Origin of the sequence: Streptomyces sp. NPDC005878 (assembly GCF_040629815.1) — a bacterium.
GTDB lineage: Bacteria > Actinomycetota > Actinomycetes > Streptomycetales > Streptomycetaceae > Streptomyces.
Genome location: NZ_JBEXWK010000045.1, coordinates 1 through 48,787 on the forward strand (window position 1 = coordinate 1; position 48,787 = coordinate 48,787).

Here is a 48,787-nt window from a genome sequence, read left to right on the forward strand (position 1 = left end):
GCTTCCTTCGTTCCCGTTTCCGGGCCCTCCGGGCGCTTCCTTCGTTTCCGACTCTATCAGACTCTTTCGCGTCCGATTTCCCTGTCGGCGGGATTTGCTTTCCAGGTTCTCGCTTTCGCGTTTCCCTTTCCGGCGACTCCGACTTTATCAGAAGATCCGAGTCGGAATTTCCCTTCCGTTCGGCTTCCCTGACCCCGCGTCATGGACGCGGGAGGTACATGAAGGTACCGGGTTCCCGTCTGGAGGAGATGTAAACGTACTGGAGCGGAGCGCCCCGATGCAAATCGGGGGGCCCCGCTCCGGGCGTACGCCGTCAGTACCCGACGGGTCGTCAGACCTCGACGACCACAGGGAGGATCATCGGGCGGCGGCGGTAGGTGTCCGAGACCCACTTGCCGACCGAGCGGCGGATCAGCTGCTGGAGCTGGTGGGGCTCGACGACGCCGTCCTGGGCGGACTTGTTCAGCGCCTCCTCGATCTTCGAGACCACGGGGCTGAACGCCGAGTCCTCGATGCCGGAGCCGCGCGCCTGGATCGTCGGACCGCTCACGATCTTGCCGCTCGACGCGTCGAAGACGACGAAGACGGAGATGATGCCCTCGTCCCCGAGGATGCGACGGTCCTTGAGCGAGGACTCGGTGACATCGCCGACCGAGAGGCCGTCCACGTACACGTAACCGGCCTGGACCTTGCCGACGATCTTCGCGGCGCCGTCGACCAGGTCGACGACCACGCCGTCCTCGGCGATGACGATGTGGTTCTTCGGGACGCCGGTGAGCGCTCCGAGTTCCGCGTTCGCCCGCAGGTGGCGCCATTCGCCGTGGACCGGCATCAGGTTCTTCGGCTTGCAGATGTTGTAGAAGTACAGCAGCTCGCCGGCCGAGGCGTGACCCGAGACGTGCACCTTGGCGTTGCCCTTGTGGACGACGTTCGCGCCCCAGCGGGTCAGGCCGTTGATGACGCGGTAGACCGCGTTCTCGTTGCCCGGGATCAGGGACGACGCGAGGATCACCGTGTCGCCCGGGACGATCCGGATCTGGTGGTCGCGGTTGGCCATGCGGGACAGCGCGGCCATGGGCTCGCCCTGCGAACCGGTGCAGACCAGCACGACCTCGTCGTCCGGCAGGTCGTCGAGCGTCTTGACGTCCACGACCAGGCCCGCGGGGACCCGCAGATAGCCGAGGTCGCGCGCGATGCCCATGTTGCGGACCATCGAGCGGCCGACGAAGGCGACCCGGCGGCCGTACTCGTGGGCGGCGTCGAGGATCTGCTGGATGCGGTGCACGTGGCTGGCGAAGCTGGCCACGATGATCCGCTTGTCGGCGTTCGCGAACACGTTGCGCAGGACGTTGGAGATGTCCCGCTCGGGCGGTACGAAGCCGGGGACCTCGGCGTTGGTGGAGTCGGAGAGGAGGAGGTCGATGCCCTCCTCGCTCAGCCGCGCGAACGCGTGCAGGTCCGTGAGGCGCCCGTCGAGCGGGAGCTGGTCCATCTTGAAGTCGCCGGTGGCGACGGCCAGGCCCGCGGGGGTGCGGATGGCCACCGCGAGGGCGTCCGGGATGGAGTGGTTGACGGCGATGAACTCGCAGTCGAAGGGGCCCAGGCGCTCGCGGTCGCCCTCGACGACCTCCAGCGTGTAGGGGCGGATGCGGTGCTCCTGGAGCTTCGCCTCGATGAGCGCGAGGGTCAGCTTGGAGCCGATCAGCGGGATGTCCGGCTTCTCGCGCAGGAGGTACGGGACGCCGCCGATGTGGTCCTCGTGGCCGTGCGTGAGCACGATGCCCTCGACGTCGTCGAGGCGGTCCCTGATGCTGCTGAAGTCCGGCAGGATCAGGTCGACGCCGGGCTGCTCCTCCTCGGGGAAGAGGACGCCGCAGTCGACGATGAGCAGGCGGCCGCCGTACTCGAAGACCGTCATGTTCCGGCCGATCTCACCCAGACCACCGAGCGGCGTGACGCGCAGGCCGTTCTTGGGGAGCTTCGGCGGGGTACCGAGTTCAGGATGCGGATGACTCAAAAGACTCTCCTCACCACGCACGCCACGTACCGGTAGGGCACGTGGCGCGCATGACATTCGTGCACTTGCTGTTGTCTGTTTCGTTCTTCGTATTCAGTTGTGAAGTCTGTGGTGACAGCTTTACCCCGTAGGAGCTAAAGCTGTACCCCGCCGGCCGCGAGATCGACCTTGAGCTGGGCGGTTTCCTCCGCCGTCAGGTCGATCATCGGCAGGCGCAGCGGGCCGCCGGGCAGTCCCTGGAGGGCCAGGGCGGCCTTGGTGGTGATGACTCCCTGGGTACGGAACATGCCCGTGTACACCGGGAGCAGCCGCTGGTGGATCTCCGTGGCCTTCTGGACATTGCCCGAGAGGTAGGCGTCGAGGAGCGCGCGCAGCTCGGGGGTGACCACATGGCCGACGACCGAGACGAAACCGACCGCGCCGACCGAGAGCAGCGGCAGGTTGAGCATGTCGTCGCCGGAGTACCAGGCGAGGCCGGAGCGGGCGATGGCCCAGCTGGCACGGCCGAGGTCGCCCTTGGCGTCCTTGTTGGCGACGATACGCGGGTGCTCGGCGAGGCGCACGAGGGTTTCGGTGTCGATCGGGACACCGCTGCGGCCGGGGATGTCGTAGAGCATCACCGGGAGCTCGGTGGCATCGGCGATGGCCGAGAAGTGCCGGTACAGGCCCTCCTGGGGGGGCTTGTTGTAGTACGGCGTCACGGCGAGCAGGCCGTGTGCGCCGGCGCGCTCGGCCGTACGTGCCAGCTCCAGGGTGTGACGCGTGTCATTGGTGCCGATCCCGGCGACGACGTGGGCCCGGTCTCCGACCGCTTCCCGTACGGCCCGTACGAGCTGGTCTTTCTCCGCGTCGCTGGTGGTCGGGGACTCGCCGGTGGTGCCGTTGACGATCAGTCCGTCGTTGCCTGCGTCGACCAGGTGGACGGCGAGCCGCTGGGCGCCGTCGAGGTCGAGTGCGCCGTCCGCCGTGAAGGGCGTGACCATGGCGGTGAGGACCCGCCCGAAGGGGGTCTGCGGAGTGGAGATCGGAGCCATGGGTAACACGCTACTCGCTGCTCAGCGCCGGGTGTCCCCTCGGGGGACGTGGCAGAGGGAGCCCGGCACTGCCTGCTCGGGGGTTCAAGCAGTGCCGGGTCCGTTTGATCAGCCTAGATGAACTTCACGAAACGCCGCAATACGGACACTTTGCGCGAGGTATTCGCACATCCGTGCCCGTACGGGCGGATTCGCGCCACTTACGGGGCGACGCGGCCGTTGGCGTTGAAGGCGGCGTAGGTGAGCGGCATGAGCTTCGCCCAGTGCTCCTCCATCTTCTCGCCGACCATCTCGATCTCCCGCTGCGGGAACGACGGCACCTTCGCCTGCTCGTGCTGGGTGCGCAGACCCAGGAAGTGCATCAGGGAGCGGGCGTTGCACGTCGCGTACATCGACGAGAACAGGCCGACCGGGAGCACCGCGCGGGCGACCTCGCGGGCGACGCCGGCCGCCAGCATCTCCTGGTACGCCTCGTACGCCTGGCGGTAGGAGTCCTCCATCGCGCGGGCGGTCAGCTCCTGCTGGGCCTCGGTGCCCTCGACGAACTCGTACTTCCCGGGGCGGCCCTGCTGGACGAGCCTGCGGTCGGCCCCCGGCACGTAGAACACCGGCTGGAGCTCCCGGTAGCGGCCCGACTCCTCGTTGTACGACCAGCCCACCCGGTGCCGCATGAACTCGCGGAAGACGAAGATCGGGGCGCTGATGAAGAACGTCATCGAGTTGTGCTCGAAGGGGCTGCCGTGCCGGTCCCGCATCAGGTAGTTGATCAGGCCGCGGGAGCGCTCGGGGTCCTTCTGGAGCTCCTCCAGGGACTGCTCTCCGGCGGTCGAGACGCGGGCCGCCCAGAGGACGTCGGAGTCGCCCGCGGTGTGCTTCACCAGCTCGACGGTGACGTCACTGCGGAAGCTGGGCTTGAGGTCTGCGGCGGGGGTGTCGGTCACCGGCGGGTCCTTCCAGTTGGTACGGCGGCGACCACTCTACGGCCCGGCACCGACAACGCCCGCCCTGACGATCCGTCACAGAATTGTTCGGCCAATTCGGGGAATTCGGGCACCAATCCTCAACTCCATGCGTCTGTACCAGTAGACGCACCGCAGTTCGAGCGCCCCACCAGAGACAGCCCCGCAGACACCCACAGACAAGGAGAAGCCCCTCATGTTTCGCCGGCGTGAGCCCGTCCCCTTCGCGTTCGTCGCCGATGCCGACCGCTTCCGCAGCAACGTCACCCCGCCGCCCCGCGAGCGCGCCGGTGCCGGCCGCATAGTGGGCCGTACGCTGATCGGGCTGACCGTGGCCGCCGGGCTCGCGGGCTCGCTCCTGTTCGGCATGCCCGCGCTCCAGCCGAGCCAGTCGCCGACCCACACCCAGCAGCCGCAGGCGGCGGACGGCCGCTGACCCGGGCCCCTCCCCCATCGCCCGAATGGCGTGGGAGGCACCCCCATGGCCCCCCGGAAGTGGTCGTCCGACGGCCTCCTGGGTAGCCTCACCGGGCACAGCAATCGAGCGTGCTTGTGAGTGAGGATCAGTCGTGCCCCTGCCCTTCCTGACGGCCGACCGCGCATTCGACGCGACCGAGGACGACATCGCGCTGCCCTTCGACGACCACGACCGCTGGCGGCGTCCCTACCGGCCGGGCCCCTACCGGGTCGCCGCGGCCGCCGTGCTGCTGCTCCTGGCCTCGTTCGTGCTGCTCGGCTCCGTGATCATCGCGTTCACGGGCGGTCCGGTCGAGGCGCTCGTGGTGCTGGTCGTCGCGCTCCTGGTGATCGCGTCGGCGCTGCGGATGCTGCGGATGGGCGTCTGGGTCAGCCGGGCCGGGCTGCGGCGCGTCCGCTTCCTGAGCACCGCCACGGTGCCGTGGCCGCAGATCGAGAACGTACGGACGGTGCAGCAGCCCGTGCGGTGGCTCGGGCTGCCCAGGACCGTGCAGGGCCAGGCGCTGCTCGTCACCAGGAGCACCGGCGCCCCGCTCGGCGCGCTGCTCACCGACCACGACGCGGACTTCCTCTCGCGCGTCGAGGCGTTCGACCGGGCCGCCGACACGGTCGAGGCCTGGGCCGCGGAGTACGGGCGCGTCTGACCGCGGGCCGGAGCCCGCGGCGGAGGGGCCCGCTCCGGGCTAGTCCGCCTCCCGCAGCGATATCGCCCGCTGCATGGCCTTGCGGGCGCGCGGGGTGTCGCGGGCGTCCTGGTAGGCCACGGCGAGGCGGAACCAGCAGCGCCAGTCGTTCGGCGCGTCCTCCGTCTCGGCCTTGCGGCGGGCGAAGACCTCGTCCGCCGAGTCGCGGTCGATCCGGCCGGCCGGGGTGCGGACCAGCTCGTCCACCGGCAGACCGCCCTCGGCCTCCAGTTCGGCGGCGAGGGCGTTGGCCCGGGTCACGAAGCGGGTGTTGGCCCAGAGGAACCAGATGCCGATCAGCGGCAGCACCAGGACGGCGAGCCCCATGGTGACGGTGATCAGCTTGCCGTCCTGGATGAGCATCACGCCCCGGCTGCCGACCAGGACGAAGTAGAAGACCAGGACGGCGGCCGTGACGAAGTAAGTGATCTTTGCGCGCATGACCGCAGTCCAGCTCAGTTCAGGTCGAGGAAGTGTTCCAGGCCGAAGGTCAGGCCGGGAGTGGTCACCACGCGGCGCGCGCCGAGCAGGATGCCCGGCATGAAGCTGCTGTGGTGGAGCGAGTCATGACGGATCGTCAGTGTCTCGCCCTCGGCGCCCAGGAGGACCTCCTGGTGCGCCAGCAGACCGCGCAGCCGGACCGCGTGGACGGGGACGCCGTCGACGTCCGCGCCGCGCGCCCCCTCCAGCGCGGTCGCCGTGGCGTCCGGCGCGGGACCGACGCCCGCCTCCGCGCGGGCCGCCGCGATGAGCTGCGCGGTGCGCGTGGCGGTGCCGGAGGGCGCGTCCACCTTGTTGGGGTGGTGCAGCTCCACGACCTCCACCGATTCGAAGTAGGGGGCCGCGAGCTGCGCGAACTTCATGGTCAGGACGGCGCCGATGGAGAAGTTCGGCGCGATGAGCACACCGGTGGACGGCGAGCCGTCCAGCCAGGTGGTGAGCTGCGCGAGGCGGTCCTCGGTCCAGCCGGTGGTGCCGACGACCGCGTGGATGCCGTGGCGCACGCAGAAGTCAAGGTTGCCCATCACCGAGGCGGGCGTGGTCAGCTCGACCACGACCTCGGCGCCCGCCTCCGCGAGCGCCTCCAGCTTGTCGCCCCGGCCCAGGGCCGCCACCAGCTCCATGTCCTCGGCCGCTTCCACGGCCCGTACCGCTTCGGAACCGATGCGGCCCTTGGCGCCGAGAACCGCCACGCGCAGCTTGCTCATCTTGCTTCCTCACGTCCTTGCGTACAGGTACGTACGGGTTGCGTACGGATCAGGAGACCGCTTCGTGGAGGCGGTCGGCCTGCTTGTCCTTCAGCGGGCCGATGACGGACAGCGAGGGACGCCGGCCCAGCACATCACGGGCCACCTCGCTGACGTCGTCCGGGGTGACCGCGGCTATCTTGGCCAGCATGTCGTCGACCGACATGTGGGTGCCCCAGCACAGCTCGCTCTTGCCGATGCGGTTCATCAGCGCGCCGGTGTCCTCCAGGCCGAGGACGGTCGAGCCGGAGAGCTGGCCGATCGCGCGGCCGATCTCCTCGTCCGACAGCCCCTCGGAGGCGACCCGGTCCAGTTCGTCCCGGCAGATCTTCAGGACGTCGTGGACCTGGCTGGGCCGGCAGCCCGCGTACACGCCGAACAGACCGCAGTCGGCGAAGCCCGAGGTGTACGAGTACACGCTGTAGGCGAGGCCGCGCTTCTCCCGTACCTCCTGGAAGAGGCGGGACGACATGCCGCCGCCCAGGGCCGTGTTCAGCACGCTGAGCGCCCAGCGGCGCTCGTCGGTGCGGGCCAGGCCCGGCATGCCGAGGACGACGTGCGCCTGCTCGGTACGGCGGTTGAGGAGTTCCACCCGGCCGGCCGTCTTCAGGGTGCGGACGCCGTCGCGCGGGGCGACCGGGACCGCGTCCGTCCGCGTCAGCGCGCCGGCCTTCTCGAAGGCCCTGCGCACCTGGCGTACGACGGTGGCGTGGTCGACGTTGCCCGCGGCGGCCACGACCAGGTGGCGCGGGTCGTAGTGCTTCTTGTAGAAGCGGGCGACCTGCGACCGGGTCAGCGCGTTGATCGTGTCGACGGTGCCGAGGACCGGGCGGCCCAGCGGGGTGTCGCCGAGCATGGTGTGCGCGAACAGGTCGTGCACGCAGTCGCCCGGGTCGTCCTCCGTCATCGCGATCTCTTCGAGGATGACACCGCGCTCGGCGTCCACGTCCTCTTCGAGGATGAGGGAGCCGCTCAGCATGTCGCAGACGACGTCGATCGCCAGCGGCAGGTCGGTGTCGAGCACGCGCGCGTAGTAGCAGGTGTACTCCTTCGCCGTGAAGGCGTTCATCTCGCCGCCGACCGCGTCGATCGCGGCGGAGATGTCGAGGGCGCTGCGCTTGCGCGTGCCCTTGAACAGGAGGTGCTCCAGGTAGTGCGTGGCGCCGTTGAGCGTGGGCGTCTCGTCACGGGAGCCGACCTGGACCCAGATGCCGAAGGTCGCCGACCGTACGGAGGGCAGGGTCTCGGTGACGACGCGCAGGCCGCCGGGGAGGGTCGTGCGGCGGACGGTGCCGATGCCGCCCGCGCCCTGGAGAAGCGTTTGGGTACGGGCGACGGCCCGCGCCTCCGAGGAGGTGCGGGCCGTCGCCTTGGAGCTACGGGACGTCACTTGTCGGTGTCGTCCTTCGTCTCGTCGCCCTCTTCACCCTCGACGACCGGGATCAGGGAGAGCTTGCCACGGGAGTCGATCTCGGCGATCTCGACCTGCACCTTGGAGCCGACCGCGAGCACGTCCTCGACGTTCTCCACGCGCTTGCCACCGGCGAGCTTGCGGATCTGCGAGATGTGCAGCAGACCGTCCTTGCCGGGCATCAGGGAGACGAAGGCACCGAAGGTGGTGGTCTTGACGACCGTACCCAGGTAGCGCTCGCCGACCTCCGGCATGGTCGGGTTGGCGATCGCGTTGATCGTGGCGCGGGCGGCCTCGGCCTGCGAGCCGACCTGGGCACCGATGTAGATGGTGCCGTCGTCCTCGATCGTGATCTCGGCGCCGGTGTCCTCCTGGATCTGGTTGATCATCTTGCCCTTGGGGCCGATGACCTCACCGATCTTGTCCACCGGGATCTTGACGGTGATGATCCGCGGGGCGTTCGGGGACATCTCGTCCGGCGTGTCGATCGCTTCCATCATCACGTCGAGGATGTGGAGGCGGGCGTCGCGGGCCTGCTTGAGGGCCGCGGCCAGGACGGAGGCCGGGATGCCGTCCAGCTTGGTGTCGAGCTGGAGGGCGGTGACGAACTCCTTCGTACCGGCGACCTTGAAGTCCATGTCGCCGAACGCGTCCTCCGCACCGAGGATGTCGGTGAGGGCGACGTAGTGCGTCTTGCCGTCGATCTCCTGGGAGATCAGGCCCATGGCGATACCGGCGACGGGGGCCTTGAGCGGCACACCGGCGTTCAGCAGCGACATGGTGGAGGCGCAGACCGAGCCCATCGACGTCGAGCCGTTGGAGCCGAGGGCCTCGGACACCTGGCGGATCGCGTAGGGGAACTCCTCGCGCGTCGGCAGCACCGGCACGATCGCGCGCTCGGCGAGCGCGCCGTGGCCGATCTCGCGGCGCTTGGGCGAGCCCACGCGGCCGGTCTCACCGACGGAGTACGGCGGGAAGTTGTAGTTGTGCATGTAGCGCTTGCGGGTCACCGGGGAGAGGGTGTCCAGCTGCTGCTCCATACGGAGCATGTTGAGAGTGGTGACGCCCAGGATCTGGGTCTCGCCACGCTCGAACAGCGCCGAGCCGTGCACGCGCGGGATGGCCTCGACCTCGGCGGCCAGGGTACGGATGTCCGTGATCCCGCGGCCGTCGATGCGGACCTTGTCCTTGATGACGCGCTCGCGGACCAGCTTCTTGGTCAGCGCGCGGTACGCGGCGGAGATCTCCTTCTCGCGGCCCTCGAAGGCCGGCAGGAGCTTCTCGGCCGCCAGCTCCTTGACGCGGTCCAGCTCGGCCTCGCGGTCCAGCTTGCCCGCGATGGTCAGCGCCTGGGCGAGCTCGCCCTTGACCGCGGCGGAGAGCGCCTCCAGGACGTCGTCCTGGTAGTCGAGGAAGACCGGGAACTCGCCGGTCGGCTTGGCGGCCTTGGCGGCGAGCTCGGCCTGGGCCTTGCAGAGCACCTTGATGAAGGGCTTCGCGGCGTCCAGACCGGCGGCGACGACCTCCTCGGTCGGCGCCTCGGCGCCGCCCTTGACGAGCTGGATCGTCTTCTCGGTGGCCTCGGCCTCGACCATCATGATCGCGACGTCGCCGTCCTCGAGGGCGCGACCGGCGACGACCATGTCGAAGACGGCGTCCTCGAGCTCGGTGTGCGTCGGGAAGGCCACCCACTGGCCGCGGATCAGCGCGACGCGGACGCCGCCGATCGGGCCGGAGAAGGGCAGGCCGGCCAGCTGCGTGGAGCAGGAGGCGGCGTTGATGGCGACCACGTCGTAGAGGTGGTCGGGGTTGAGCGCCATGATCGTGGCGACGACCTGGATCTCGTTGCGCAGGCCCTTCTTGAAGGACGGGCGCAGCGGGCGGTCGATCAGCCGGCAGGTGAGGATGGCGTCCTCGGAGGGGCGGCCCTCACGGCGGAAGAAGGAGCCGGGGATCTTGCCGGCCGCGTACATCCGCTCCTCGACGTCCACCGTCAGGGGGAAGAAGTCGAGCTGGTCCTTGGGCTTCTTGGACGCGGTCGTGGCCGAGAGGACCATCGTGTCGTCGTCCAGGTACGCGACGGCGGAGCCGGCGGCCTGCTTGGCCAGGCGGCCCGTCTCGAAGCGGATGGTGCGGGTGCCGAAGGAACCGTTGTCGATGACGGCCTCGGCGTAGTGGGTCTCGTTCTCCACCAGTGGTTTCTCCATACTCATCGTCTTTCGTCCCCGGGCCCGTGTGGCGGGGGGACGGTCAGCGGAGAAGCGCTCCTGTGCTGCGGGCCGGTCTTCGATCGAAGCATCCGGGGGCGTTCTCTCCCCGGAGGCCACTACCGAGGACCGGCGGCGGGAGGAGGCTTCTCCCTCATTATTCCGTGGTGCGTTGTACGACCAGACTACTGAGCGTCCGGTACGTCGCGCACGTACAGCAAAGGGAGCGGCCCCCTCATAGGTGGGAACCGCTCCCTTCACGGCGACTTACTTGGCGCCGCCGGCCGCACCGCGGCGGATGCCCAGGCGGTCGACCAGCGCACGGAAGCGCTGGATGTCCTTCTTGGCCAGGTACTGCAGCAGGCGGCGGCGCTGGCCGACCAGGATCAGCAGACCACGACGGGAGTGGTGGTCGTGCTTGTGGGTCTTGAGGTGCTCGGTCAGGTCCGAGATGCGGCGGGAGAGCATGGCGACCTGGACCTCGGGGGAGCCGGTGTCGCCCTCCTTCTGGCCGAACTCGGACATGATCTGCTTCTTCGTAGCGGCGTCGAGCGACACGCGGTACTCCTCGTAGTCTTGATGTGCCACCGAGTGCCCCTGGTCTTGGTCTCAGGGGAGCTTCCGTTACTCGGGAGGCGGGGATCCGCTGGGCGCAGCCTCCAGAAGAGATCCGGAGACGCGTACACAAACGGCCGTCACACAGCGTACCAGTACGCCGGGACTCGTCCGATCGGGGGTCCTCCGCCCCCCGGGCGTGTCCCCGGGGAGCCGGTGGGGGCCGGTCAGCCGCTGGTGAGCGAGCGGGCCCGGTCGAAGACATCCAGGACGGCCAGGCAGAGCGGGACCAGCGAGAGCAGCACGGCGCCCTCGGCGAGGTCGAGGGTACGGCCCCAGAACGGCGAGAGGCCCTTCTTCGGGATGACCAGGCCGATCGCGGTGATCAGGGCGGCGCCGGCGGCGACGGCCGCGGAGAGCCAGATCGTACGGATGTCGAGGGAGCCGCGGTCGCCGTAGCGGACGAAGTCGTACAGCAGGTCGCCGGGCGGGTTCAGGGACAGGCCGAGGACCAGCAGGGCGATGGCGGCGATCCCGGCCACCAGGACGCAGGCGACCTGCGAGGTGTAGCGGAACAGACGCGCGCGCAGCAGCATGGCGAGCCCGGCCGCGAGGGCGAGGAGCTGGCCGTAGACGCTGTGCGAGAAGCCGAGGACGGCGGCGGAGCCGACCACGGTGGCGGCGCAGCCGCCGACCAGGCCGAGCAGCATCTCGTGGCCGCGCCGGGCCTGGGCGGCGATGCGCTCGGCGTCGACGGGGCGGGCGTCGGGGGCGGTGCTGGGCTCGGCGCCGAAGTCGTCGGCGGCGGCGCTGCGCGGCGAGGCGTACCCGATGGGGAGCCGGGCGAAGCGGGCGGACAGGCCCGGCAGGAAGGCGACCAGGCCGATGGCGACCGGGGCGCAGACCGCGGCCGTCCGGGTGGCACTGGACTCGGTGAGGATGGCCACGAAGGTGGCGAGGGTGCCGGTGGCGGCGAGGAAGGTGGCCGCCACGAACGGGGCGTCGCCGCTCGGGGTGAGCACCACCAGGGACACCGAGGCGACCAGGACGGTGACGCAGCCGAGCAGGAACTGGAGCTTGCCGGGTCCGTCGCCGCTGTCCGGGCCGATGATGCCGGAGCCCGCGATCAGCAGCAGCGGCAGCGCGCCCAGGCCCAGGGCCACGGCGCTGGCGCGGTCGGAGTAGACCCGGGCCCGCACGCCCGCGAAGGCGGTGAGCAGCAGGCCGGCGGAGCCCGCGATGATGCCGGGCAGGCCGTGCATGTCGTGGTCGACGGGATCGGCGTACCAGAGGACGAAGCCCATCAGGACGAGCAGCAGGACGCCGCCGGCCAGGCCCGCCCAGCGCAGCAGGTCGTCGCTCCACAGGTGGCGGTCGCGGGTGACGGCGGAGGCGACGGCGTCCGAGACGTCGTCGAAGACGGCGGGCGGCAGCGACTCGGCGAAGGGACGCAGGCTGAGCAGCTCCCCGTCGAGGACCTGCTGGGCGGCGAGGGTGCGGGCGCCGTCGAGGACGGTGCCGTCGCGGCGCACCAGGTGGTAGCCGGTGGGCGCCCCCGCGGGCTGGGTCTGCCCGGTGAGCCGGAGGATCTCCGGATAGACGTCGGCGACGGCGATGTCCTCCGGGAGGGCCACATCGATGCGACTGTCGGGCGCCACCACCGTGACCCGGCAGAAGCCTGTCGCTGCGGTCGTACTCACGTCCTCGGACCCCCTGATTCGCGGTTGCGCACACTGCGCGCGCCACCCTACCGGGCTCCGGTGTCACAGGCTGCAAGTAGGATCACCGTCGCGCGGAGGGAGCCCCTGAAACGAGCGGTCACGGGGGCGCCGGAACGCAAGTGACCGTCCGTATTGAGGGATTGATGCTCCGGTGAGCCAGATCGTCGTCAAACGCCCGCCGCGGTCCTTGCCGCCCGAAGTGTCCTCGGACGAGCTGCGGCTCGAGGCACCGCCGGAGTTGCCGCGCGGACAGCAGGAGTCGATGCTGATGCAGCTCCTGCCGATGCTCGGCATGGGCTCGTCGGTGGTGTTCTTCTTCATGCCCAACTCGGCGCCGTTCATGAAGATCATGGGCGCGCTGATGCTGGTGTCCACCCTGGCCATGGTCATCGCGCAGCTGGTGAAGTTCCGCAAGGGTGCGCAGGGGCAAATGGCCGACGTCCGGCGCGACTACCTCAAGTACCTCGCCCAGACGCGGCGGGCGGTCCGCAAGACCGCGCGGCGCCAGCGCGACGCGCAGCTGTATCTGCACCCGGCGCCCGAGCAGTTGTGGTCGGTGGTCGCGGAGGGCTCGCGGGTGTGGGAGCGCCGGGTGGGCGACGACGACTTCGGACAGGCCCGGATCGGTCTGGGCGCCCAGCAGCTCGCCACCCCGCTGATAGCGCCGGAGACGGCGCCGGTGGACGAACTGGAGCCGCTGTGCGCGGGCGCGATGCAGCAGTTCCTCGCGGTGCACGGCTCGCTGGACGGGCTGCCGATGGCGGTCTCGATGCGCGCCTTCTACCACGTGACGGTCTCCGGCGACCCGGACGCCGCCCAGTCGGCGGCGCGCGCGCTGGTGGCGCAGCTGGTGACGCTGCACTCCCCCGACGACCTGATGGTCGCCGTGGTGGCCGCCCCGGGCGCGGTGGCGCGCTGGGACTGGACGAAGTGGCTGCCGCACACCCAGGTCCCCGGCCAGGTCGACGGGGCCGGCACCAAGCGCCTGTTCGGTGACGACCTGGGCGAGCTGGAGCTGCTGCTCCACAGCAGGCTGGACGGGCGGCCCCGGTTCAGCCGGGACAACCAGCCGGTCCTGGACCAGCCGCACCTGGTGGTGGTCCTCGACGGCGGGATGGTGCCGCCGGACTCGGCGTTCGCCGCCGCCGAGGGGCTCCAGGGCGTCACCATCATCGAGGTGGTGCCGGGCGAGCTCGACGAGCCGCGCGGCGGCCTCTCGGTCGTCGTGCGCCCGGGACGGCTGCGCCTGGAGTCGGGCTTCGGGATGGCGTACGAGGGCGTGCCCGACCAGATGTCGCTCCCGGCCGCCGAGGCGCTGGCCCGCCAGCTCGCGCCGCTCCAGATGGGCGGCGGGGACGACGACGAGCCGCTGCTGGCCAACCTGGACTTCACGGACCTGCTGAACCTGGGCGACGCCGGCTCCGTCGACGTGGCGCGCACCTGGCGCCCGCGCTCGACGGCCGAGCGGCTGCGGGTGCCGATCGGCGTGGGCGAGGACGGCCAGCCGGTGATGCTGGACCTCAAGGAGGCGGCGCAGGAGGGCATGGGCCCGCACGGCCTGTGCGTCGGCGCGACCGGTTCCGGCAAGTCGGAGCTGCTGCGCACCCTGGTGCTCGGCCTCGCGGTCACCCACACATCGGAGACGCTGAACTTCGTCCTCGCCGACTTCAAGGGCGGCGCGACCTTCACCGGCATGTCCCAGATGCCGCACGTGGCGGCGGTCATCACCAACCTCGCGGACGACCTCACCCTGGTCGACCGCATGGGCGACGCCATCCGCGGCGAGCTCCAGCGCCGCCAGGAGCTGCTGCGCTCGGCGGGCAACTACGCCAACATGCACGACTACGAGAAGGCGCGCGCCGCGGGCGCCCCGCTGGAGCCGCTGGCCTCGCTGGTCCTGGTGATCGACGAGTTCTCCGAACTCCTCACCGCCAAGCCCGACTTCATCGACATGTTCATCCAGATCGGCCGCATCGGCCGCTCGCTCGGCGTGCACCTGCTGCTCGCCTCGCAGCGCCTGGAGGAGGGCAAGCTGCGCGGCCTCGACACGTATCTCTCCTACCGCGTGGGTCTGCGGACCTTCTCGGCGGCCGAGTCGCGTACGGCGCTGGGCGTGCCCGACGCCTACCACCTGCCGTCGGTGCCCGGTTCGGGCTACCTCAAGTTCGGTACGGACGAGATGGTCCGCTTCAAGGCGGCGTACGTGTCGGGAACCTACCGCTCCGGCGGCCCGGACCTGACCGTGGGGCCGCTGCCGATCGAGCGGCGCCCCGCGGTGTTCACGGCCGCCCCGGTGCCGGTGGTCTACGCGGCGCCGGACCCGGCGGCCGTCAGGGGCCGCGGCGAGGACGACGCGCTGGCCGACACGGTCCTCGACGTGATCGTGCGGCGCCTGGAGGGGCAGGGCGTGCCGGCCCACCAGGTGTGGCTGCCGCCGCTGGACGACGCGCCCTCGCTGGACCAGCTGCTGCCGGGCATCGCGACGACGGCGGAGCGCGGGCTGAACGCGACGGAGTACACCCGCCCCGGCGGCCTCATCGTGCCCCTCGGCCTCATCGACAAGCCCTTCGAGCAGCGCCGCGAGGTGCTCTACCGCGACTTCTCCGGCGCGGCCGGCCACATGCTGATCGTCGGCGGCCCGCAGTCCGGCAAGTCGACGCTGCTGCGCACGATGATCTCCTCGTTCGCGCTCACCCACACCCCGAACGAAGTGCAGTTCTACGGGCTGGACTTCGGCGGTGGCGGCCTCTCGGCCGTCTCCGGCCTGCCGCACGTGGGCGGCGTCGCCTCGCGCCTGGACCCCGAGCGGGTGCGGCGCACGGTGGCGGAGGTCGCGGGCGTGCTGAACCGGCGCGAGGAGTTCTTCCGCGCCAACGGCATCGACTCCATCGGCACCTACCGGCGCCGCCGCGCGGCCGGCGACCTGCCGGGCGAGGCCTGGGGCGACGTGTTCCTGGTCATCGACGGCTGGGGCGCGTTCCGTGGCGACTACGAGATGCTCGACGGCGTCGTCCAGGACATCGCGAGCCGCGGTCTCGGCTACGGCATCCACGTCGTCCTCACCGCCTCCCGCTACATGGAGGTGCGCGCCGCGCTCAAGGACCAGATCCTGGGCCGCCTCGAACTGCGGCTCGGCGACTCCATGGACTCCGAGTTCGACCGCAAGGTCGCCGCCAACGTGCCGGTGGGCATGCCGGGCCGCGGCCAGGTCGCGGAGAAGCTGCACTTCATGTCGGCGCTGCCGCGCATGGACGGCTCCTGCGACCCCGAGACGCTCTCGGAGGCGACCGAGGCGTTCGTCCGGACGGCCAAGGAGGCCTGGCAGGGCCCGGCGGCCCCGACCGTCCGCCTGCTCCCCCGCCGGCTCCCGGCCGACCAGCTGCCGAAGGGCTTCGAATACCCGCAGCACGGCGTGGCGATCGGCATCGACGAGACCAATCTGGAGCCGGTGTTCGTCGACTTCGAGACCGACCCGTTCTTCCTGGTCTTCGGTGAGAGCGAGTCGGGCAAGACGGCGCTGCTCCGCCACCTCGCCCAGAAGATCTCCGAGCGGTACTCGCCGGACGAGGCGAAGATCGTCGTCGGTGACTACCGCCGCTCGCTCCTGGACGCGGTCCCGGACACCCATCTGCTGGAGTACGCGCCGCTCGCCAGCGCGCTGGAGATGCACATGAACGCGCTGGCGGACCTGATGGTGCGCCGCCAGCCGCCGCCGGACGTCACCCCGCAGCAGCTGCGCGACCGCTCCTGGTGGACGGGCCCGCAGGTCTTCATCATCGTCGACGACTACGAGCTGGTCTCGACGAACGCGGGCAACCCGCTGTCGGTGATGGTGGAGAACCTGCCGTTCTCGCGGGACGTGGGCGTGCGCTTCATCATCGCCCGCAGCTCGGCGGGCGCGTCCCGCTCGATGTACGAGTCCTTCATGCAGCGCATCAAGGAACTCGGCGCGCAGGGCGTGGTCCTGTCCGGCGACCCGAACGAGGGCGACGTCCTCGGCAACGTCCGCCCGCGCCCGATGCCGCAGGGCCGCGGCTACTTCGTCTCGCGCAAGCGCGGCACCCCGCTGGTGCAGCTGGGCTGGCTCCCGGAGCAGTGACGGACCGGGGGTGACAGAAGGGAGGAACGGGCGGTGCGAGCCGCCCGCTCCAACTACCCTGGGCGGCACTGAACTTCGAAGGGAACGTGCTACATGGGCAGCGAACGTGAGAAGGAAGAGCTGTACGCCCTCGACATCTCGGGCGCGGAGTGGGTGAGCGCGCCCGGCACCGAGAACGAGGCGGAGCGCGTGGAGATCGCCCATCTGCCCGGCGGGGCGGTGGCGATGCGGTCGTCCCTCGACCCGGACACCGTGCTGCGGTACACGGAGGCGGAGTGGACGGCGTTCGTCCTGGGCGCGCGCGACGGCGAGTTCGACCTGCGCTGAACTTGGGGCAGAGGCAGGGGGCCGGGGCACGGGGCCCCGGCGGAGCACAGACGAAAGGGGGTCACGCCCGATGGGCGTGACCCCCTTTACTGCGCCCGGCGGGCGAGATCAGCGGGCTCAGTAGGCCTCGGTGAACAGCCGCGACGCCTTGACGTCGGTCTGGTGGTAGCTGGCCTTGCCGTGCTCGATCGTCTTGGCGATCTTCTCCAGCGTCTGCTGGATGTCGTGCGCGTCGCGCCGGTAGTCCTTCTGGACCTTCAGGTACTGACCGTGCGCCTCGCCGTCCCAGGTGCTGGCGACGACGTTGACGGCCGATTCCATCCGGCCGAGGTCGTCCATGATGCGCTTGGAGATGGCGCGGATGCTGTTCGCGATCTCCTGGACGTTCTCATACCGAATCTTGAGGTCGGGACCCAAGTCACCCATGTCTGCTCCTCGTGAAGTCTGAAGTGTGGTGGGGCTGCGTGCGTACGCCGGGGCGCCCGCGGGCCGCCCGGCGGTACTGCCTAGAGACCGTTGATGCCCGAGGTGTTGGGCACGCCACCGCTGGTGGCACCGCCCTGGGCGTTGATCGCCCGGAACGCGGCGTCGACCTCTTCGTCGTTCTGCTGGTTGAGGTTCTTCGTACCGACCACGGCGTTGTAGAGGACGTCCAGCTTGCGGCGGATGTCGTCGTGACGCGTGTTCAGCGTGTCCTGGGCGATCTTGAACTGGTCGGCACCGGAACCGGTCCAGCCCGCACCGACCGTGGCGATCGCGTCGGCCAGCACGCGGATCTGCTGGCTCATGTCGTGGGCGGTTTCCTCAATGGCGTTCTTGGCCTTGGTGACGGCCTCGTAGCCAATGCTCTGACCACCGGGATTGGAGCTCATTCTCTTCCCTCTCGTGAGTGTCCGAGCGAGTGTTCACGCTCGCTTGTTGCGTACACGTACCGCCGCGACGGCGCCGCCGATGAGGACGACGACCGCGGCGATGATGGCGATGACGGTCCAGGGAGCGGAGTCCTTGTCCTCGGACGCCGAGTCCGCGGCCCTGCCGGCCTGCGGCTTCTCCTGGTCGCCACTGCCTGCCCCCTTGTCTGCTGTGTCTGCGGGAGAGGGGGAAGTCGTGGGTGTGCCGCCGCCCCGGGCGGCGAGCAGCGGGTTGACGTCGGCGGGGCCCGGGTTCCCGTTGCCCTTGAGCAGGACCTGGGCGGGGCGGACGGTGCCGTACCCGATGTATTGGCTCGGCACCTTGCCGTTGTGCCCGGCGGTCTCCATCATCACGCGCAGCACCTGGTTGCCGGTCCAGTCGGGGTGGGCGGACCAGATGAGGGCGGCTGTGGCGGAGGTGAGGGCTGTGGCGTAACTGGTTCCCCGCGCCTCGCAGTAGCCGTTGCCGTCGGAGCAGTGCGTCGGGATCTTGTCCCCCGGCGCGGCGAGCCCGACGTGGCTGCCGGTGCTGGAGAACTTGGACAGCTTGCCGTCGGTCCCGATCGAGCCGACTGCCACGACCCCAGGGGTCGCGGCGGGGTACTCGACCGGGTTGCCCTTGTCACCGCCGTTGCCGGAGCCGGCGAAGACCAGCTTGCCCTTGGAGAGGGCGTAGCTGACTGCGGAGGCGAGTTCCTGCTTCACCGTCGCGCCGGGAAAGTCGCCCGCACGCGAGACGTTGATGACGCGGGCATCGCTGTCGGCCGCGTACCGGATCCCCTTGGCCAGGGTTTCCATCCCCCCGAACTCATGGTCCTTCACGGCCACCCTGACCGAAAGGATCTTCGCGTCGGGCGCCAGCCCCTTGACGCCGCCGCTCGCACCGTTGCCGGAGATGGTCACGGCCATGTCCGTGCCGTGACCGTCCGCGTCCTCCCGGGAGCCACCCGTTCCGGTGAAGTCCCGGCCCTCCAGGACACGTCCGGTCAGTTCCGGCTCGGACCGGACACCGCTGTCGACCACGGCGACGGTGATGCCCTTGCCGGTGCTGACCTTCCAGATGGCTTCCGCGTCCATCGCGTCCAGGTACCACTGCTTTGACCGCATGTCGTCGGCCAGCGCCGTCGGCGCGGTGCCGACTGAGCAGGCCAGTGCGGCAGCCAGTGCGGCACCGAGAAGTGCCGGGCGGCTGCGCGCTGCGCGGGCTGAGCTGAACATGGGACTGCGGACTCCTTGAGCGGCGATGGTTTGCGTACGTCAGTCGACGACCGGCGGGACGACCTTGCGGTGGTCCATCGCCCAGGTCTCCTCGTCCTCGACCAGGTAGTCGGGGGCTTCGGAAGAAGTGGAACGACGCCGGTCCGTGCCTCGCTTGTTGCCGTTCACCAATCCCGTACCGCCGGGGGTGAATTCACCACGCCCGCCCAGAGACGCACGCGGAGCCCCGACAGTTCCACCCGGCTCGGAGGCCAGCCTGCGACCGCCCATGCCGGTGGCGCCACGCGGGGCGCCGCCGGGGCCGTGCCCCATGCCGCCGCCCATGGGCCCGCGGCCCATGCCGGTGCCGGCGCGCTCCTCGCCCACGACCGTGCCCATCGGGAGCCGGGGCGCCGAGCCACGGCCGGTGGTGGGCATGGGCCGCCCGCCGGTGATGCCCTCGGCGGTGATGCCGCGCGCGGTGCCGGGAAGACCACTCGGACGAGCGATGCCCGGACCGCGCGGGTTGCCCACCGCACGGCCGCCGCTGGGTCCCTCGCCGGGTACGCCGACGCGGGTCATGCCCGGAATCCGTTCCCGTCCGGCCTTGCCGAGCGGGCCTGGCAGGACCGGAGGCGGGGTGAGGACGGGAGGCTGCCCCTGCGCGGGCGCGGGACCGGTGGGCACGGTCGGCCGTGTCGTGGTCTCCGCAGGCGGAGTCATTGTCACGGAGTCGATGGCGGTATGGGCCGGCGACTCGTGAGGAGTAAAGGTGGAGGCGACCGTGGTGTGCGAGGGCGAAGTCCCCGTCGTCCCTGTCGTCCCGGTGGTGCCGTAACCGTGCGTACCGGCGGTCACCGAAGAGGTGTGACCGGTCGACGTTCCACCGGTCGCGCCACTTCCGGACTCGCCGGATCCGTAACGCGTCTTCCCCTCACTGACACCGGGGTTGTCGCCCGGCAACGGCGCGAACTTGGGCTCAGGCTGGGCCGAGATCCGGTCCCGGGACGCGTCGTAGTACGACGACAGCCGGTTCAGCTGGTTGATCGCCTCGTTCGTCTTCGGCCCCAGCGCCTTCAGCCGGGCCTTCTCCTTCTCGGGGTCGGCGTAGCACATGCCGTCCGCGGGCGGGAGGGCCGCCTTCGCCTCGGTCAGGGCCTGGCCCGCGCGGGCCATCTCCTGGCCGACGACACCGGCGTACTCGCTCAGTACCAGCGTCTGCGCCACCATCCCGCGGCCCCACTCGCGGAACGCGTCCCCACCGGCGCCGTGCCACTTGACCTGCTCCATGTACCAGCGCAGGTCCCGCGCGATGTCCGCGATGTCGGGCGCCGCGGCGGCCAGCGTCTCGGCCGCGCCGGTCAGTTCGGTCGGCTTCGCCGACGCGAGCATCGCGTGGAGGGCCTCCAGGGACATGCCCTCGAATTCGTCCGTAGCCATCGTCATGCCCCCTTTACTTCAGACCGCCGGAGTCGGCGTCGTTCCCGTGGCCACCCTGAGCGGGGGCCTGCTTGGTGCCCGGGCCCTGGTCGGGCCCCTTCGTACCGGCCGCCGGGGTCTCGTAGTACTTCTCGGTCTCCTTGCGGATGGCCTGGTAGCGGTGGGCCTCGTCCGCGTCGATCCCGCCGTAGCCCTTGTCGGCGATGTGCACCGCGATGCCCATGCCCTCGATCTGCTCACCGAAGATCTTGGTGAGCCGCTCCAGGTTCGTACGGACCTTGTCGTACGCCTTGTGCAGCTCGTCCGCGGCCGCGAAGCCCTTGCCGTACGCCTCCGGGTGCACCCGCTGGTCGGCGATCTTGGTGTGGCGCGCCGGGGACTTCTCCAGGCTGCGCAGCAACTCCTCCATGCGGCCCTTGAAGTCGGCGAGGCTCACCCCGTCGACTCCGAGGTCCGGCTTGCCGCCGCTGCCGCCACCGTTCGGCTCGGCCACTGTTCCTCCCCGTGAATTCCCCGCCGGCACCGCTCTGCCACCGGTACCGCTCAAGCTCAGTCGCTCCGCCGTGCGCACTCGTCACACTCGTGAAGCACGCGAAGCATGTGATCACTCTAGTCACTCCGGATTCGGAGCCGAATGAGTATCCGTACTCAAAGATGTCGCAGACTCGTCCCGAAAACCTCTGCGTTCTCTCAGAACCTCTCCGGCAACCCGCTCAGCCCCCGCGCGCCCCGCCGACGGACGTCCCGGATCACCGTCGCCGTACCCGCGACCACCGCCACGAGCAGCGCGGCGATGCCCAACGCGTAGGTGGCGTACCGCTCGTTGCGCTCCTGGGGCGTCTCGGAGAGCGCCAGCGCGGTCACGTTCGGGGGCTGGGCCCGGGGCGGGCCCGGGTCCGGGTGCGCGGCCTCCTCGGGGGGCGAGTCGTCGGTCACCGCACGGACCGGGTCGACGACGCCCCAGCCGACGAAGTTGTCGTGCCCGTTGACGGACCGCTCCGCCGTCTGCTCGATCCGCGCGATGATCTGCGCGGCGGTCCACTTGGTCTTCGCGTACGGGTACTTGGCACGCAGCAGCGCGGCGACCCCGGCGACGTACGGGGCCGAGAAGCTCGTCCCGTTGTCCGAGCACTGGCCGTTGCCCGGGACGGTCGAGACGATGTCGACGCCGGGCGCCGCGACCCCGACGAACGTGCCCGGCTGCGAGAACACCGCGCGCTCGTTGTTGCGGTCCGAGGAGGCGACCGCCAGCACGCCCGGGAAGGCCGCCGGGTAGGTCTCCTTCAGCTTGCCGTCCATGCCGTCGTTGCCCGCCGAGGCGACGACCACGATCTGCTTGTCCAGGGCTCGTCGGACGGCCTTCGCCAGGTCCGAGCCCGGGCCCTGCGGCTCGGTGGTGTCCTGCGAGATGTTGATCACGTCGGCGTGCTGGTCGATGGCGTGGTCGATCGCCTTCGCCATGGTGTCCGTCTTGCCGCTGTTCTTCTCGTCGTTCTGGCGGATCGGGATGATCGTGGCCTCGGGCGCCAGGCCGACGAAGCCGGTGCCCGCGCGGGGGCGCGCGGCGATGATGCCCGCGACCTTGGTGCCGTGGCCGACCTCGTCGACGGTGCCCCCGGTCTTGCCGCGCTTGTCGTTCTGCTCGCCGCCGCCCTCCTTCTCCGGCTTGAGGTAGTCGGCGCCGCTCTTGGCGTCGACCGCCGGCTTGAGCTGCGGGTTGGCGATGTCGACGCCGGTGTCGATGACCGCGACCCGTACGCCCTTGCCCTTGGTGTCCTGCCACAGCTCGTCGAAGAGCACCCGCTGGAGCGACCAAGGGCGGCCCTCGATCTGCTTCTTCATGGGGAAGGTGCACTCACCGCTGCCGTCGAGTCCGACAGCGGGCGGGGCGGCCGGGGCGGGCGCCGGGGACGCGTACGCCGAGGGCGCGAGCGTCAGCGCGGCGACGGCCGTGGCCACGCCCACCAGCACCGGTTTCCTGTATGGCTTCAGCATCGACACGACAGGTCCGTCCTTCCCTACGAGCCCTGGGGCTGGCGGGCGCTGTTGGTGTCCAGCCGCGGGCCCTTGGACAGGAACTCCGACCAGTTGATGGGCACCAGGGCCGGGGTGACCTTCTCGTATCCGAGGCGCTGCTGCGCCTGGCTCGGCTCGGGGCGGCCGTCGTCGGGCTTCTGCTGGTCGCCGGCGCCGATGTCCGAACGGGCGGCGTCGCTGTCGCCGTTGGCCTGCACCGCGTACCGCAGTCCGGTGTCGGTCACCAGGAAGAGCGAACCGTCGGGGCGGGTCTGGCGGCCCTGCACCTGGGTGTAGAGCAGGCCCGTGCCGGGGGTGACGTACGTGCTGGTGCCGCCCGCGGTGATGGCCGCCGGGTACTCGGTGCCCGCCCAGGTGGAGAGCGTGGTGTTGCCCTTGTCGTCGACCTTGCGCAGCACGCTGCACACGGTGTTGCGCGCGCCCGCTCCGGCGCTGCCCGCGTTGACCTGCTTGGCGCTCTTCTCGGGCCAGTTGTTGGCGGCGCCGAAGTACTCGGGCGTCGGCGTGATGTCGCCCGCGTTCACCTTGCTGACGTCGCCGCGCATGCCGAGCCGCGTCGTCTGCGGGGAGTTGAGCACCAGCCAGGCCGTGAAGTCGGAGACGGGCTGGACCTTGCCCTGGAGCACCACGTACTGCTGGCGGCCCGCGCCGGTCGGGGCGCTCAGCACCATCCCGACCTTGTCCTGCTGTGGCGTAAGGCCGCCGCCGGTGCCGGCCGGGGCCCCGACGGTGCCGGGGATCGTCGGGAAGTCGATCGGGGTGCCGTCGCGAAGGGTGGCCAGCCAGTCGTCCGTGACCTGCTGCGGCTTCTCGTCGGCGCCGAACAGGGTCCGCGCGAGCAGATCGCCGGGGGCGCCCTTGACCAGGTACTTGGTGCCCTTGGCGTCGACCACGTAACGGGCCTGGTTCTTCTGGCCCTGGACGTACATCACCTGGCCGCCGGTGAGCCTGCGCTTGTCGTCGGTCAGCTTGAAGTCGCGTTCGGCGAAGACGAACGCGGCCTTCTGGACGGAGTCCTTGCCGCCGCCGGGCTGCTCGCAGACCGCCCAGCGCTTGGCCTTGCCGGCCTCGCTCGCGGCGGGCAGCCGGTCCGGGGCGTACGGGATGCCGAGGATCGGGCCGCGCGCGAGCTTGCCGGAGTCGAGGATGTCGTCACTGACCTGGATGACGTCGAACTTCGCCGGATCGAGGAGCAGTCGGGCGGAGGCCAGGTTGAGCACCGGGTGGAGCAGGACCTTCTTGTCCTTGCCCTTGCCGGTGGAGAGCACGACGTACCGGGTGGTCGACTGCTTGCCGACGATCACCTTGGTGCCGGGGGTGTCCCAGCCCTGCGGCGCCTTCGGCTTGAACATCCCCCAGGCCCCGAAGCCGGCGAGGCAGAGCGCGGCCACGATGACACTCGGCACGATGGCCTTGAGCGGACGCGGGGCGCCCTCTTCCGTGCCCGTGGGGGACGGTTGCAGAAACGCCGCCACCGTGCGCTTCTTCGCAAAGGTGTACGCGTTGAGCTCGTCCCGCCGTGATGCCATGCGCCTCTGTCTCTCCCCGCGCGGCCCCCTGATCGGACCTGGTCCTGCGGTCCCCGGGCCTCGATTGTCAGACCGGCCCCCTACTATGCCTGTTGACCAAGGGTGCCTGTGGGGCGGGTAGGGTGAAGCCGCCGTCAAGACCCCTTGCCGAGCTGGGGGAATCCGGATGTTTTGGGTGCTTGCGCACGATTGGGGGGTGGTGGAGTGATGGCGTCCGCGACGCGTGTGCGGCCTGCCGCCGCCGGTCCGTCGGCCCCCGCCCCGGGAGCCTCCGGAGCCTGTGCACCCCGTCTGAAGGCCCGGCCCGGACACTTCGGGTCGTTCCGACTGCAACAACTCGTCCTGGTGGAGCTCGCCGCCGCGGTGCTGCTCGTCGCGTGGGTGATCGACACGCTGATGCTGGTGCCCGCCGGTGTGGTCGCCGCGCTGCTGGTGCTGCTCGCGGTGGTGCGCCGGCACCGCCGCTCCCTGCCCGAGTGGCTGGGCACGGTGCTCGCGCTGCGCGCGCGTACGCGCAGGGCGGCGGGCCTGCCGGTCCCGGCGGGCACCGAACCGGGCTTCGCCCCGGTGGTGGAGTGCGACCCGGCCCTGCGGACGTACACGTTCGGTGACCGTGACCGCCGTCCCGTCGGCATGGTGGGCGACGGCACCTTCCTCACCGCCGTGCTCCAGGTCGAGATGGACGCCACGGCGCTGCGCCCGGAGCGCGGCACCCGCCCGCTGCCGGTCGCGCTCGTACGGGACGCGCTGGACGTCGACGGGATCCGCCTGGAGTCCGCGCAGATCGTCCAGCACACCCAGCCCGCACCCGCCCCGCACCTGCCGCAGCAGTCGGTGGCCGCCCGCAACTACGCGCCGCTCCAGGCGCAGACCGGCTCGCCCGCGGTGCGCATCACCTGGATCGCGCTCAAGCTCGACCCCGAGCTGTGCGCGGAGGCGGTGGCGGCGCGCGGCGGCGGACTGACCGGCGCCCAGAAGTGCCTGGTGCGCGCGGCGGACCAGCTGGCGAGCCGGCTCACCGGCGCCGGGTTCCGCGCGACCGTCCTCACCGAGCAGGAGCTGACCGGCGCCATCGCCACCTCGACCTGCGCCAACCCGATGGCGATCACCCAGGCGGGCCGCCCGGGCACGCCGGGGCGGCGCACCCAGGAGACGGCCAGGACCTGGCGCTGCGACGACCGCCGCCACACGACGTACTGGGTGGGCCGCTGGCCCCAACTCGGCGGCGCCGGGGCCTCGATGCCGCAGCTGGTCGCCCTGCTGACCTCGCTTCCCGCGCTCGCCACCACGTTCAGCCTGACGCTGGCCGCGGGCGACCGCCAGGAGGTCACGCTCACCGGCCACGTCCGGATAACGGGCCGCAGCGACGAGGAACTGGTCGCCGCCCGCCGGGAGCTGGAGCGCACCGCGCGCGGAGTGAAGACCGGCCTGGTGCGCCTGGACCGCGAACAGCTGCCGGGCATGCTGGCCACACTGCCGCTCGGGGGTGCGCGCTGATGACCATGTCCTCTGTCTCTCCTTCCTCGGTCTCCCCTTCCGCCGCTTCCCCCGCGCCCGCCTCTCCCGAGGTCCGCAGGGGGCGCGCCCGGCTGGGCTTCGGGCTCCTGGGCCCGCGCCGCGACCGGCACGCGCTCGCCGCCGACCAGGTGGAGGCGCTGGCGCTGCCCGTCGGCGATGACGGCATGGTGATAGGGGTGGACGCGTCGGGCCGCCCGTCGGTCCTCGGCATCAACCGCCCGACGGCGTACGACGTGACGCTCATCGGCGGGCTCTGGACCGCGCAGGTGCTCGCGCTGCGGGCGGCTGCCACGGGCGCGCGCGTGACCGTGGAGACCGGCCGGGCCCCCGCCTGGACGGCACTGGCCCAGGCGGCCGGTGGCGGCCAGCAGTGCATCGCGCTGCACGACGTGGGCCGGGTGCCGCCGCAGGGCGCGTCCGCCGGATCGCCGGTCGTGGTCATCCGCGACTGCGGGATGCGGCCGCCGCGCGGGCGGGTGGTCTCGGGGCCGTGGCAGTCGGTGCTGACGCTGCTGCCGTATCTGAGCCCCGTGGCGCCCCGGCTGCTGGAGAAGTCGGATCTGGTCGGTGTGCAGCGGGTCTCGCCGGACGAGGCCGCGCAGATCGGGCGGATCATGCATCTCGCGCAGGCCGAGACGGAGGCGCTGTCCACGCTGGCGGACGGGGTCACCCTGTGGTGCGGCGCCCGCGATCGCCAGTTCGTGATGACCCAGGCCACGGACGCGGAGACCGGACTGCTCGGCTCCGCCCGGCGGATGGACTGAGCGGCCCGCGCCGCGCGCGTGCCGCCACAAGGGGACACGGGACCAGCGGGACCACAGGGACCCAGGGACCACAGGACCACAGAAGCACGGGGAATCAGAGCAGGTACGACCGGCCTGAGCGGGGCGTGTGAACGGTTCGTTCACCCTCCGGCCGCACAACGCCGCCCCGCTGTCACTTGACGGCAGCACCACGGGCACGTCGTGATGGAGGGGACAGTCGGTGAGGGGTGGCCGGGCCTGCCGGTGCGGTGTTGTCGGCGATTAGGCTGAGACGGCCTGCGAACGAAAGGAATCCGGTGAACAGCGATCAGGACCAGTTCCGCACCGGCGGGAACGCGCGCGACGAGAATCGGTCCGACGCCGATCCCGAGCCCACGGGTGAGTTCACCATCGACTACACCCCGCCCGCCTGGTACACGCAGAACGCGGCGCCCAGCGCGGACGCGGCGACGCCGCCTCCCCCGCCGCCCGCCGGGCCGCCCGTGGCGGTGCCCGGGCTGCCCTCCAGCGGTGGCTTCCAGCCCACCTGGACGACCACGCCGGCCGCGCCGGGACCCGCCCCGGCCGAGGCCGCGGCCTCGACTCAGGCTCCCGTTCCGCAGGCGGCGGCCGAGCCGCAGCCGTTCGGCGGTGGGGACATCGAGAGCGGCGCCACGATGCGGTTCTCGCCGGGCTCGCTGAAGCGGGAGCTCGCGGAGCGGCTGGCCAAGGCGGACGCCGCCAAGGCCGACGCGGCGGCCGCGGAGGCGGGCACGGACCCGGTCACGGGCCCGAGTCCGAGTGCCGGTACGGGTACGGACCCGGCTGCGGGTACGGCTACGGGCACGGATGAGGCGTCCGGCGCCCCCATGGCCGAGGCCCCTGCCGTGACGGACGCGGCTCCCGCGCCCGCGCAGGCCGCGCCGACCGTGGACGACAAGCCCGTCGACGCGCCCGCCGTCGAGGACGGGGCCGACGCCGAGGCCGCGGTGAACCCTGCCCAGGACGCCGGCTCCCCCGCGGACGCCGATGCCGGGGCCAATGCCAGTGCCAGTGCTGACCGTACGGGGGAGGCCGAGCCCGAGGCCGCGGCCTCCGGTCCGGTGAACCCCGAGAACACGGCCGCGGACACCGACGCGGCTTCGGGCGAACCGGAGCCCGCCCCTGCCACCGCCCCGGCCGCTGTCGCCTCCGCGTCCGCTTCCGGTGCCGGTGCCGGTGCCGGTGCCGGTGCCGGTGCCGGTGCCGGTGAACCGAGCGATGCGGCCTCGGCCGCGCCGGTCGCGCCCGCCGGTCAGAACGCCGGTGAGCCCGCCGACTCCGGTGACTACGTGACGGCCGCGCCGCTGGCGCCCCCGGCCGTTCCCGCTGAGCCGGCCGACGCCGTGCCCGCGGTGACGGACGCGGCTCCCCAGGACGCGGCTCCGCAGAATGCCGCGCCCCAGGACGCCGTTCCCCACGACGCACCGGCGGCCCCGGTCGTCCCGGCCGATCAGCCGTGGGCAGCGCAAGCCCAGCAGTCCGGTCAGCAGCCTGGCCAGGCGCCGGTTCAGCAGGCCGGGCTGCCGCCGTTGCCGCCCGCGTACCAGCCCGCCGCGCCCGCACCGGCGCCGCAGTGGCCCGTACCGGCGCATCAGCCGCAGCCGCAGGCCGGGCAGCCCGGGTGGCCGGTGCCGTCGGGCGACCAGCCGCAGGTCCCGGGCACGCCGAACGCCTCGGCGCCGCAGCAGGTACCGCCCACCGGCCAGCCGGGCTTCTCGGCGCCCCAGCCCCACACCCCGGCCCCGACCCCGGCCCCCCAGGGCGGTTACGGCTTCCCGCAGTCGGCCACGCCGAGCGCTCCGGCACCGGCTCCCGCCCCCAACGCCCCCGCCCCGCAGGGCGCTTACGGGTTCCCGCACCCGGGCACGCCGGGCGCCCCCAACACCCCTGCTCCGCAAGGCGGTTACGGCTTCCCGCAGCCCACCCCGGCCCCCATCCCGGCCCAGAACCCGCCCGTACCGCAGGCGCCCCAGGCGCCCCAGCCGCAGGCGCCCCACGCTCCCCAAGGCGGCTACGGCTTCCCCCAGCAGCACGGCCAGCAACAGGGCCAGCAGCAGGCGGCCCAGCCGCAACCGCCGGCGCAGGCCCAGCCGCAACCGCAGCCCCAGGCGCACGCCCAGGCGCAGCCGTTGCCGCAGCCGTTGCCGCAGGCGCAGCCGCCCGCCGGGCCCGTGGACCCGCGCAGTGGCACCGGGTGGCCCTCCCCCGTCGCCCACGACCAGCGCGAGCGGTCCGTGCCGGGCGCGCCGCTCGGGTACACCGCGGCCGTGGAGCTCTCCTCCGACCGGCTGCTGCGCAACAACAAGCAGAAGGCGAAGAGCAGCCGCAACGCGGGTGGTTCCTCCCGCTTCAAGTTCGGCGGCAAGAAGGAGGAGGCCGAGCGGCAGCAGAAGCTCAACCTCATCCGTACGCCGGTCCTGTCGTGCTACCGGATCGCGGTCATCTCCCTCAAGGGCGGTGTCGGCAAGACGACGACCACCACGGCGCTGGGCGCGACGCTGGCGACCGAGCGGCAGGACAAGATCCTGGCGATCGACGCCAACCCCGACGCGGGCACGTTGGGCCGCCGGGTGCGCCGCGAGACCGGGGCGACCATCCGCGACCTGGTCCAGGCGATCCCGTACCTCAACTCGTACATGGACATCCGCCGGTTCACCTCGCAGGCGCCGTCGGGTCTGGAGATCATCGCCAACGACGTCGACCCGGCCGTGTCCACGACGTTCAACGACGAGGACTACCGGCGGGCGATAGACGTCCTGGGCAAGCAGTACCCGATCATCCTCACCGACTCGGGTACGGGTCTGCTGTACTCGGCGATGCGCGGTGTCCTCGACCTCGCGGACCAGCTGATCATCATCTCCACCCCGTCGGTCGACGGCGCGTCGAGCGCGTCCACGACCCTGGACTGGCTCTCCGCGCACGGGTATGCCGACCTGGTCCAGCGCTCCCTCACGGTGATCTCCGGGGTCCGTGAGACCGGCAAGATGATCAAGGTGGACGACATCGTCCAGCACTTCCAGACGCGTTGCCGCGGGGTCGTGGTCGTCCCGTTCGACGAGCATCTGGCGGCGGGCGCCGAGGTCGACCTGGACATGATGCGGCCGAAGACGCGCGAGGCGTACTTCCACCTGTCGGCGCTGGTGGCCGAGGACTTCGTCCGGGCCCAGCAGCAGCAGGGGCTGTGGACGGGGGACGGGGTCAACCCGCCGCCGCACATGGCCCCGCCGATGCCGGGTCAGTACGCGCCGCAGGCGGGCCAAGCCGTCCCCGGCCAGCCGCACATCCCGGGGCAGCAGGTTCCGGGGCAGCCCTTCCCCGGGCAGGCGCAGTCGCAGCCGCAGCCGCAGCCGCAGCCGTACGCACCCCAGCAGCCGCAGCAGCCCCAGCCGTACGGGGGGCAGCAGCCGCCGCAGGGGTGGCAGCAGCAGCCGCCTCAGCAGCAGTAGGAGCGGCGAGAGGCGACACCGAAGGGCCCGTACCGTCTTGGCGACGGTACGGGCCCTTCGGGCTTGCCTTCTGATCCGCCGACGGCGGTCGCCGCGCGGAGCGGCGGACGCGTGCTAGGCCTGCGCCTCGTGCGCCTCGATCAGCTCGGTCGAGCGCTTCACATCGCGCCCGATCGCCTCCAGCAGCGCCTCGATCGACGCGAACTTCTCCTGGCCGCGCACATAGGCGAGGAAGTCGACGGCGACGTGCAGCCCGTACAGATCGAGGCCGACGCGGTCGATCGCGTACGCCTCGACCGTGCGCTCGGTGCCGTCGAACTGCGGGTTGGTGCCGACCGAGATCGCGGCGGGCATCCGCTCGCCGTTCGCGGTGAGCCAGCCCGCGTACACGCCGTCCGCGGGGATCGCGGTGTGCGGCAGCGTCTCCACGTTCGCCGTCGGGTAGCCCAGTTCGCGGCCGCGCTGCGCGCCGCGCACCACGACGCCCTCGACCCGGTGCGGGCGGCCCAGGATCTCGGCCGCGCCCGCCACGTCGCCCTCGGCGACCAGACGCCGGGTCAGGGTCGAGGAGAACGGCTGCCCACCGCCCGCCTCGCCGCTGACGAAGAGGTCGATGACGTCGACCTCGTAGTCGTACGTCTTGCCCTGCTCGGCCAGGAACTCCACGTCGCCGGCCGCCTTGTGGCCGAAGCGGAAGTTGGGTCCCTCGACGACCACGCGCGCGTGCAACTTGTCGACCAGCGCCTTCACCACGAACTCGGCCGGTGACAGCTTCGAGAACTCGCTGGTGAAGGGGAGGATGAGCAGCGCGTCCACACCCAGGTCCGCCATCAGCTCGGCGCGCCGGTGGTGCGGGGCGAGCAGCGGCGGGTGGCTGCCGGGCCGCACGACCTCGCTGGGGTGCGGGTCGAAGGTCACCACGACGGAGGGGATGCCCAGCTCACGGGCGCGCGCCACGGCCCGCCCGATGATCACCTGGTGACCGCGGTGCACCCCGTCGTAGGAGCCGATGGTGACGACGCTGCGTCCCCAGTCCTGGGGAATGTCCTCCAAGCCACGCCAGCGCTGCACTGTGACCGCTCCTCGCCCGAAACTCGCCCGAAATCCGAACCCGTGTACGTGAGAGGGGTCCTCTCACACAGGTCTAAGACTGCCATGCCCGGCGGGTTCGGCCCTCATCGGCATGGGCACCGCAAGTGCCTCGACCATGCGGCGGGCGCTCGGCCCGATCACGGCGGACCACTCGTGCGGCGCCTGGGCGAGCCAGCCCGCGACCTGAACGGCGAATTCCGGTACTTCCCTCGCCAGCTCCACCACCCGCCGGTCGAAACAGCAGGCGCCCTCGGGGGTCCGCACCAGGAGCAGCCCGGTGCGGTGGACCAGGTCGCGGGTGCGGGCCTCGGGCCGCGCTGTCGCCCCGAGGGCGGCGGCCCGCAGCAGGGCGTGCAGCACCGCGGGGTCCCGCGACTCGTACCGCTCGTATTCCAGCAGGACGTCCAGGAGTTCGGCCCGCAGGGGGCGCGAGGTGCGGCTGCCGGGCGCGGCGAGCACCGGCGCCAGCGCCCGGCGCACCTGCGGGGAACAGGCCCGCAGGACGGAGGTGACCAGCGGGAAGAGCACCGCGCGCGCCGCGGGACCGTACTCCAGGCGGCGCTCCACGAACGCGGCGGCGTGGACGGCTCCCTCGGGGTGGCGGTCCACGTACTGGCGGACGAGGGCGGCCGCGCGCCGGGCGAGCGCGGGCGTGTTGATCTCGGCGAGCGCCTCCAGCACCTCGGCGGCGGCGTCGCCCGGCTGGTCCAGACGGGTCTGGAAGGCGGCGAGGACCGGCTCGGGGTGGGTGGGGAGGGCGGCCAGGAGGGCTGAGGCGGGCAGCTTGGGGTCGCCGCCCGTGTACCGGGCGAGCGTCGTGTCGAGGTAGCGCGCGCGGGTGCACGGGTCGCGGACGAGCAGGCCGAGCGCGGCGCCGTGCAGCGGGGTGTCGGCGGGCCGGGCGAGCAGGGCGAGCGCGGCGTAGCGCAGCAGGTCGCGGTCGGCGCCGGTGGTGGCGTACGGCGCGACGCGCGGCCCGTACGCGGCGGCGGCCACCCGCCGTTCGGGCCGGTCGTCGTGGGCCCAGCGGTCCACGGCCCGGCAGAGCGCGGACGGCTCGTCCTCGGCGAGCGCGGCCAGGAGTTCGTCCGCGCGGGCGTGCGCGGTGGCCACCAGCGCCTCGGTCAGGTCGTCGACGGCCAGCGAGCGGCGCGCGTAGAGCAGGGCCTGCGCGGCCCCGGCGACGGTGGGGCGCATCTCGCTGCCCGGGGGCGCCGGGAGCGGCCGCTCGTCGGTGAACCACCGGCACAGCAGCGGCTGTACGCTCCGGGGCTCGGCCGCCAGGCGCCGGTCCACGGCGTCGAGGTAGCGCTCCCAGCCGGGCGCGTGGCCGGGCGCCCCGTCGGCGGGGACCAGGCGCCGCATCAGCTCCATCCGGCGGTCGTCGCCGATCCGCAGCCGCTGCCAGAACCACGGCCCGAACGTGCCGAGCCCGCCCAGCCGCCCGGGCCCGCCCTCGCGCACCGACCGCTCGCTGATCCGGTCCGCGAGCAGCCGCAGCACACAGAGGTACGAACGGGGCTCGGGCACCCGCAGCAGCGTCTGGGTGAGCAGGTGCACCGCCCACCAGCCGGCGTCCTCCGCCCGTTCCGGGGGAGCCGTCCCGGGCCCGGCGGCGAGCCGGTCGAGCGCGTCCACCAGCTTGGCCAGGTGCGGGGCGAGCCGGTCGGCCCCCTGCTCGCGGTCGAGGAGGAGCAGGGCCTGGAGGACGGGGCCGATGCGGTGGCGGGGGACGGGAAGGGTGCGGGGCTCGTCGCACGGCGGCTCGGCGCGCGCGCCGGGCGCGGGCGGCGGCGGCCCGGGGCGGAAGCGCCTGCCCCGTCTGCCGTCCTCGCGGCGCGGCGCGCGGCGCTGGTCGGGGACGACACCGGAGTGCGGCCGTCCGGCGGAGGCGTCCGGGGGCGGGACGGGGCCGTCGTCCGGCCCCGCTCCCCCGGCCATGCGCGATCCCGGCGGGGGCGGCACGTACTGCGCCGCGTCGTCACCCGGGCCGCTCGTACCGGGGCGGGACGGCAGCCGGGGCGGGGTGGAGGCGTCGTCCGGACCCGCCGCCCCGGCGCCGCGCGATCCCGGCGGGGGTGGCACGTACTCCGCCGCGTCGCCGCCCGGGCCGCTCGTGCCGGGGCGGGACGGCAGCCGGGGCGGGACGGAGGCGTCGCCCGCGGGCGCGTCCTCGCACCAGCGGTGGACCAGGGCGTGCAGGGCCGCGTCCAGGTCGAGGTGGGCGGCCTGGAGCCAGTCGGCGAGCTCCTCGTGCGCGAAGCGGTAGCCGGAGCCCGCCGGGACCAGCAGGCCCTCGGTGAGGACCGCCGAGGCCCAGCCGGTGCGCCAGGGGAAGATCTCCTCGAAGTTCTCGCGGTCCAGTTCGCCCTGGCCGGGGCCGAGGCAGCGCCGGGCCGCCTCGTGGACCCGGCCGGAGACCCGGGCGGCGAGGCGCCGCACGGCCGGGCCGCGCAGCGGGGGGCGTCGGGCGGCGGCCAGCCGTACCGCGACGCGCAGGCACATCAGGTCCAGATGGGCGGCGAAGACGTCCTCGCGGCCCGGGCGGCCCGGCACCTCGCCCGGCAGCGCCTCGCGCACCTCGGCGAGGAGCCGCAGGGTCAGCGGATGGCGCCCGGCGCCGTCGGCCAGGGCGCCGTCGGGGATGCCGTACCGCTCGCGCGCCCGGGCCGCCTCCTTGCGGGAGAGGTCGCCGATCCGCACGGCGTGCGGCAGCCGGGGCGCCTCGGCCGGGTACAGCGACTCGGGCGGGAAGAGCGCCCCGGCCTGTTCCCAGTGCTCGGGGCGGCAGGCGACCACCAGGCGCGCCCCGGCCTCGCGCAGCCAGGCCGCCGTCCCGGCCGTCCACTCGGGCAGCCGGTGCGCGAGGACGGGCGGCATCTCCTCGGGCCCGTCCAGCAGGACGAGCAGGGGCCGCCCGGCGTCGGAGGCGAGCCGGGCCACCCGCTCCGGGGTGGCGCACTCCATGTCACCGGGCGCCCCCGCGGCCGCCACGATCCGGCCCGCCTGCCGCAGCGCCCGCGCCACCGCGTCGGCCACCGAGCCGTCGCCCGCGCGCAGATCCGCGCCGCGCAGCCACACCGTGGGCGCGGGCTCGGCGCCCCGGGCGCGCCGGGCGGCGAGGGCGGCGAGTTCGGTGGTGCGGCCGGTGCCGGGGTCGCCGACGAGGCCGAGGACGCGGGCGGGTCCGGCCGCGAAGTCGGTGAAGTGCCGTACGGTGAGCCGCCGTTCGACCGGCTCGCGCCGCTCGCCGGGCCCGTCGGCGGAGCCCACGGAGGTCGCGGTGAGCTGGAGCGCGCCCGCCAGGTTGAGGTCCTCCCCGTACCCCGGGACGGTCGCCGCGTTGCGCCGAAGCAGCTCCTGGAGCGGGCCGCCGTCGGGGCGCAGCGGCACCGCGAACCCGGCCGCCTGGTGCGCCGCGTGCAGCGCGGTGCCGAGCACCCCGAGCACCGCACCGGTCGCCGCGTCCAGGACCGGACCGCCCGCGGCCTCACCGCCCAGCCGCAGCGCGTCGGCGCCCTCGGTGCCGATCGCCAGCTCCAGCGCGGAGCCGAGGAGGTGGAAGCGGTCGGTGGCGGTGTAGGTGACGGGTGACTCGCCGAGCACCCGCGCCTCGCGCCACCCGTGCGCGGCGATCCGTACGTACGTGCCCGGCGCGACCGATTCCCGGGCGGCGACCGGCAGCGGGCGCATGTCCAGGCCCTCGGTGCGCACCAGCGCGAGCCCGGCCTCCGGCAGCGGGGTCACGGCGTCGGCCTCGGCGAGGCAGGTCCGCTCGCCGGGGGCGTGCAGCACCACCCGGGTGAGCCCGTCCACCACCTCGTGGCTGGTCACCACGGTGCCGCGGTCGTCGGCGACGAAGCCGGTGCCCCGGGTACGTCCCGCCAGATCGCAGATCCGTACCAGTGTCTCCCGGCCCCCGTCACCGTCCCCGCGTCGCATGTCCGAAACGGTAGTTCTGGCATGATCCGCCCGAGAAGAACGCGAGGCGAAAGCGCCCCCCAGTGCTCCCCTCTTTCACTACGAGCGCCTGCCCCGGCGGGTGAAAACACCTGTGGCGGGCTCGTCAGGAGCCCGCCACAGGTTTGGGAGCACGGGACGGGTCCCGGCCGCGGCCGCCGAAGCGCTCCTAGCCGAACACCGCCAGGCTCTTGGCCTTGCCGCGCTGGCTCTCCACCAGCGCCAGGAGCCGCTCGCCCGGCCCGTACACGGCGACCGGCTTCCCGCTGACGTACGTCTCGGGCATGTCCAGGCGCACCCCGTTCAGGAGCAGCCCGGCGCGCCGCTCGTCCACGTCCCAGCGCGCGAACGCGGCGGCCGCCGCCTCGGCGACCGGCATCACGGTCAGCTCCTGTTGGAGCTGGTCGAGCGTGCGGGCCGCGTCCAGGCCGTAGGGGCCGACCCGGGTGCGGCGCAGCGCTGTCAGATGTCCGCCGACACCGAGCCCGGCGCCCAGGTCGCGGGCGAGGGCGCGGATGTACGTACCGGAGGAGCAGACCACCGAGACGACCAGGTCGACGACGGGGGTGCCGTCCTCGGCGACCGCCTCGCGCACGTCGTACACGGTGAAGGAGGAGACGGTGACCGGCCGGGCCGGGATCTCGAACTCCTCGCCGCCGCGCACGCGCGCGTAGGAGCGCTTGCCGTCGATCTTGATGGCCGAGACCTTCGACGGGACCTGCATGATGGCGCCGGTCAGCGCCGCGACCCCGGCGTCGATGCCCTCGCGGGTCACCTTCGAGGCGTCCGTGGACGAGGTGATCTCACCCTCGGCGTCGTCGGTGACCGTGTCCTGGCCGAGGCGGATCGTACCGAGGTACTCCTTCTCGGTCAGGGCGAGGTGCCCGAGCAGCTTGGTGGCCCGCTCGACGCCCAGGACGAGCACGCCCGTCGCCATCGGGTCCAGGGTGCCCGCGTGGCCGACGCGGCGGGTCCTGGCGATCCCGCGCATCTTGGCCACGACGTCGTGCGAGGTGAAGCCGGACGGCTTGTCGACGATGACAAGGCCGTCCGGCGTCTTCTCTACGTTGCTCATTCGGCGGCGGTACCCTCGTCGTCCTCGTCGTCCTCACCGGGCTTCTTGTACGGGTCGGCGTCGCCGGCGTACTTGGCGCCCGAGGAGACCTCGCGCACCGCGGCGTCCGAGGCCCGCGCCTTGTCGAGGAGGTCCTCGATCGTCTTGGCGTTTTCCGGCAGGGCGTCCGCCACGAAGGTCAGGGTCGGCGTGAACTTGGTGCCCGCGGCGGCCCCGACCGCGGAGCGCAGGATGCCCTTGGCGCTCTCCAGTCCGGCGGCCGCGCTGGCCCGGTCCTCGTCGTCGCCGTAGACCGTGTAGAAGACCGTGGCCTCCCGCAGGTCGCCGGTGACCCTGGTGTCCGTGATGGTCACGTGCGTACCGAGGCGCGGGTCCTTGATGCCGCGCTGCAGCTTCTGGGCGACCACCTCCCGGATGAGGTCCGCCAGCTTCTTCGCCCGCGCGTTGTCGGCCACTGGTCCTTCTCCTTCTTTGCCTTGCTCGAGCTCAGTGTTCAGTCTTCGTCACTGTGGAGCCTGCGTCGCACCGACAGCAGCTCCACCTCCGGCCGGGCGGCGACCAGACGCTCGCACCGGTCCAGTACGTCCGTGAGGTGCCCCGTGTCACCGGAGACCACCGCCAGGCCGATCTCGGCCCTGCGATGGAGGTCCTGGGCGCCCGTCTCCGCCGCGCTCACCGCGTACTTGCGCTGGAGCTCGGCCACGATCGGCCGGACGACGGAGCGTTTCTCCTTCAGCGACCGCACGTCGCCGAGGAGCAGATCGAAGGACAGCGTCCCCACATACATGTATGTCCGGATGTCCCGCCGGTCCGGGGTAGACGGCCCCGCCGATGACGTGGCGGGGACATCAGAACCGTACACGCAACGGCCGGGGCCGATCGACGGAAATAAGCTCCGCCGACCGGCCCCGACTCACCTGCGACGATCAGCCGCGCGGCTTCTCGCGCATCTCGTACGTCGCGATGACGTCGTCGATCTTGATGTCGTTGAAGTTTCCGAGGTTGATACCGCCCTCGAAGCCTTCGCGGATCTCGGTGACGTCGTCCTTGAAGCGGCGCAGACCCTCGATGTTGAGGTTCTCCGCGATGACCTTGCCGTCCCGGAGGAGGCGGGCCTTCGTGTTCCGCTTGACCTCGCCGGAGCGGATGAGGACACCCGCGATGTTGCCGAGCTTGGACGAGCGGAAGACCTCGCGGATCTCCGCGGTGCCGAGCTCGACCTCCTCGTACTCCGGCTTCAGCATGCCCTTCAGGGCCGCCTCGATCTCCTCGATGGCCTGGTAGATCACCGAGTAGTACCGGACGTCGACGCCCTCGCGCTCCGCCATCTGCGCGGCACGGCCGGCCGCACGGACGTTGTAGCCGATGACGATGGCGTCGGAGCCCATCGCCAGGTCGATGTCGGACTCGGTGACCGCACCCACACCGCGGTGCAGGACGCGGATGTCGACCTCTTCACCGACGTCGAGCTGGAGCAGCGAGGACTCGAGAGCCTCGACCGCACCGGACGCGTCGCCCTTGATGATGATGTTGAGGTCCTGGACCAGACCGGCCTTGAGCACCTTGTCGAGGTCCTCGAGGGACACCCGGCGGGTGCGCTTGGCGAAGGCCGCGTTGCGCTCGCGGGCGGCGCGCTTCTCGGCGATCTGACGGGCCGTACGGTCCTCGTCGACCACCAGGAAGTTGTCGCCGGCGCCCGGGACGTTGGTGAGACCGAGGACGAGGACCGGAGTCGAGGGACCCGCCTCTTCCACGTTCTCGCCCTTGTCGTCGAGCATGGCGCGGACTCGGCCGTAGGCGTCACCGGCGACCATCGTGTCGCCGACGCGGAGGGTACCGCGCTGGACGAGGACGGTGGCGACGGCGCCGCGACCGCGGTCGAGGTGGGCCTCGATCGCGATGCCCTGCGCGTCCTGCTCCGGGTTGGCCCGCAGGTCGAGCGAGGCGTCGGCGGTGAGGACGACGGCCTCCAGCAGGGAGTCGATGTGCAGACCCTGCTTGGCGGAGATGTCGACGAACATGGTGTCGCCGCCGTACTCCTCGGCCACCAGACCGAACTCGGTCAGCTGACCGCGGACCTTGACCGGGTCCGCACCCTCGACGTCGATCTTGTTGACCGCGACGACGATCGGGACGCCGGCGGCCTTGGCGTGGTTGAGCGCCTCGATCGTCTGCGGCATGACGCCGTCGTTGGCCGCGACCACGAGGATCGCGATGTCGGTCGACTTGGCACCACGGGCACGCATGGCGGTGAACGCCTCGTGACCCGGGGTGTCGATGAAGGTGATCTTGCGCTCTTCACCGTTGACCTCGGTACCGACCTGGTAGGCACCGATGTGCTGGGTGATGCCACCGGCCTCGCCCGCCACGACGTTCGTCTTGCGGATCGCGTCGAGCAGTCGGGTCTTTCCGTGGTCGACGTGACCCATGACGGTGACGACCGGCGGACGCGCCACGAGGTACTCCTCGCCGCCCTCGTCCTCGCCGAACTCGATGTCGAAGGACTCGAGCAGCTCGCGGTCCTCCTCCTCCGGGCTGACGATCTGAACCTGGTAGTTCATCTCGCCCGCGAGGAGCTGGAGGGTCTCGTCGGAGACGGACTGCGTGGCAGTGACCATCTCGCCGAGGTTCATCATGACCGCGACCAGCGACGCCGGGTTGGCGTTGATCTTCTCCGCGAAGTCGGTGAGGGACGCACCGCGCGACAGGCGAACGGTCTCGCCGTTGCCGCGAGGCAGCATCACGCCGCCCACGGACGGGGCCTGCATGGCCTCGTACTCCTGGCGCCTCTGACGCTTGGACTTGCGACCGCGACGGGCGGGCCCGCCGGGACGGCCGAAGGCACCCTGCGTGCCACCACGGCCACCGGGGCCGCCGGGACGACCGGCGAAGCCGGGACGACCGCCGCCGAAGCCACCGCCACCACCGGGAGCGCCACCGCCACCGCCGGGACGGCCGCCGAAGCCACCGCCACCACCGGGACGACCGCCGCCGCCGGGACCTGCCGGACGGCCGGCGAAGCCGCCGCCCGCGGGACGGCCGGCGCCGCCCGGACGGCCACCAGGGCCACCGGGACCACGGCCACCGGGGCCGCCGCCGGGACGCGGGCCCGCGGCCGGACGCTGCGGCATCATGCCGGGGTTCGGACGGTTACCGCCCGGGGCACCGCCCGGACGCGGGGCGCCGCCCTGCGGACGGGGCATGCCGCCCGGGGTGGGACGCCCGGAGGGAGCACCCTGGCCCTGCGGACGCGGAGCGCCACCGGGACCACCCTGCGGACGCGGGGCGCCACCGGGGGCACCTGCGCCGCCGGGACGGGGCGCGCCGCCGCCGGGACGGGGCGTCTGCGGACGCGCCATGCCGGTGGAGCCGCCGGAGGTGAAGGGGTTGTTGCCGGGACGCGGACCCGCGGGACGGGCACCGCCCGGACGCGGGGCGCCCTGGCCCTGCGGACGCGGGGCACCCGGACGGGCGCCCTGACGCTCGCCGCCCTGACGCTCGCCCTGACCGCCGGAGGCGGCGGGACGGGCGGCCGGACGCGGGCCGGGGGTGGCACCCGCGGGACGCGGGGCCTGCTGCTGCTGCGGCGCGGGGGCCTGAGCAGCCGCCGGAGCCGAGAACTCGGCCGCGGGGACCGGAGCCGCCGGGGCGGGCTTGGCCGGCGCGGGCTTGGGGCCCGGACGCGGGCCGGGGGCCGGCGCCGTGGACGGGGTGCTGCTCTTGGGGGCCTCGGCGGCGGCCGGCTTGGGGGCCGGGGCGCCGGGCTTGGGGGCAGCGGGACGTGCCGCCTGCGCCGGGGAGGGCGCGGCGGGCTTGGCGGGCGCGGCCTTGCGGGGCGCGCCGGGCTTCGCGGCGGACTTGCCGGCGTTGCCGCCGGGTCCCTGCAAAGCGTCGGTCAGCTTGCGTACAACGGGGGCCTCGATCGTCGAGGACGCCGAACGGACGAATTCACCGAGTTCTTGGAGCTTGGCCATGACGACCTTGCTCTCCACTCCGAACTCCTTGGCGAGTTCGTATACCCGGACCTTAGCCACTTCGCTCCTTTTAGGTCCGGGTTACCGCCGGACCGTCGCTACTTCATGGGCGTACTCATCGCGTACTCATCGAGTGCTCATCGCAATCTCGACCTACTTCCAACTCGCGAGGTACCTGACCGCACGGTGTTCCGTGCCGTACTTCTTCTTACGGTGCTGCCTGCTCGACGTGCTGACGCACAGCCTCGCTGTCCAGCTGCTCCTTGACCCTGAAGGCCCGGGAGAGCGCCCGGCGGCGGACCGCCAGGTCCAGACAGACCGAGGCGGGGTGAACGTACGCACCCCGGCCGGGCAGCGTACCGCGAGGATCGGGGACGCAAGCGCCCTCGACCTCCACGATGCGCAGCAAATCGGTCTTGGCCGCTCGCTCCCGGCACCCGACACAGGTGCGTTCGGGGCATGCGCGGGCAGGCGTCCGGCCAGACACGTTTAAGTCTACCTCCCCGTACCGACCTCACCCCTTTGGGGCAAAAATCGAACGGTCGTTGTCCTAAAAGATCACCATGACGGCAACAGCAGCGGGGCCCGGTCTGTTCCCGGACCCCGCGGCCGTCGTGTTCAGTCCTGCTCGGAGGGCTGCTCCGTGTCCGGCCTGATGTCGATGCGCCAGCCGGTGAGCCGCGCGGCGAGGCGGGCGTTCTGGCCCTCCTTGCCGATGGCCAGCGAGAGCTGGTAGTCCGGCACGGTCACCCGGGCGGAGCGGGCCGCCATGTCCACGACCTCGACACGGGAGACCCGGGCCGGGGAGAGCGCGTTCGCCACCATCTCGGCCGGGTCGTCCGACCAGTCGACGATGTCGATCTTCTCACCGTGCAGCTCGGCCATGACGTTGCGCACCCGGCTGCCCATCGGGCCGATGCAGGCGCCCTTGGGGTTGATGCCCGAGCGCGTCGAACGGACGGCGATCTTCGTGCGGTGACCGGCCTCACGGGCGATGGCGGTGATCTCCACCGAACCGTCCGCGATCTCCGGCACCTCCAGGGCGAAGAGCTTCTTCACCAGGTTGGGGTGGGTGCGCGACAGGGTCACCGAGGGACCGCGCACGCCCTTCGCCACCCGTACGACATACGTACGAAGGCGCAGTCCGTGGACGTAGTCCTCGCCCGGCACCTGCTCCTGCACGGGGAGCATGGCCTCCATCTTGCCGATGTCGACCAGGACGTTCTTGGGGTCCTTGCCCTGCTGGACGACACCGGTGATCACGTCGCCCTCGCGCCCGGCGAACTCACCGAAGGTGATGTCGTCCTCGGCGTCACGCAGACGCTGGAGGATGACCTGCTTGGCGGTGGTGGCGGCGATCCGGCCGAAACCGGTCGGGGTGTCGTCGAACTCCTTGGCCTCCTGGCCCTCTTCCAGGTCGGCCGGGTCTTCCTTCGCCCACACGGTCACATGACCGTTCTCGCGGTCGAGCTGCACGCGCGCGCGGCGGAAGCTTCCCTCGGTGCGGTGGTAGGCGATGAGGAGGGCCGACTCGATGGCCTCGACCAGCAGGTCGAAGGAGATCTCCTTCTCCCGTACCAAACCCCGCAGGGCACTCATGTCGATGTCCATGGCTACGCCTCCTCTTCCTTCTTGTCCTTGCGGTTGAACTCGATTTCGACACGCGCCTTGGCGATCTCGGAGAACGCGAGGCGGCGGGCGGTGGCCTTGCGGCCCTTCACACCCGGGACCTCCAGGTCCACGCCCTCCTCGTCGGCGCTCAGGACGCGTGCGACCAGCTCGCCGCCCTCGTTCAGCGTCAGCCGGGCGAGCCGCCCGGTGGCGCGGACGTAGTGGCGCGGTTCGGAGAGGGGGCGCTCGGCGCCGGGCGAGGTGACTTCGAGGACGTACTCCTCGTCGCCCATCACGTCGCTCTCGTCGAGCGCGTCGGAGACGGCGCGGCTCAGCTCGGCACAGGTGTCCAGCTCCACGCCCTCGTCGGAGTCCACGACGATCCGCAGCGTACGGCGGCGTCCTGCCCGGGAGACCTCGATCTCCTCGAGATCGAGGTCCTTGGCGCTGACGAGCGGTTCCAGCAGTCCGCGCAGCCTCTCGCTCTGGGTCGTGCTCATCCGGGTGACTCCTCGGCCGCGTGTGCTGTTGTGGGTTCGTCGCGTGTCGAATCAAAGGGTATCCGGTCCCGGGGGGTGTTGCCGTCCACCCGGTGCCCGGCGCGGGTACGCTCGCCTGCGGTGATCACATGACGGCCCCCGGGGCCGGAGCCCGCAGGGGAGACAGACGTGCCGGTGAGCAGGACGGTGACCTCCCGCAGAGCCGCCCTCGCGGCGACCGGCGCGGCCGCCGCGGCCGGGCTGCTGTCCGCCTGCTCGGACGACGGCGCACAAGGCGGCGGCCGAAGCACGCGGGAGCGCGAACGCGCACAGAAGGCGCGCGCCGAGGCGGCCCTGCGCCTGCGGACCGCGGCGGCGAGCGCGGAGCTGCGCGACCGGTACGAGGCGGTGTCGCTGCGCCATCCGGGGGTACGGGACCGGCTCGCCCCCCTGCGCGAGGAGGCGGCCCAGCACGCGGCGGCGCTCGCGGGCACCCGCCCGCGGCCCTCCCCGCCCGGCCCGCCCGTCCCCGCCGACCCCGCCGAGGCGCTGGGAGAGCTGGCGGCGACCGCGCGCCGGATCTCCGACGGGCACCTGGCCGCGCTCACCGCGGCGCCGCCCGAACTCGCCCGGCTGCTGGCCTCGGTGGCGGCCGCGGGCGCGGTCCACGCGTATCTGCTGACCCGGCGGGAGGGAACCTGATGCCGGTTCTGATGCCCGCCCTGGAGGCGGCCCAGGCGGCGCTCGCCGCGGAGCACGCGGCGGTGTACGGGTACGGGGTGCTGGGCGGCCGCGTCGACGAGCCGCGCGGGGCCGAGGCGCGGGAGGCGTACGCCGCCCACCGCGCCCGGCGCGACGCGCTCACCCGGACCGTGCGCGACCTGGGCGCCACCCCGGTCGCCTCCGCGCCCGCGTACGCGCTGCCGTTCCCGGTGCCGGACACGGCGGCCGCGGTACGGCTCGCGGCCGAGCTGGAGGACCGGGTGGCCGGGGTCTACTCCGATCTCGTCCGCGCGGCCGAGGGCCCGCTGCGCCAGGAGGCCGCGGTCGCGCTGCGGGAGGCGGCGGTGCGGGCGGGGCGGTGGCGGGGCGGCAGCGTAGCCTTTCCGGGGCTCGCCGAACGTCCGGGCCCGACCGGTAGCTGACCAAGGGACGACGCACGTATGGCTTTCGAACCGCCTGAGCGGCTGGTGCGCGCGCTCGGCGAGACGTACGGGGACGCCGTCGCCGCGCGCTGGCTGGGGCGGCTGCCCGAGCTCGCGGACGCGGCGGTGGCGGGGCGCGGGCTGACGGTGGAGCGGGTGCAGGCGCCCGGCGGCCGCAGCAGCCTGGTCCTGCTCGTACGGCGCGAGGACGGTACGCCCGCGGCCCTGAAGCTGGCGCCCGCCGAGGCGCGGCCGGAGCTGGAGCGGGCGGCGCTGGAGCACTGGGCCGGCTGGGGCGCGGCGCGGCTCCTGGAGGAGGATCCGGTCCAGGGCTCCCTCCTGCTGGAGCGCCTGCACCCCGAGGTGTCCCTGCGCTCGCTGCCCGAGGCGAAGGCCCTGCTGGAGGCGGCGGGGACGCTGCGCCGCCTGTGGGTGGAGCCGCCCGGGGGCCACGCGTTCGAGTCGGTGGCGGAGCGGACGGAGCGTCAGTCGGTCCCGATGCGGGCCGGGTTGCCGTCCGAACTGGCGCCCCTGGCGGAGGCGGCCCTGGCCGCCCGCGACGCCCTGGCGGCCGCCCCGCCGGAGGAGCTGCTCCTGCACGGCAACTTCCGCCAGAGCAAGGTGCTTTCGGCCGAGCGCGCGCCCTGGCTGACGGTGGGTCCGGAGCCGCTGGTGGGCGAACGGGCCTACGACCTGGCGCGTTTGGTGCGCGACCGGGTGGAGGACCTGATCGCGGCCCCCAGCGGCGCGTCGGTGGCACGCCGCCGGGTCAACAAACTGGCGGACGCGCTGGAGGTCGACGCGACGCGGCTGCACGGCTGGACGCTGTTCCGGGCGGTGGAGTCGGGCCTCCGAGCGAGAGCGGCGGGCCGCACCCAGGACGCGGAACTACTACTGGAGTTCGCGGGCTGGCTGTAGGGGTGCCGCCTACGACCGGGGATGCCCCTGCGGGCCGGTGGGACGGTTGCTCGCGCCCCTGGCAGGCCGGGATTTCGTCTGCGGGCCGGTGGACGGTTGCTCGCGCAGTTCCCCGCGCCCCTTGGCGGCCGGGAGTTCATCTGCGGGCCGGTGGACGGTTGCTCGCGCAGTTCCCCGCGCCCCTCATCGGCCGGGAATTCGCCTGCGGGCCGGCGGGGGTTGCTCGCGCAGTTCCCCGCGCCCCTTGGCGGCCGGGAGTTCATCTGCGGGCCGGTGGGGGTTGCTCGCGCAGTTCCCCGCGCCCCTTGGCGGGACGGGGTTCGGGGGGTCGTGGAAGGTGCTGGGGCTGACGCTCTGTCCCCCGCGCCCCGGGCTCCCCAGGGGCGCGGGGAACTGCGCGACCAGCCCACCACCGGCCCGCAGACAGCCAACCCCCCAGGGGCGCGGGGAACTGCGCGACAAGCCCCCACCGAACCCGCAGGACACCCACCGGCCCCTCGAGGGGCGCGGGGAACTGCGCGACAAGCCCCCACCGAACCCGCAGGACAACCACCGGCCCTTCATGGGGCGCGGGGAACTGCGCGACCAGCCCACCACCGGCCCGCAGCCGACAGCCGGCATCCGGCCGATAAGGGGCGCGGGGAACTGCGCGATCAGCCCACCACCGGCCCGCAGGACAACCACCGGCCCTTCAAGGGGCGCGGGGAACTGCGCGAGCAACCCCCACCCGCCCGCAGACAACCAACCCCCCAGGGGCGCGGGGAACTGCGCGACCAGCCCACCACCGGCCCGCAGGTGACGCAGCGGGTTGCGGGGAGGGCGGCGGCCGCAGGCCCCGCCAGGGGGGAGAGCGGCGGCCGCAGGCCCCGCGAGGGGGGCGGGGCGCGGGCCCCGGGGGGTCAGCCGCGCAGGCGGGTCACCGCGTCCTCGACCGACATCTCCTCCCGCTCCCCCGTCCGCCGATCCTTCAGCTCCAGCACACCCTCCCCGGCCCGCCGCCCCGCGACCAGGATCTTCGGTACCCCCAGCAGCTCCGCGTCGGTGAACTTCACCCCGGGCGACACCCCGGCCCGGTCGTCGACCAGGACCCGCAGCCCCGCCGCCGCCAGCCGCTCCGCGGCGTCCAGCGCCACCTCCGTCTGGAGCGCCTTGCCCGCCGCCACCACGTGGACGTCCGCGGGCGCGACCTCCGCGGGCCAGCACAGCCCGTGCTCGTCGGCGGTCTGCTCGGCCAGCGCGGCCACGGCCCGCGAGATGCCGATCCCGTACGAGCCCATCGTCACCCGCACCGGCTTGCCCTGCTGGCCGAGGACGTCGAGCTGGAAGGTGTCCGCGTACTTGCGCCCCAGCTGGAAGATGTGGCCGATCTCGATCGCCCGGTCCAGCCGCAGCCCCGCGCCGCACGCGGGGCACGGGTCGCCCTCCTGGACGACGACCACGTCGAGGTACTCGTCGACCTCGAAGTCACGGCCGCACACGACGTTCCGGGCGTGTGTGTCCGCCTTGTTCGCACCCGTCACCCACGCCGTCCCCGGCGCCACCCGGGGGTCGGCGATGTAGCGGACCTTGTCGAGCCCCTGCGGGCCGACGTAGCCCCGTACGAGGTCGGGCCGGTCCGCGAAGTCCTCCGCCGTCACCAGCTCCACCACGGCCGGCGCCAGGTGCTCGCCGAGCTTGCCCAGGTCCACCTCGCGGTCGCCGGGCACGCCGACCGCCACGATCTCCCCGTCCACCTTGACCAGCAGGTTCTTCAGGGTGGCCGAGGCGGGCACGCCCAGGTGGGCCGCCAGGGACTCGATCGTGGGGGTGTCGGGGGTGTCCAGCTCCTCGACCGGGCCGGCCCCGGCGGCGGCCGCGGCCGCGTCCACGGGGGCCGCCGCGAAGGTCACCGCCTCGGTGTTCGCCGCGTAGTCGCACGCCGGGCAGTCCACGAACGTGTCCTCGCCGGCGGCGGCCGGGGCCAGGAACTCCTCCGACGCCGAGCCGCCCATCGCCCCCGACACCGCGGAGACGATCCGGTAGTCGAGCCCGAGACGCGCGAAGATCTTCCGGTACGCCTCGCGGTGCAGCGCGTACGACGCGGCCAGGCCCTCGTCCGTCGTGTCGAACGAGTACGAGTCCTTCATCTGGAACTCGCGCCCGCGCAGCACGCCGGAGCGGGGCCGCGCCTCGTCGCGGTACTTGGTCTGGATCTGGTAGAGCATCACCGGCAGGTCCTTGTAGGACGTGCACTGGTCCTTGACGGTCTGGGTGAAGATCTCCTCGTGCGTGGGCCCGAGCAGGTAGTCGCCGCCCTTGCGGTCCTTCAGCCGGAACAGCAGGTCGCCGTACTCGTCCCAGCGGCCGCTCGCCTCGTACGCCTCCTTGGGCAGCAGCGCCGGCAGCAGCACCTCCTGGGCACCGATGGCGTCCATCTCCTCGCGCACGATGTGGGAGATGTTGTCCAGGACCTTCTTGCCGAGCGGCAGCCAGCTCCAGACGCCGGCCGCGTTGCGCCGTACGTATCCGGCGCGCACCAGCAGCTTGTGGCTGAGCGTCTCGGCGTCCGCCGGGTCGTCGCGCAGTGTCTTGACCATCAGACGGGACATGCGCTGGACCTGGGCGGCTGCCATGGGGATATCTCCTGTACGTACACGGGTGGTCTCAGGAGGTTATCCGCGCGCCACGCGCGCGTGGAAATCGGTTTACGGCCGGCGCAGCGGCAGGTGCGCGCCCATCACGGCGTACGGCCTGGACGCGCTCGGGAAGTGGACCTGCCCGGCGAGGTCGAGGTAGCCCAGCGCGCGGTAGAGCGCCCGTGCCGGGCTCTCGGTGTCGATCGCGGAGAGGATCGACCGGGGCTCGGTGGCGCTGTCGGTGATCCGGGTGATGAGCTCGCGGCCGACGCCCCGGCCCTGGTGGGAGGGGTGGACGTGGAGTTCGGTGATCACGAAGGAGTCGTCGAGCCAGGCGTCGGTGCCGTTGTGGCGCAGATACGGTTCGACGACCGTGGACCACCAGTGGGCGCGGTCGTTGGGCATCCCGTACACGAACCCGACGAGCGTTCCGTCGGGGGTGAGGGCGCCCAGGGCGCGCGCGCCGGGGGTGGCGAGGTGGCGCAGCACGATGTGGCGGCGTACGCCGACCTCCTCCGGGCTGAGCCCGAAGGCGACCGCCTGCACGGCGAGGGCCTCGTCCACGTGGGCGGCGAGGTCGAGCGGTGTGACCGTCACCTCGGGGTTCCGGGGACCGCCTCCAAAGGAAGGTGCCATGGCCGCACCCTACTGTCCGACGACTCTCCGCAGAGAGTGTCAGAAGAGCACGCTCATGAAAGCGCCGGTCTCACGGAAGCCGACGCGGCGGTAGCAGGCGCGGGCCGCGGTGTTGAAGTCGTTCACGTAGAGGCTCACGACGGGGGCGACGTCGGCGAGGGCGTAGCGCAGGACGGCGGCCATGCCGGTGACGGAGAGGCCCTGGCCCCGGTACTCGGGGGCGACCCAGACGCCCTGGATCTGGCACGCGCGCGTGGTGGCGGCGCCGATCTCGGCCTTGAAGACGACCTTGCCGTCCTCGACGCGGGCGAAGGAGCGCCCCGATCCGACGAGTTCGGCGACGCGGGCCTGGTAGAGCAGTCCGCCGTCGCCCGCCATCGGGGAGACGCCGACCTCCTCGGTGAACATGGCCACGCACGCGGGCATGATCACGTCCATTTCGTCCTTGCGGATCCTGCGGACGTACGGGTCGGGTTCTATGTCGTCCGGCATGCGCTCGGTGACCATCAGCGGCTGGTGCGAGCGGACGTCGCGGGCGGGTCCCCAGTGCGGCTCCAGGAGCTTCCAGAGCAGGGCGGTGGGCTCGGCCGGGCCGACGATGGAGGAGCAGCGGCGGCCGGTGCGGCGGGCGCGGTCGGCGAAGGCGCGGACGGCTTCGGGGGTGGCGCAGATGGGGACGAGGTTGGCGCCGGAGTAGCAGAGCGAGCGGAGCCTGCCGCCCGCGTACCAGCCCCACATCTCGCCGCCGAGCCGCCAGGGGTCGAGGCCGGCGATCTGGACGCGCGAGGCCACGAAGGCGTTGGCGACCGGCTCGCTCTCCAGAACGGCGAGCGCCGCGCCGAGGTCACCGGGTTCGAGGACCCGGGTGGTGGTCTGCGTCAACACGTGGGGCCTCACCATACGGTCTGCTGATCTCCGCACTGTACCCGGCGGGGTGGGGTTGATGCGGGGCCGGTGGGCCGGGGGGCGTATGCGCCCCCGCCCGCCCCTCTTGCCCCGTGCCCCGCCCCCGACCCGGGATGCGCCTACGGGCGCGGGGCACCTCACCTTGACCCGGTGGCCGCCTGCGGGCCGTGGAGGCTTGCTCGCGCAGTTCCCCGCGCCCCTTCAAGGCCCGGTGGTCGACCGCGGGCCGGTGGTGGGTTGCTCGCGCCGTTCCCCGCGCCTCCTGACGGGGCCGGTGGTCGGCTGCGGGCCGGTGGAGGGCTGGTCGCGCCGTTCCCCGCGCCCCCTGACGGCTGACGGGGCCGGTAGTCGGCTGCGGGTTGTTCGTGGCTGAGCGCGCAGTTCCCCGCGCCCCTAAATGCCTAGGGGCGCGGGGAACTGCGCGAGCAACCCAGCACGGTCCGCACACGAAAGACGGGGCCCGGGGCGCAGCCCCGAAGCGGGAGGGGGCCGGGGTGCGGCCCCACCGGGCCCCCGGAGGGTTTAGGGAAGGGGCGGGGTGGGGGTTACCCAGGGGCGGGAGGGGCTCATCCCGTTACGGACACCTGGGGGTCCCCCGACCCCACCCCATCCCGCTCCATCTGCTCCGCGATCTTCATCGCTTCCTCGATCAGCGTCTCCACGATCTTCGACTCCGGGACGGTCTTGATGACCTCCCCCTTCACGAAGATCTGCCCCTTGCCGTTGCCGGAAGCCACCCCCAGATCCGCCTCACGCGCCTCACCCGGCCCGTTCAC

At 72.4% G+C, this 48,787-nt stretch carries 39 protein-coding genes; 10 read left to right on the plus strand and 29 right to left on the minus strand.

Annotated features, from left to right (window positions below; translation table 11 throughout):
- Positions 1 to 331: 331 nt before the first annotated feature.
- The 3 genes from ABZ404_RS37550 to thyX form a co-directional block, all read right to left on the minus strand.
- Positions 332 to 2,017: a ribonuclease J gene (locus ABZ404_RS37550; RefSeq protein WP_358836855.1), complete on the minus strand. Its 1,686-nt coding sequence runs from the start codon at positions 2,015 to 2,017 to the stop codon at positions 332 to 334.
- A 134-nt stretch (positions 2,018 to 2,151) separates the two neighbouring features.
- Positions 2,152 to 3,051: a 4-hydroxy-tetrahydrodipicolinate synthase gene (gene dapA / locus ABZ404_RS37555; protein WP_358836854.1), complete on the minus strand. Its 900-nt coding sequence runs from the start codon at positions 3,049 to 3,051 to the stop codon at positions 2,152 to 2,154.
- 200 nt (positions 3,052 to 3,251) lie between these two features.
- Positions 3,252 to 3,992 carry an FAD-dependent thymidylate synthase gene (gene thyX, locus ABZ404_RS37560; RefSeq protein WP_358836853.1) on the minus strand — a complete coding sequence of 247 codons (741 nt, stop codon included), beginning with the start codon at positions 3,990 to 3,992 and terminating at the stop codon, positions 3,252 to 3,254.
- 214 nt (positions 3,993 to 4,206) lie between these two features.
- Between thyX and ABZ404_RS37565 the strand changes: the two genes are divergently transcribed.
- Entirely contained in the window at positions 4,207 to 4,446 is a 240-nt protein-coding gene (locus ABZ404_RS37565) for a hypothetical protein (RefSeq protein ID WP_358836852.1), read from the plus strand.
- A 133-nt stretch (positions 4,447 to 4,579) separates the two neighbouring features.
- Positions 4,580 to 5,131, plus strand: a complete 552-nt coding sequence (locus tag ABZ404_RS37570) for a hypothetical protein (RefSeq protein ID WP_358836851.1) — start codon at positions 4,580 to 4,582, stop codon at positions 5,129 to 5,131.
- Positions 5,132 to 5,170: 39 nt separating this feature from the next.
- On the opposite strand, the gene ABZ404_RS37575 is transcribed toward ABZ404_RS37570, so the two are convergent.
- From ABZ404_RS37575 to eccD, 6 genes are all read right to left on the minus strand, one after another.
- Positions 5,171 to 5,611: a tetratricopeptide repeat protein gene (locus ABZ404_RS37575; protein ID WP_358836850.1), complete on the minus strand. Its 441-nt coding sequence runs from the start codon at positions 5,609 to 5,611 to the stop codon at positions 5,171 to 5,173.
- A 14-nt stretch (positions 5,612 to 5,625) separates the two neighbouring features.
- Positions 5,626 to 6,378: a 4-hydroxy-tetrahydrodipicolinate reductase gene (dapB, locus tag ABZ404_RS37580; RefSeq protein WP_358836849.1), complete on the minus strand. Its 753-nt coding sequence runs from the start codon at positions 6,376 to 6,378 to the stop codon at positions 5,626 to 5,628.
- 49 nt (positions 6,379 to 6,427) lie between these two features.
- Positions 6,428 to 7,807 carry a pitrilysin family protein gene (locus tag ABZ404_RS37585; RefSeq protein WP_358991593.1) on the minus strand — a complete coding sequence of 460 codons (1,380 nt, stop codon included), beginning with the start codon at positions 7,805 to 7,807 and terminating at the stop codon, positions 6,428 to 6,430.
- Positions 7,804 to 10,020, minus strand: a complete 2,217-nt coding sequence (locus ABZ404_RS37590; RefSeq protein ID WP_358837617.1) for a polyribonucleotide nucleotidyltransferase — start codon at positions 10,018 to 10,020, stop codon at positions 7,804 to 7,806. Before ABZ404_RS37590 ends, ABZ404_RS37585 begins: the two co-directional genes overlap by 4 nt.
- Positions 10,021 to 10,302: 282 nt before the next feature.
- On the minus strand, positions 10,303 to 10,593 hold the full coding sequence (rpsO, locus tag ABZ404_RS37595; protein ID WP_067164948.1) for a 30S ribosomal protein S15: 291 nt from the start codon (positions 10,591 to 10,593) through the stop codon (positions 10,303 to 10,305).
- A 224-nt stretch (positions 10,594 to 10,817) separates the two neighbouring features.
- Entirely contained in the window at positions 10,818 to 12,290 is a 1,473-nt protein-coding gene (gene eccD / locus ABZ404_RS37600; protein WP_358991596.1) for a type VII secretion integral membrane protein EccD, read from the minus strand.
- A 172-nt stretch (positions 12,291 to 12,462) separates the two neighbouring features.
- Between eccD and eccCa the strand changes: the two genes are divergently transcribed.
- Together eccCa and ABZ404_RS37610 are read left to right on the plus strand one after the other, a co-directional pair.
- Positions 12,463 to 16,410, plus strand: coding sequence for a type VII secretion protein EccCa (gene eccCa, locus ABZ404_RS37605; RefSeq protein WP_358834517.1), 3,948 nt, complete (start codon positions 12,463 to 12,465; stop codon positions 16,408 to 16,410).
- Positions 16,411 to 16,503: 93 nt separating this feature from the next.
- Positions 16,504 to 16,737, plus strand: a complete 234-nt coding sequence (locus ABZ404_RS37610) for a DUF397 domain-containing protein (RefSeq protein ID WP_358834518.1) — start codon at positions 16,504 to 16,506, stop codon at positions 16,735 to 16,737.
- Between the two features lie 117 nt (positions 16,738 to 16,854).
- On the opposite strand, the gene ABZ404_RS37615 is transcribed toward ABZ404_RS37610, so the two are convergent.
- From ABZ404_RS37615 to eccB, 7 genes are all read right to left on the minus strand, one after another.
- Positions 16,855 to 17,163: a WXG100 family type VII secretion target gene (locus ABZ404_RS37615; protein WP_358834519.1), complete on the minus strand. Its 309-nt coding sequence runs from the start codon at positions 17,161 to 17,163 to the stop codon at positions 16,855 to 16,857.
- A gap of 80 nt (positions 17,164 to 17,243) precedes the next feature.
- A complete protein-coding gene (locus tag ABZ404_RS37620) occupies positions 17,244 to 17,609 on the minus strand; it encodes a WXG100 family type VII secretion target (RefSeq protein WP_358834520.1) in 366 nt (121 codons plus the stop codon).
- A gap of 33 nt (positions 17,610 to 17,642) precedes the next feature.
- Positions 17,643 to 18,866 (minus strand): type VII secretion-associated serine protease mycosin, encoded by a 1,224-nt coding sequence (gene mycP, locus ABZ404_RS37625; protein ID WP_358834521.1) that lies wholly within the window; start codon positions 18,864 to 18,866, stop codon positions 17,643 to 17,645.
- Between the two features lie 39 nt (positions 18,867 to 18,905).
- Positions 18,906 to 20,285: a hypothetical protein gene (locus tag ABZ404_RS37630; protein ID WP_358834522.1), complete on the minus strand. Its 1,380-nt coding sequence runs from the start codon at positions 20,283 to 20,285 to the stop codon at positions 18,906 to 18,908.
- A 13-nt stretch (positions 20,286 to 20,298) separates the two neighbouring features.
- A complete protein-coding gene (locus ABZ404_RS37635; protein WP_358834523.1) occupies positions 20,299 to 20,778 on the minus strand; it encodes a hypothetical protein in 480 nt (159 codons plus the stop codon).
- Positions 20,779 to 20,975: 197 nt separating this feature from the next.
- Positions 20,976 to 22,280, minus strand: a complete 1,305-nt coding sequence (gene mycP / locus ABZ404_RS37640) for a type VII secretion-associated serine protease mycosin (protein ID WP_358834524.1) — start codon at positions 22,278 to 22,280, stop codon at positions 20,976 to 20,978.
- 23 nt (positions 22,281 to 22,303) lie between these two features.
- On the minus strand, positions 22,304 to 23,851 hold the full coding sequence (eccB, locus tag ABZ404_RS37645) for a type VII secretion protein EccB (RefSeq protein WP_358834525.1): 1,548 nt from the start codon (positions 23,849 to 23,851) through the stop codon (positions 22,304 to 22,306).
- A 207-nt stretch (positions 23,852 to 24,058) separates the two neighbouring features.
- On the opposite strand from eccB, the gene eccE reads away from it, so the two are divergent.
- The 3 genes from eccE (at position 24,059) to ABZ404_RS37660 (ending at position 29,600) form a co-directional block, all read left to right on the plus strand.
- The gene (gene eccE, locus ABZ404_RS37650) at positions 24,059 to 25,348 is read left to right on the plus strand and encodes a type VII secretion protein EccE (protein ID WP_358834526.1); all 1,290 of its coding nucleotides are present in this window, start codon (positions 24,059 to 24,061) and stop codon (positions 25,346 to 25,348) included.
- Complete coding sequence (locus ABZ404_RS37655) at positions 25,348 to 26,133, plus strand: hypothetical protein (RefSeq protein WP_358834527.1); 786 nt, start codon at positions 25,348 to 25,350, stop codon at positions 26,131 to 26,133. The genes eccE and ABZ404_RS37655 overlap by 1 nt, the downstream gene beginning before the upstream one ends.
- Positions 26,134 to 26,429: 296 nt before the next feature.
- On the plus strand, positions 26,430 to 29,600 hold the full coding sequence (locus tag ABZ404_RS37660; protein WP_358834528.1) for an SCO5717 family growth-regulating ATPase: 3,171 nt from the start codon (positions 26,430 to 26,432) through the stop codon (positions 29,598 to 29,600).
- Between the two features lie 114 nt (positions 29,601 to 29,714).
- Here the strand turns inward: ABZ404_RS37660 and ABZ404_RS37665 are convergent, their stop codons facing one another.
- The 9 genes from ABZ404_RS37665 to rimP all read right to left on the minus strand — a co-directional run bounded on the left by ABZ404_RS37665 (position 29,715) and on the right by rimP (position 41,812).
- On the minus strand, positions 29,715 to 30,671 hold the full coding sequence (locus tag ABZ404_RS37665) for a bifunctional riboflavin kinase/FAD synthetase (RefSeq protein ID WP_358834529.1): 957 nt from the start codon (positions 30,669 to 30,671) through the stop codon (positions 29,715 to 29,717).
- Between the two features lie 63 nt (positions 30,672 to 30,734).
- Entirely contained in the window at positions 30,735 to 34,634 is a 3,900-nt protein-coding gene (locus ABZ404_RS37670; RefSeq protein WP_358991599.1) for a serine protease, read from the minus strand.
- A gap of 187 nt (positions 34,635 to 34,821) precedes the next feature.
- The gene (gene truB, locus ABZ404_RS37675; RefSeq protein WP_358837276.1) at positions 34,822 to 35,727 is read right to left on the minus strand and encodes a tRNA pseudouridine(55) synthase TruB; all 906 of its coding nucleotides are present in this window, start codon (positions 35,725 to 35,727) and stop codon (positions 34,822 to 34,824) included.
- Entirely contained in the window at positions 35,724 to 36,182 is a 459-nt protein-coding gene (gene rbfA / locus ABZ404_RS37680) for a 30S ribosome-binding factor RbfA (protein ID WP_358837275.1), read from the minus strand. Before rbfA ends, truB begins: the two co-directional genes overlap by 4 nt.
- Before the next feature lie 38 nt (positions 36,183 to 36,220).
- Positions 36,221 to 36,514, minus strand: coding sequence for a DUF503 domain-containing protein (locus tag ABZ404_RS37685; protein WP_358837274.1), 294 nt, complete (start codon positions 36,512 to 36,514; stop codon positions 36,221 to 36,223).
- A gap of 139 nt (positions 36,515 to 36,653) precedes the next feature.
- A complete protein-coding gene (infB, locus tag ABZ404_RS37690) occupies positions 36,654 to 39,761 on the minus strand; it encodes a translation initiation factor IF-2 (RefSeq protein WP_358991602.1) in 3,108 nt (1,035 codons plus the stop codon).
- A gap of 148 nt (positions 39,762 to 39,909) precedes the next feature.
- A complete protein-coding gene (locus tag ABZ404_RS37695; RefSeq protein ID WP_358837670.1) occupies positions 39,910 to 40,188 on the minus strand; it encodes a YlxR family protein in 279 nt (92 codons plus the stop codon).
- 131 nt (positions 40,189 to 40,319) lie between these two features.
- Positions 40,320 to 41,312, minus strand: a complete 993-nt coding sequence (gene nusA, locus ABZ404_RS37700; protein ID WP_358837669.1) for a transcription termination factor NusA — start codon at positions 41,310 to 41,312, stop codon at positions 40,320 to 40,322.
- 2 nt (positions 41,313 to 41,314) lie between these two features.
- On the minus strand, positions 41,315 to 41,812 hold the full coding sequence (rimP, locus tag ABZ404_RS37705; RefSeq protein ID WP_358837668.1) for a ribosome maturation factor RimP: 498 nt from the start codon (positions 41,810 to 41,812) through the stop codon (positions 41,315 to 41,317).
- Between the two features lie 168 nt (positions 41,813 to 41,980).
- Between rimP and ABZ404_RS37710 the strand changes: the two genes are divergently transcribed.
- Genes ABZ404_RS37710 through ABZ404_RS37720 form a run of 3 tightly spaced genes read left to right on the plus strand, consistent with a single transcriptional unit; the run spans position 41,981 to position 43,854 of the window.
- Complete coding sequence (locus ABZ404_RS37710; RefSeq protein WP_358837667.1) at positions 41,981 to 42,493, plus strand: hypothetical protein; 513 nt, start codon at positions 41,981 to 41,983, stop codon at positions 42,491 to 42,493.
- Entirely contained in the window at positions 42,493 to 42,936 is a 444-nt protein-coding gene (locus ABZ404_RS37715; protein WP_358991605.1) for a ferritin-like domain-containing protein, read from the plus strand. Before ABZ404_RS37710 ends, ABZ404_RS37715 begins: the two co-directional genes overlap by 1 nt.
- Before the next feature lie 18 nt (positions 42,937 to 42,954).
- Positions 42,955 to 43,854: an aminoglycoside phosphotransferase family protein gene (locus tag ABZ404_RS37720; protein ID WP_358837827.1), complete on the plus strand. Its 900-nt coding sequence runs from the start codon at positions 42,955 to 42,957 to the stop codon at positions 43,852 to 43,854.
- Between the two features lie 899 nt (positions 43,855 to 44,753).
- Here the strand turns inward: ABZ404_RS37720 and ABZ404_RS37725 are convergent.
- From ABZ404_RS37725 to ABZ404_RS37740, 4 genes are all read right to left on the minus strand, one after another.
- On the minus strand, positions 44,754 to 46,466 hold the full coding sequence (locus ABZ404_RS37725; RefSeq protein ID WP_358837595.1) for a proline--tRNA ligase: 1,713 nt from the start codon (positions 46,464 to 46,466) through the stop codon (positions 44,754 to 44,756).
- 72 nt (positions 46,467 to 46,538) lie between these two features.
- On the minus strand, positions 46,539 to 47,105 hold the full coding sequence (locus ABZ404_RS37730; protein ID WP_358837596.1) for a GNAT family N-acetyltransferase: 567 nt from the start codon (positions 47,103 to 47,105) through the stop codon (positions 46,539 to 46,541).
- 39 nt (positions 47,106 to 47,144) lie between these two features.
- Positions 47,145 to 47,987: a GNAT family N-acetyltransferase gene (locus ABZ404_RS37735; RefSeq protein WP_358837597.1), complete on the minus strand. Its 843-nt coding sequence runs from the start codon at positions 47,985 to 47,987 to the stop codon at positions 47,145 to 47,147.
- A 590-nt stretch (positions 47,988 to 48,577) separates the two neighbouring features.
- A partial coding sequence (locus tag ABZ404_RS37740; RefSeq protein WP_358991608.1) for a flavodoxin-dependent (E)-4-hydroxy-3-methylbut-2-enyl-diphosphate synthase occupies positions 48,578 to 48,787 on the minus strand: 210 nt, incomplete at its 5' end.

What these genes read in the sequence shown, in the direction of transcription:
- dapA (WP_358836854.1), bottom strand. Translation starts at nt 3,051, where the DNA reads ATGGCTCCGATCTCCACTCCGCAGACCCCCTTCGGGCGGGTCCTCACC.
- ABZ404_RS37565 (WP_358836852.1), top strand. Translation starts at nt 4,207, where the DNA reads ATGTTTCGCCGGCGTGAGCCCGTCCCCTTCGCGTTCGTCGCCGATGCC.
- ABZ404_RS37575 (WP_358836850.1), bottom strand. Translation starts at nt 5,611, where the DNA reads ATGCGCGCAAAGATCACTTACTTCGTCACGGCCGCCGTCCTGGTCTTC.
- dapB (WP_358836849.1), bottom strand. Translation starts at nt 6,378, where the DNA reads ATGAGCAAGCTGCGCGTGGCGGTTCTCGGCGCCAAGGGCCGCATCGGT.
- ABZ404_RS37610 (WP_358834518.1), top strand. Translation starts at nt 16,504, where the DNA reads ATGGGCAGCGAACGTGAGAAGGAAGAGCTGTACGCCCTCGACATCTCG.
- ABZ404_RS37615 (WP_358834519.1), bottom strand. Translation starts at nt 17,163, where the DNA reads ATGGGTGACTTGGGTCCCGACCTCAAGATTCGGTATGAGAACGTCCAG.
- ABZ404_RS37620 (WP_358834520.1), bottom strand. Translation starts at nt 17,609, where the DNA reads ATGAGCTCCAATCCCGGTGGTCAGAGCATTGGCTACGAGGCCGTCACC.
- mycP (WP_358834521.1), bottom strand. Translation starts at nt 18,866, where the DNA reads ATGTTCAGCTCAGCCCGCGCAGCGCGCAGCCGCCCGGCACTTCTCGGT.
- ABZ404_RS37630 (WP_358834522.1), bottom strand. Translation starts at nt 20,285, where the DNA reads ATGGCTACGGACGAATTCGAGGGCATGTCCCTGGAGGCCCTCCACGCG.
- mycP (WP_358834524.1), bottom strand. Translation starts at nt 22,280, where the DNA reads ATGCTGAAGCCATACAGGAAACCGGTGCTGGTGGGCGTGGCCACGGCC.
- eccB (WP_358834525.1), bottom strand. Translation starts at nt 23,851, where the DNA reads ATGGCATCACGGCGGGACGAGCTCAACGCGTACACCTTTGCGAAGAAG.
- eccE (WP_358834526.1), top strand. Translation starts at nt 24,059, where the DNA reads ATGGCGTCCGCGACGCGTGTGCGGCCTGCCGCCGCCGGTCCGTCGGCC.
- ABZ404_RS37655 (WP_358834527.1), top strand. Translation starts at nt 25,348, where the DNA reads ATGACCATGTCCTCTGTCTCTCCTTCCTCGGTCTCCCCTTCCGCCGCT.
- ABZ404_RS37670 (WP_358991599.1), bottom strand. Translation starts at nt 34,634, where the DNA reads ATGCGACGCGGGGACGGTGACGGGGGCCGGGAGACACTGGTACGGATC.
- truB (WP_358837276.1), bottom strand. Translation starts at nt 35,727, where the DNA reads ATGAGCAACGTAGAGAAGACGCCGGACGGCCTTGTCATCGTCGACAAG.
- ABZ404_RS37685 (WP_358837274.1), bottom strand. Translation starts at nt 36,514, where the DNA reads ATGTATGTGGGGACGCTGTCCTTCGATCTGCTCCTCGGCGACGTGCGG.
- nusA (WP_358837669.1), bottom strand. Translation starts at nt 41,312, where the DNA reads ATGGACATCGACATGAGTGCCCTGCGGGGTTTGGTACGGGAGAAGGAG.
- rimP (WP_358837668.1), bottom strand. Translation starts at nt 41,812, where the DNA reads ATGAGCACGACCCAGAGCGAGAGGCTGCGCGGACTGCTGGAACCGCTC.
- ABZ404_RS37715 (WP_358991605.1), top strand. Translation starts at nt 42,493, where the DNA reads ATGCCGGTTCTGATGCCCGCCCTGGAGGCGGCCCAGGCGGCGCTCGCC.
- ABZ404_RS37720 (WP_358837827.1), top strand. Translation starts at nt 42,955, where the DNA reads ATGGCTTTCGAACCGCCTGAGCGGCTGGTGCGCGCGCTCGGCGAGACG.
- ABZ404_RS37725 (WP_358837595.1), bottom strand. Translation starts at nt 46,466, where the DNA reads ATGGCAGCCGCCCAGGTCCAGCGCATGTCCCGTCTGATGGTCAAGACA.
- ABZ404_RS37730 (WP_358837596.1), bottom strand. Translation starts at nt 47,105, where the DNA reads ATGGCACCTTCCTTTGGAGGCGGTCCCCGGAACCCCGAGGTGACGGTC.